Here is a 57,671-nt window from a genome sequence, read left to right as displayed (position 1 = left end):
CATTGGCACTGGCCAATCTGGTGATGCTGGGATGGCTGCTTGGCAGGCAGGCTCCCAAGGTCGCCATGTGGCAGCTGATTATCGCAAATCTGGTGAATATTGCGCTGGATGTGCTGTTTGTTATCGGGCTGGATATGGGTGTTAAAGGTGCCGCCTGGGCGTCGGTTCTGGCCGATCTGACCGCCTTTAGCATTGCCGGTTATTTTTGCCTGCACGCCTGGCGCGGCCTGCCGGAATCCATCATTCGCCTTAGCGACATCTTCCAGGGCACGGGCCGGTTGCTGAAACTCAATCGGGATATTTTCATCCGCAGCCTGTGTCTGCAGGCCACCTTTGCCTTTATGACTTTTAAAGGCGCCGGGCTTGGCGATACCACGGTGGCAGCCAATGCGGTGCTGCTGAATTTCTTAATGCTGATTTCCTATGCACTCGATGGCATAGCCTACTACGCCGAGGCCGAAACCGGTGCGGCAGTTGGCAGGCAGGATGCACGGGGCCTGACTCAATCGGTTGCACTCGCCTTTGGCTGGTCGGCACTGTTTGCCACAGGCTTTTCACTGACCTTCTGGCTGTTGGGGCCTGAGCTGATATCGCTGATGACGGATATCGACGCGGTACGTCTTGGCGCACAGCAATTCCTGCCTTGGCTGGTTGCCTTGCCGCTGCTGGCGTTTGGCTCCTATCTGTTTGATGGGGTATATATTGGCGCAACTCAGGGACGGATCATGCGTAACAGCATGATGCTGGCCACCCTCGGGGTGTTTTTCCCGCTGTGGTATTTATTTTCCCACAGCGGCAATCACGGCCTTTGGCTTGCGATGAGCGCCTTCATGGCCTGTCGCAGCTTAAGCCTCAGCTGGCATTTTTACCGCTATCATCCCGGTTTCATCCGGGCATAAAAAAAGCGGCCTCAGCCGCTTTTTTATCAGCCACTCTTACTGGTAAGAGTGTGAACCGTGTTGGTGCTCAGTGGCATCGCGCACGGCGGTCAGTTCGCCAGGGAACATATCCAGCAGCTGCTTTTCGATACCATCTTTCAGGGTCACATCGACCATAGAACAACCGTTACAACCACCGCCGAATTGGATAACGGCAATACCGTCTTCGGTCACTTCCACCAGCAGGATGTTACCGCCGTGGCTGGCCAGCTGTGGGTTGATTTCGGCCTGGATCACGTACTCGATACGCTCAACCAGCGGCGCGTCGGCAGACACTTTACGCATCTTGGCGTTGGGTGCCTTCAGGGTCAGCTGTGAGCCCAGCTGATCGTTCACCAAATCGATGCTGGCATCTTCAAGGAATGGGGCGCTCTTTTCGTCCACCATGGCGTTGAAGCCATTGAACTCAAGCTCGATATCATCATCTTCCACGGCATCAGGCGGGCAGTAAGACACACCGCATTCAGCTTGGGCAGTGCCCGGACTGATAACAAACACGCGGATGTTGGTGCCTTCAGGCTGATCGGCAAGCAGTTTCACAAAGTGAGCCTGGGCCGCTTCAGTAATGGTAATCATGTAGAGCGCTCCGTCAGGTAAACCTGAGTAAATTACTAAGAATTGCGGCTATGATACTCCGTCTCACCGCCGGATAGTAGTCCCGGCCACAACCACCATCGGGAAAAATGTCGACTGGATCTCACTCCCCCGGAAGCTTAAACAGCGCTCTCTGTAGTCAATTTAAAACCAACCTGCTAATTTGTTCAGTAATACAAAAAGATAATAACGAGCAACCCATGTCCCGCGCCTCTGTGTTAAACGGCCTGTGCCTGAGCATTTGTTTGAGCCTGCCCTTCGCCGCCCCGGCAACCCCTCTGGATGACTACCTTGGCTACCCCCTGGGCGAGTGGCATATTCGCCATGATCAGGTGAATGGTTTTCTCAGCCAACTCACCAAACAAAGCGACAGAGTCTCGCTGGAAAGCACCGGCTACAGTCACGAACGCCGCCATCAACTCACTGCAGTGGTAACCTCACCCGCCAATCAAAGTCGGCTGGATGACATCCTCAAGGACCGGCAACTGGTTAAACAGGGTAAAGCCAAAAGCCCCTTGTTGGTGGTATGGCTCGCGTACTCGATTCACGGTGATGAAGCCAGCGGCGCCCATGCCGCCATGGCACTGGTACAGGAACTTGCCACCAGTCAGGAAGTCTGGATAAAGGAGCTGCTCGATAACACTGTGGTGTTGATCACCCCCAGCCAGAATCCGGATGGATTGGACAGATTTTCAAACTGGTCAAACAGTTATCGCGGTATCGGCATGCCGATAAGCGATGAAAACCACAAGGAACACAATCAGAACTGGCCAGCGGGACGCTTCAACCACTATCTGGCTGACCTCAACCGCGACTGGTTGTTTTTAAGGCATCCCGAAAGCCGCGGCCGGGTGGCCTTGCTGCATAAATGGCAGCCCCATTACGTGGGTGACTTTCACGAAATGGGCCATAACCAGAGTTACTTTTTCCAACCCGGGGTACCCGACCGCACTCATCCACTCACCGATGGCCGCAATCAACAGCTGACCGAGCGACTGGCGCAATATTATCGCGATGCACTCGATGCCAAGGGCCAGCCTTATTACAGTCGCCAGGGGTTCGATGACTTCTTTTACGGTAAAGGCTCAACTTACCCCGACATCAACGGTGCCGTTGGCGTGTTGTTCGAACAGGCCAGTGCCCGCGGTCAGGTGCAGGACTCCGACTACGGCGGTGTCAGCCTGGCTGAGGCCATAGACAACCAGTTGGCCACCTCATTGGCGGCGCTTAAGGGCACCCATGCCCTGAGACAGGGGCTTATTGAGTTTCAACGCAGTTTTTACAGCGGAAAAAGCGGCAAGCAGGGGCGGGGTCAAGGGCGACTGGTGTCTACCCGCGGCGACCATCAACGCCTCAATGAACTGGCAAAGCTGCTGAGCCAGCACGGCATTGAGTTCAGCTATCTGAGTCAGGATCTGAAGACTGGCAAACAAATCTATCGCGCAGAAGATAGTTTGTTTATTCCTGGCGAACAATCTCAGTCGGTTTTGGTTGAGGCCCTGTTTGAGCGCCGCACCCGCTTTGCCGACCCAACTTTCTATGATGTCAGTGCCTGGGATTTACCTTCTGCCTTTAATCTCATCGTGGCCGAAAGCTTCCGCCCCGGCTCAGGCCAATTGAGCGACAGCCAACCCAAGTTGGCAACCGCAGCTATCCCGGACGATTCCGTGGCAGTGCTGCTGGACTGGCGCGATGGCGCAGCTGCGCCTGCACTTGTCCAACTGCAACGTAAAGGGCTGCGGGTACGCGCGGCGACCAAGGCCTTTACCCCCGCTGGAAGCGACAACCCGTTTCCGGCCGGAACCCTGATGTTGCAACTGCAGCAGGACGCCATGGAGCCTGCAACGCTTAAGACATTCCTGAGCCAACTGGCAACCGAGATGGATATTCGCTGGCATCCACTCAGCTCCTTTGCCGCCAGCTCGGGGATCGATCTTGGCAGCGGCGACATGGTGGCGCTCAAGCCCGTGCGGGCCCTGTTGGTGTCCGGCCAGGGCTCAGACCCCGCCGAGGTCGGCGAAATCTGGCAATTCCTCGACAGCAAACTGAAGCAGGGCGTGACTCTGGTCGACAGTGATAGACTGGGGCGGATTTCGCTGGATAAGTACAGCCACGTGTTGCTGGCGGATGGCAACTATAAGCATCTCGACGACGCGCTGGCTCGCAAGCTGGGCAGTTTTGTCAGTGAAGGAGGCGTGTTGGTGGCGCAAAAAGGCGCGCTTGGCTGGCTTGGCGACAATAACCTGCTTCGCACCGGAGTGCATGAGGCGCGCTTCTTCCAACAGCAGTTTGCCACCACAGGGCTGAGCTATGAGGATAAAGCCGCCTTCAAGGCCCGCCAGGCCATTGGCGGAGCAGTGCTCGCCTGGCAACTGGATCCGGCCCACCCACTGGCCTTTGGCCTGCCAGACCCCATGGTGCCCGTGATGAAGAACAAGGTACTGGGGCTTGGCGATACCAGCGAGCCTTTTGTGGTTAGCGCCAGATATCCAGATAAGCCGCTCATTTCCGGGTATTTATCGGATGAATATCAACGCGCATTTGGCCTTGGTAACAGCATGGTGGCCGAACCCAGGGGCAAGGGCGTGGTCGTGGCGTTCAGCGATAACCTGCTGTTTCGCAATATCTGGCTTGGCAGCGAAAAAATTTACGCCAACGCCCTGTATATGCTGCCCGCCGCCATGGCGCGATAAGCCTCAGCTGTCGAGAAGCCCGGGCGCCTCTGCCCGGGCCAGACACCAGACCTGCACCGCAACGCCCTGCGCCTCCAATAGCCGCGCAATTTCATTTACCGTGCTGCCGGTGGTCACTACATCATCCACCAACGCCACCGAGCCCGCCTCACATACACCATTTATCACAAAGGCATTTTTCAAATTCTGCCGCCTCACCTTACCGCTCAAACCCGCCTGCTGAGGCGTATTACGGCTGCGGGCAAGCAAGTTGCTGTTAACCGGGATTCCTGATAAACGAGACAGACTGAGGGCTATCTCGTGGGCCTGATTAAAACCCCGCTGTCGCAGCCGTTTGGGATGCAAGGGCACAGGCAACAGCAAGGAGACCGGACGCACCAATCCGGCCCGCTCAAGCCTGCACACCCTGAAATGCAGCGCCTCACACAGGCTTTGCAGCGGCGCAAACTGCCCCTGATACTTGATGCCGGCAATCGCCTGCCCCAGCCCCTGGTGATAACTGGCGGGTGCCACCACCGGCAAAGCATCCAGCACCCGACAACTGCCGCACAGGCCAAATTCCGCGGTCAAGCCGCGGCCACATCCCAAACAGGCCGGGCCCTGATACAGACAAGAGGCCAGGCAATGACAGCAAATACCGCTGCCATCGGTCAGGTGCTGATGACAGAGCAGACATCGGTTGGGTAAACTTTGCGCCAGACATTTAATGGCCCGTAGCCAAAGGTGGCGCCAGCGTAACTGATTGGCCATAGCATCATCCCTGATAAGAGGCAAAAGTGACAAAGCACCCGCAGCAAGCAATCCATATCGACAGCCACGGCCAGGGGCCGGATTTGGTCATACTCCACGGCTGGGGCATGAATGGCGCCGTGTTTGCGCCGCTGCAAGGTGCGTTTCCCGAGTATAGGTTGCATTTTGCCGACCTGCCGGGCTTTGGCCTGAGCGCCCCCGTTGCCGGAGAGCTGGATGCCTGGGTCGATGCACTGATGGCTGCACTGCCACCGCAGATGATTCTGGCTGGCTGGTCTCTGGGCGGCCTGGTGGCAACCCGCGCAGCACTGCACTACCCAGACAGAGTCAGGGCGCTGGTGAGCATTGCTTCATCGCCCTGTTTTATGGCGCGGGAAGCGGAGAAATGGCCGGGTATTCCGCCGCAGGTGCTGGCTCAGTTTGGCACTGAGCTTGGGAAAAATCTGCCCAAAACCATCGAGCGATTCCTGGCGATTCAGGCCATGGGCAGCGATACCGCTAGGGAAGACATTCGCCGCCTGCGCGATCTGGTGCTGTCGCGCCCGTTACCGGACGCCAGCGCACTAAAGCAGGGACTTGAGATGCTGGAGCAGGTGGATTTACGGCCTGAACTTGCCGGGCTCTGCCAGCCGTGGCTGCGAATTTGGGGGCGTCTTGACGGGCTGGTCCCCAAGCGGGTGATGCCCGCTATGCCCAGCAGTAACACTGCGGAAGATTTGATGCTCGCCAAGGCGTCCCATGCGCCGTTCTTTTCCCATCCCGATGAATTTATCAGCGGCATGGCAAGTTGGCTGGCAAAGCTTTAATCCAGGCGAATGAGCGGTTATTATTTAAACAACCCTGCCATCAATTAAGGATGCACCATGCTGGTTGTCACCAACTATCCTCAGGTACCGATCGCGACGACCAACGCCGCGACCGATGCGTTGCGGGTAGAAAGCCAGCAGCGCCCACCCATAGTGCCCGCGCCCGAGTTGACCAAGGGTCATGAAGAACGGGCCTTCAATTCACAAAATGAACGTACCGCCGACGAGCCACAGGTGCAGGCCAAACTGCAGCAGCGGGTTGACGAGCGCCAGCAACAACAGCACCAGCAGCAACAGCAACAAAGGGAAGGTGAAAAACAGGCCAGTCAGCCTCTGCCGCCCAAGGCGCTTAAGCTGCCAGCCCGCACGCCGGGGGCGTTGAGCCGTAAAGACATCAGAGTCAGGGTAGAAGATAAGGCACCCAAACAGCCTATAGGCGCCAAAACCGCCACGCCGGCAACAGGCCAGGAAGCCTCCCTGTACCGCACCATAGCCTCACATGTAGGCAGTTTCTATCGCCACACCAGCGAACCTGCTGCCGAAGCTGGCATCGAAGCCTGGATTTAATTGAGTCGCGGCAACCCAAGCCGCCGCGACCATATTCAGTGACGTTTTATTCCAGCGCAAACAAGCCCTGCTGATACGCCAGACTGCCCCAGAGCGCCCACGCCAGCGCGGTTTTTTGCATGGTTTCCGGCTGCGGGAAGGGGCTAAGACTGCCATCTTCACGCTGATAACGGAAACCCTCTGGCGCCCGCTCAGGCTGCAAAATAACCAAATCATTGCCACGCATATAGGCAAAGTTTTTGTCGTACTGCATCAGGGCCCGTCCGGGCCAATCATCGGCAACCTGGGTCAGATCCTGCCCCAGCATAGGGTAACGGCCCGAAATGCCCATCAGCGACAACAAGGTTGGCGCCAGGTCGATTTGACTCACCACCCGCTGATCGCGCTTAGGGGCAACCCCATCGGCAATGATGAGTCCAGGGATGCGGAACCGGTTCACCGGCACCAGGCTGGCACCACCCACACGGCTGTCGTGGTCGGCCACCACCAGAAACACCGTATCCTTCCAATAGTCTGAATCTTTGGCCAGCTTGAAGAACTCGCCAATGGCGAAATCGGCGTACTTGGCGGCGTTATTACGGGTCTGCTTGGGCTGCTCGAACAGCTCAATGCGGCCATCGGGGAACTCGAACGGGTCGTGGTTGCTGGAGCTGAACACCAGGCTGAAGAAGGGCTTACCTTGCTGATGCAGACGCTTGAACTCACTGTCGGCACGGCGCATCAGGTCTTCATCAGACACCCCCCAACTGCCCACAAAGGCCGGGTTTTGATAGTCATCCTCGTCCACAATGCGGCCAAAGCCATTGCCCAGGAAGAAGCTGCGCATATTGTCGAAGTGGCTTTCACCGCCATAAATAAAGGAGGTGTCGTAGCCCTGGCGTCGCAGCATTTCAGCAATGGTGAAGAAACCGTTCTGACTCTTGCCAAGTTTTACCACCGAGCGCGCTGGCGTCGGCGTGAAGCCAGTGGTGACCGCTTCGATGCCACGCACCGAGCGGGTGCCGGTGGCGTAGAGGTTATCGAAATACCAGCCTTCGGCCGATAAGGCATCCAGATTCGGCGTCAGCGGCAAGCCGCCAAGGCTGCCGACAAAACGTGCCCCCAGACTTTCCTGCAGAATGATCACCAGGTTGCGGGGCTTGCCGTGAAAACTGGCCTGGTTGTCCGACAGGCTCGGCAGCTTGTCCGACACAAAGCGCTCTGGGCTGCGGCCGCTGTCGGCCCGCACAGCGGCAATAATTTCATCTTTTGGCAGCTCACCATACATCTTGGCGGCATTGGCCTCTTTGCCCATCTGGCTGATGGCAAACACCAGCGAATAAGAGGAGTTCACCGTCAGTGAATTCACCAGCGGATCGTCACAAAAAGCCACCATGGCCGGGTTGAGCGGTCTGTGACCCAGGGTCGAACGGCCACCGGCCAGGATCACCACAGCCACCAGTACCAGCAATACCGGCCGCAGGTACCAACGGGGATAGGTCAGATTCTGGGTCAGACGGCCCGATAACTTCCAGCCGCCCCACAGAATAAGCGTTGACGCCACCAGGCCAAACAGCAGCTCAAGCGGTCTGCCGCTCCACAGCATAGACAACACTTCTTTGGGGTAAATCAGGTATTCGATATAGAGTCGATTGGGGCGAATGCCATACTCTTCGATAAAGGATGGGGTAGAGAGCTCCAGAAACAGCATCAACCACAGGCCCAGAGTCAGCCACAGTCGCAATATGGGGCGCCACACATAGCCAAGCACATGCTTGCCACCAAATATCACTGTGCCGAGGGCCGCGCCGCCCCACAGCCAACACAGGGTGGCAATATCCACCCGCAGCCCCTGCACCAGCAGGTGTTGCCAGCCTCCGGCGGCATCAACCCGCTCAGCCTGCCACAGCCCCAGGCCAATCCGGCTTATCATTAGGGCTGCCAATGCCAACAAGGCAAAAATCCCCAACGCCCGCCATGGGCTTTGCGGTGGTTCTCTGAATCTCATTGCGTTACTCCGGCGTCCGCTCTTGTCGGCGGTCTCTCATACGTGAGTGGTATGATACTCACAGCCACCAAAAGTTCACCTGAATATCACAGAAAATTCATACCCGGGCACAAGTCGACCGCAGAATTCAACAAAAGCATCGGCAAGATTGCCGGGAGGCGGGATTGTGACTGCCTGATTTGCATAAAAAAACGCGGCAAGGGCCGCGTTTTTCAGTCTGCTTGGGCAGAATTATTTTTTCATCTTGGCAAAGGCATCGGCAAAAGCGTTGCCCATGGCGGCATTGATGGGTTGCGGCTTGGACGCCTTGCCCTGACCACCGGCCTGCGGCTTACCCTGAGGTTTAGCGCCCGGCTTGCCACCCTGCCCCTGACGGGCGCGTGGCTGGCCGCTTGGCTGCGGCTTTTCATCCAAACGCATGGTCAGGCCAATACGCTTGCGCTCCACATCCACTTCCATCACCTTCACCTTCACCACATCACCGGCCTTCACCACTGTGTGCGGGTCGCTGACAAACTTGTCCGACAGCGACGAGATATGCACCAGACCATCCTGATGCACCCCTATGTCGACAAAGGCGCCGAAGTTGGTGACATTGGTGACCACGCCTTCGAGGATCATCTCCAGCTTGAGGTCACGGATTTCAGTCACGCCTTCTTTGAAGTGCGCGGTCTTGAATTCACCACGTGGATCGCGGCCCGGCTTATCCAGCTCTTTGAGGATGTCGGTCACCGTTGGCAAACCAAAGGACTCGGTCACAAACTCCTCAGCCTTGAGGGTACGGATAAGCTCGGTATTGCCAATCAGGTTGCCAAGCGGCAAATCGCGGGTCTGGGCAATGTTTTGCACCAACGAGTAGGCTTCGGGGTGCACTGCCGAGGCATCCAGCGGATTATCGCCTTCACGAATACGCAAAAAGCCGGCAGCCTGCTCGAATGCCTTGGGGCCGAGGCGCGGCACTTTTAACAGCTCTTTGCGGTTCTTGAACTGGCCGTTTTCGTCGCGGTATTCCACCACATTTTTCGCCAGGGTCTTGTTCAGACCAGACACCTGACTTAGCAGCGCCACCGAGGCCATATTCAGATCCACGCCTACGCTGTTTACGCAGTCTTCCACCACGGCTTCGAGGCTGGAGGACAACTGGCTCTGGCTCACATCATGCTGATACTGACCAACGCCGATGGACTTGGGCTCGATTTTCACCAGCTCTGCCAGTGGATCCTGCAAACGACGGGCAATAGACACGGCGCCGCGGATGGATACATCCAGATCCGGAAACTCCTGCGCCGCCAGTTCAGAGGCCGAATACACAGAAGCGCCCGCCTCGCTCACCATCACCTTGGTCAGGCCTGGATGGCTTTCTTTCACGGCGGCAATCACTTCACCGGCCAACTTGTCGGTCTCGCGGGATGCAGTGCCGTTACCCACGGCAATCAGCTCCACCTTGTGCATGTTCACCAATGTGGTGAGGGTACGCAGCGACTTATCCCACTGATTTTGTGGCTCATGCGGGAAAATAGTCGTATGAGCCACCAGCTTGCCGGTGTCGTTTACCACCGCCACTTTCACCCCGGTACGCAATCCGGGGTCCAGACCCATGGTGGCCTTGGAGCCCGCAGGGGCAGCCATCAGCAAGTCGTTGAGGTTACGAGCAAATACCTTGATGGCATCGTCTTCAGCCTGTTCACGCAGACGGGAGATAAACTCGGTTTCCATCTGCAGCGCCACCTTGATGCGCCAGGTACCTGTAACCACGGTTTTCAGCCACTGATCCACAGCACTGTCACCCAGTTTCAGACCCAGATGTTCGGCAATAATCACCTCGCAGTAACTGCCGCTGCCGGGCTCGGCTTCAGGATCGGCAACCATCGCCAGGCTTAAAATGCCTTCATTGCGGCCACGCAGCATGGCCAGCGCCCGGTGCGATGGCACCTTGCCCAAAAGCTCACTGTGCTCAAAATAGTCGCGAAACTTGGCGCCTTCTTTCTCTTTACCGGCAATCACTTTGCTTTGCAGCACAGCCACACCCGAGAGATGTTCACGCACCTTGCGGATAAGCTCGGCGTCTTCGGCAAAACGCTCCATCAGGATGTAGCGGGCGCCATCGAGCACGGCGCGCACATCGGCAAATCCGGCTTCGGCATTGATAAAGGCGCTCGCTTCGGCGTCGATATCGGCGCTGCGGTTGGCCAGCAGCAGTTCGGCCAATGGCTCGATACCGGCCTCAATGGCAATTTGGCCCTTGGTGCGGCGCTTGGGCTTGTAAGGCAGGTACAAGTCTTCAAGGCGGGTCTTGCTGTCAGCACCCAGAATGGCGGCCTTGAGTTCGGTGGTCAGCTTACCCTGCGCCTCAATGGACGACAGGATAACGTCACGGCGATCGCCAAGTTCACGCAGGTAGCCCAAACGGCTGTGCAGGGTTCTCAGCTGGGTGTCATCCAGACCACCGGTCACTTCTTTTCGATAACGGGCCACAAAGGGCACGGTTGCGCCATCGTCCAGCAAGGCGATGGTGGCAGTCACCTGTGCCTCACGGACATTCAATTCTTCGGCGATGATCCGCGCAATATTTGATGTCATCAAGGATTCTCGTACGTCTGTGGTGTAGAAAAACACGGGAAAAAATCACAATGCCCCCAAGAGTACCACAGCCCTTGGCTGAGTTTCATGCCCGGCGATAATCAAGCGCTTTTACAGGAAAAAAACAGCCTCTCGACCTATGCTTTTATCACTTCCCCCACGCTTTCTATCCAGCATTCGGAGCAAGAATGACCCGAGTCGGCAAACTCCTGTATCCCATCGCCCTGTTGCTTGCTGCCTTGCTGACGCAGGCGGCGGACCTCACCCCTGAACAGGTCAAGACCGCCTACGTGTTTAACTTCCTTAAGTACATCACCTGGCCGGACGAGGCCAAACGCAATGAACTTAAGCTGCTGTACACGGGGGATGATGGCAAATATCTGAGCGTGCTCAAATCGTTGGAGCAGCAGCAAGTCCGCGGGCTGAGATTAAAAGTGACCCAGGGCAGCAGCAACAGCGCCATCACCGCGGCCGATGTGGTGCTGGTGGATAAAGCTGGCGAGCCGAGGCTTGGGGCCATTAATGCCCTTATCAAAGACAAACCCATTTTGGTGATTGCCGACAACGCCCGGGAAAAACAGCTGTTCGGGCTGAATTTTATTGCCAAAAGCGGCGGTAAAATAGGTTTTGAAATAAACAGATACAGCCTAATTTATCAAAAGCTTATCGTTTCAAAAGACATAGTTATCCTCGGCGGCACCGAGCTGGATGTCGCTACCATGGTCAAGGATATGGAATCCACCCTGCAGGCCAACCGCGAGCAATACGCCAGGTTGCAGGCTCAGGTTGCCGAAAAGCAGCGTCAGCTGGAGGCTCAGCAGCAACAGCAGCGTCAGCAACAAGCCAAGATTGCCGAGCTGGATGCCACCATCACAGAGCAGCGCCAACTGCAGGCCAGCCTGCAAGCCCAGCAGCAGGACATGGAAAAACGTATGGCAGACACCCAGGCCACCTTCAGCCGCCATCAGGCACAGCTGGATGCCAAGCAGCAGGAGCTGAAAAACAAGACCGAAGACATTGCCGCGCTCTCGGCCTCCATCAATGTCAACGAAGCGCGCATTCGCGAACAAAAACAGATACTGGCAAGCTATGAAACCGAGCTGGCACAGAAGGAGCAAAACCTCGCCAGCCAGAGCGAAACCCTCGAAGCCCAAAGCTCGACTATTCAAACTCAAAAGTACCTGCTGTATATCTCCATCGCGCTCATTATCTCCATCAGCGTGTCCATCATGCTGATTTACCGCGGCGTGCGGATTAAAAACGGCCTGTTCCTCAAGCTGGCCCACAAAAACACTGAGCTTGAAAAAGCCAATACCGAGATTTTGAATACCCGTGACCAGCTGATTAAAAGCGAGAAAATGGCGGCTCTTGGTGGTCTGGTTGCCGGGGTTGCCCACGAAATCAACACCCCGGTTGGGGTCGGCATCACCTCTTCGACCCACATGCAGGAACAGCTGGCGCGCTTTATCAGTCGATACCGGGCCGACGATGTGAACGAAGAAGATTTGGATCTACTGCTCGACGACCTGACCCAATCCCTCGACCTGCTGGTGCGCAATCTGGATCGCGCTGCCAGGCTGGTGCGCAGCTTCAAACAGGTGTCGGTGGACCAAAGCCACGAAGAAGTGCGTACTCTGCAACTGAAGGAATATATCCGCGAGGTGTGCGACAGCCTGCAACACGAGCTCAAGCGCGGCAAACATCAGGTGCACATTGAAGCCGACCCGAGCCTCAGCTTCAGCTGCGAAGCCGGTGCCATGGCGCAGGTGCTTACCAATCTGGTGATGAACTCGCTGGTGCATGGATTCAGGGACATGAGTGACGGCCAAATCCGTTTCGAATGCTATCGCAGCGGCGATGGCATCATCATCGACTATCAGGACAGCGGCAACGGGATCGACGACGATGCCATTTCCAAGGTGTTCGACCCCTTCTTTACCACCCGTCGCGGCGAAGGCAGCTCGGGTCTTGGGATGCACGTGTCTTTCAACATAGTCACCCAAAAATTCGGCGGCGACATTCAGTGCCTGCCCTGCGCCCATGGCGCACACTTCCGGCTGAGTTTGCCGCTGCAACCGCCCGCGTAATCAAGCCGATTCTTAGTCAATTCAGCACTTAATTAAATTGTTTTTAGTCAAACCGATAGCTGAGACCAAGTTCCACAGTGCGCCCCGGCAGCGGGTTGCCGGGTTCGCCATCGAAGGCGTAAAAATTGTCTCTGCCGAGCAGATTTTTAAACCGCAGATGCCAGCCAAGTGTGCGCCACTGCCCATGTAAACTGGCGTCCAGGCTGGCAATGGCACTGGCGTCGCCTTCGATATCACCATGCCAGCGGTAGCCCAGCTGCGCCCTGGCAAAGCTGAGGTCGTGGGCCACAAAGGCCAGCAGCTTGGCCTTGGGCATGTCTTTGGTGGCCGCTTCAGAACCACTGGCAGGCCACACCTGATTCAGGGCACCACCGAGTTGCCAATCGGCAGCAAACCGCCATTCAAACTCGGCCTCCACGCCATAGACTTCAAACCGCTGCGCCGAGTTGGCAAAGCTGTTTTTACTCAGCTCATCCCCCTTGTCATCGATGAATTTCAATGGCCGACCATCAAGGGCACTGTCGGTTTGATTGTAAAAGCCGCTCAGTTTCAGCATCCAGGGGGATTGCAGATACAACACATCCAGCTCGGTCGAACTGAAGGTCTCGGGTGCCAAACTATCGCTCAGGCCCGCCAGGGCCGCAGCCGGATCGGCGGCATGGGTGCCGACATAATTGCGGGTTTCATCGTTCAGCAGGTATTCCTTCAACCCCGGCGAGCGAAAGGCCGAACTGTACAACGCCTTCAGCGTCCAGCGCTCATTGAGCGCCTTCACCAGTGCCACCCTTGGTGACCAATGACTGAAACTGTCCTGCAGATAGGCACCTCTGTCGTAACGCAGCCCAGCGGTAAGATGAATATCCAAAAGCGAAGGGAAAACATCGTGATACTGAAAAAATGCCCCGCGATACTCCACACTGTCTGAGGCCTGCCTTTGCCACTCAGGCGCTGAGATATCGGTTTGTGCCAGCTCCTCAAAGGGCGAGTCAGGCACAAAAAAGCCGCCCTTATCCCGGCGCCGCTCCAATGATGCGCCCAACAGTAATGAGCGCTGCTCCCCCAGCTGCCATTGCAGTTCGGCCTCCAGCAATCTGGCGTTGGCCTCCACCGAATACTGGCTGAACAGCGGCTCATCTCCAGCCTCAATTTGCGCCCGGGTGTTGTTAATGGCCGTGCCCGCCTCGTCCGAGTCGTTATTCACCAGCCGCACACTGGCCTGCCAGTCATCAAAAAAGGTGTTCTGCCAGCTGAGATAGGCGATGCGGGTATCCCACTGGATTTGGTTTTGTGGCACCGACAAATCGCCCACCCAGTGCTCGCCAAGGCCCGACTGGCGCTGCATATCGATATAGCCCACCACAAACTGGCCCCAATTGCCGGGGGCAAAGGCGTGGCGCACATAACCAAAGTGCGCCTGCTGATCATCGTAATAGCGCTGCAAAGGTGAAAAGTCCGGCCCCACCAAGGCCTGCTCACTGCCCTTATCGAAGGCCTGATACACTCCAAAACTGTTACCCAAGCGGCTCGATAACCTGCCGCTGACCATGGCACGGCGCCCGACTTCATCACCGCCATAGCTGCCATCCAGCTGCAAACCATCGGTGCCTTCGCTATCGGAGGTGAGGCTAATCACCCCAAAAAATGCACTCTGACCATAAATCGCCGAGGCAGGCCCCCGCAGCACTTCCACCTGTTTCATCGGCAGTAATGGCAACTCGTTTTCAATCGGCGCCTTGTTGGCGCGGGCATGGTTCAGCCGTATCCCATCCAGCAGCACCAGGTGTTTGTTGTTCTCAAAACTGCCAGCCCGCTGACCACGGGTTTCCAGCACCCGTTCGCCGTAAATGCTGTAGCTGCTGTAACCCGAAGTCACATCCGCCAATCCGGCCAGCTGACTCACCCCAAGGGTTTGTAATTGTTCCTGATTAAATACGCTGATATTGGCGGGAGACAAGCTCAGCGGTAAAGACACTTTTGAGGATACCGACACCTGAATGTCGGCCAGCTGCTCTATCGACAGCTCAAAAATCGACTGCTCGGCCCATGTGGCAACGGGAACCATGGCCGCAACGCAACACAGAGCCAACTTGGATGGCTTCATAGCTTCACCCCGGCAAACAAAGGCAAAATCACCCCTGATTTTGAGTATAGAAGCCACTGGAACGGCCAGCATGTCACCGCGCAAAGATTCAAAATGCACAGCTAAAAAAAAGCGGCCGAAGCCGCTTGGTGTTTTGCCGATCTGGCTAGTCTTCTGCCTCGAAGGGCTGGTAGCGGATGGCGTTGATGTACCACTCTTTGCGGCCGGAGGGGGTTTGTACCGAGACTTCGTCGTCCACCTGCTTGCCAATCAGGGCACGGGCCATGGGGGAATCTATGGTGATGTAGCCTTTTTTGGTGTCGATTTCATCTTTGCCGACAATACGATAGCGCACAATTTTGCCTTCATCGTTTTCCAGCTCAACCCAGGCGCCAAAAAACACCTTACCCTCCTGTTGGGGGGAATAGTCGACAATTTTCAGCACTTCGAGACGCTTGATAAGGTAGCGCACCCGGCTGTCGATTTGCCGCAGCAGCCGCTTATTGTAGGTGTAATCGGCGTTTTCTGAGCGATCGCCCTGGGCGGCAGCCTCCTGCACCTTGAGGGTAATTTCCGGGCGGTATTCCTTCCAGAGGTATTTCAGCTCCTTATCGAGCGCTTCCCAGCCTTTGCGGGTAATGAGATGGGCTTTTTCAGCCATGAAAAACAACCTGTATAAATGCAGTATCTGCCCACAGGGTTCCAGAAGCCCGACCCGCTTGCAAGCACCAAGACGAGCCCAAGCCCGCGAGCGCACCAAATTTGTTCGCCCAATCGCCTCAGGGAAGGTGCGAACAATTCCTCGCACAGTAAGCACAGGGCTTATTCGCACCTTCCTTGGCTATATTGAACAATGCGCTATGTCGTGAGTTTGGGCACAGGACTGGCGTTTAACGAATGTTACAAAGTCACAGGTGCTTTTTGGCCCTAAACTGGCTAAATTTAGGATATTCCGCCATTTTTTCGGTTAGTATGTTGTGGCTGCTGCGGCCACTTTGAGGGGAAGGATACATGGGACAGGAAACTTCCAAGATTCTGGTAGTCGACGATGATATGCGCCTTCGTGCGCTGCTTGAGCGTTATCTGGTTGAACAGGGCTATCAGGTTCGTGCTGCGGCCAATGCCGAACAGATGGACAGGTTGCTGGAGCGGGAAAACTTCCACATGATGGTGCTGGATCTGATGCTGCCCGGTGAAGACGGTTTGTCTATCTGCCGCCGTTTGCGCCAGAGTGGTAACCCGCTGCCCATCATCATGCTGACCGCCAAGGGCGACGAAGTAGACCGCATTATCGGCCTCGAACTCGGCGCCGATGATTACCTGCCCAAACCCTTTAATCCCCGCGAACTGTTGGCCCGTATTAAAGCGGTAATGCGCCGTCAAACTCAGGATGTGCCCGGTGCCCCGGCGCAGCAGGAAGAAGAAGTCAGCTTTGGCGAGTTCACCCTCAATCTGGCTACCCGCGAGATGTATCAGGGCAGCGAATCTATTTCCCTCACCAGCGGCGAATTTGCCGTGCTTAAGGTACTGGTCACTCACCCGCGCGAGCCGCTGTCGCGGGATAAGCTGATGAACCTCGCCCGAGGCCGTGACTACTCGGCGCTTGAGCGTTCCATCGATGTGCAGGTGTCCCGCCTGCGGCGCCTGATTGAGAAAGACCCCGCCAACCCCAGATACATTCAAACCGTGTGGGGCCTGGGTTATGTGTTTGTGCCCGACGGCAGTGCCCGTCGCTGATCCCCGGGTGATTGAATGAAACTTCGCTGGTGGCAGCGGTTGCTGCCCCGCAGCGCCTTTAGCCAGACCGTGATGCTGATTGGTTGTCTTTTGCTGATCAATCAGCTGTTTTCTTATGTGTCTGTTGCGCTCTACGTGATAAAACCCAGCTACCAGCAGATTAACCAACTCATTGCCCGGCAGATAAACTTTATGTTTGCCGACGATGTGGTGATCGGCCGCGAGTACCTGAGTTTGGTAGACGCCCTCAATGCCAAAGTCCATGACGACAGCATGCAGGTGTATAACCAAAAGCAGGCCCGTGAAGCCGGCATAGACAACGCCACCTACTACAACCTATTGTCGGAGCAGATGTCCGAATACCTGGGAGGCAAGGCAGAAGTACGTATTGCCCAGGGCGAAACCGTTCAAATCTGGATCCGTCCGCCTCAGGCCCCCAGCGTGTGGATCAGGGTGCCACTGTCCAGCTTCAACGAATTGGAAATGTCGCTGCTGACCCTGTATCTGATGGTGATTGGTGCCCTTAGTGTGGCGGGCGGTTGGCTGTTTGCCAGACGCCAAAGCAAACCATTGAAAGAACTTCAAAAAGCGGCAATGAGCGTATCGCGCGGCGAATACCCGGAGGCGATCCCGCCCGCGGGCTCCAGTGAAATTGTCGAAGTAACCCATGCTTTCAACCAGATGGCCCACAGCATGCGGATGCTGGAGCAAGACCGTGCCCTGATGATGGCGGGCATTTCCCACGATTTGCGCACCCCGCTCACCCGGATCCGGCTGGCATCCGAAATGATGGTCGAAGAGGACGCGTACCTGCGCGATGGCATAGTGGCCGACATCGACGACATGAACGCCATCATTAACCAGTTTATTGCCTATATCCGCCAGGATCAGGAAGCCGTGTGGGAAAAGGCCGATATCAATCAGCTGGTTACTGAACTGGCACAGGCCGAATCCAAACGTGATGCCACTATCGAGCTGGCGCTGGGCGAGTGCCGCGAGATCCCCATGCAGGTAATCGCCATCAAGCGGGTGCTGGGCAACCTGCTGGAAAACGCCTTCCGCTACGGCCGCGGCTGGCTTAAGGTCTCGACCCGCATGGAGAAAAACCAGCTGGTGCTGACGGTGGAAGACAATGGTCCCGGCATTCCTGTTGATCAGATCCCTAAGCTGTTTCAACCCTTTACTCAGGGCGATACCGCCCGTGGCAGCGTGGGCTCTGGCCTGGGGCTTGCCATTATCAAGCGCATCATCGACCGCCATCAGGGCAAGGTAAAACTCAGTAATCGCAGCGAAGGCGGCCTGAAAGCCGACGTCTTTTTACCGCTGGAATAAGCGGCCTCATAAAAGTGTAACCAGGCTGTCATAAGCTGCTGATATCCAGTGCTTGTCGTCTGCCGTTATGAAAATTTCCACCCTGTCATTGGGCGCTTCGGCGCTGCTTTTGGTGTTGGCCAGCTTGATGACGGCCACCTTGCTTTGGACCAGCAAGCAACGTGCTCAGCTTGAAGATCACAGCAATCGGATTGCCACACTGCAACAGGACTTTGTGATTGATGTGCGCCGCCTGCTGGAGCTGTACCTCAAAAGCGGTGATGCCAGCCAATTGGAAGCCGCCCGCAGCAAACTGCGCGATATGAATGCATCTCTTGCCGCCCTGCCCGCCGCCGAGGCCACTCAGCTGGCCGCAACCCTCAGCCAATTTGAAGCCGATCTCGACAGTAAGTACCGCGCCGCCGGTAAACTGGCGGGCAACCCGCGCCAACTGCTGGCCCACGCCGAATCTGAACTGCTCGACTACAACCGCATGCTGGCAAGCTACGCCACCGAGGGGCTGAGCAGCGCCCCGGACAAAGCCACCGCCCTGTTACAGCTCACCCAGGAACTGCCACCGCTGGTATATGGGTTGTCGCAGCAGACCGACGCTTATCTGATTGGCCGCGACAGCCGCCTTAAGAAGGTGTTGGAATCGAGTCTCGACAGCCTTGAGCACTGGCAGCAACAGCTGGCCGCCATGCCGCTGCTGGGTATCTATGAAGCAGCGGATGATGAAGACCTGTTACCCGGGCAGGATGCGCCACAGGCGAGCGAGAAAGGGGCCGCACTGGTGGCGGAACTCAGCAGCCTCAGCAGCCGATACCGCCGCGAGATAGACAACACTCACCAGTTACTGGTCGATAACCAGGCTACCCAGGAGTCGCTGCTCGGTGCCATTGCTGCCACCGAGCAAAACCTGCTGGCGCTTGGCGAAAAACAGCAGGCACAGAGCAATCGCCTCAAGCAGGATATGCAGCTGATGCTGTATGCGATGGCGGGTTTGCTGGCCCTGTACGCCTGTTGTTATCTGGTGGTGCAGCAGCGCAAGGTGGTGGCTCCGCTGAAGCGGCTCAACCATGCCTTTTTGAAGCTGACAGAGGCGGGCGAGCGCCAACAACTTGAGGTGCGAAGCCGCTGCGAAACCGGACAAATCGCCGGTCACTTCAACCGCCTGCTGAAACGATTCGAAGATGAAGACGAGGCCCAGCGGCAGCAATTCAGCGGCGTATCAGCCACCCTTGAGCAGCTCAGAGGCCGCATCGCCGACATGGCCGGCAGCGCCGAGGCCACTGGCGAGATTGTGCGTCAGGCTCAATCCCGCACCGGGGAGCTGAAAACGCTGGCGACCGAAGTCAGCAACAGCTCCAATCGGGTTGCGGGCGATGCCAATGCCACTGTAGAACAAATGGCCCAGAGTCAGGCCGGCGCCGAAGCAATGATCCGCGCCACCGACGAAACCCGCGAGGCCGTTGACCATTGTCATAAGGCACTTGGCAGCCTCAGCAGTTCGGTTATCAAGGTGTCGGGCATCATAGATGTGATTGGCAATATCGCCGAACAGACCAATCTGCTGGCACTCAATGCTGCCATCGAAGCGGCGCGGGCTGGTGAGCAAGGCCGCGGCTTTGCGGTGGTGGCCGATGAGGTTCGCAGCCTGTCACAGCGCACCCAGAGTTCGCTGCAGCAAGTGCAGAATATCCTTGGTGAACTGAAAGACGCCAGTGAGCAGTTATCCGGGCGGGTAGAAGGGATTGATGCCGCGACCCATACCCAAAAGGCACGCGCAGGCGAGCTATTGGCCGCCGCCGAAGCGGTGCAAACACAGGCGGCTACCATGGCGGCGACTGCCGGTGAAGGCGCCAGCAACGCCAATGATCAGCAGTTGTGTCTCGATGCCTTCAGCCATGCCATGGCGCGGCTGATGGAGCAATCGGCCCATGGTGTCAGTCAAAGCCAGGCCATTGCGGCCGAAGTCGCGGCCCAGATAAACACCATAGAAACCTCGCTGGGCGGGCGCCAGCCTTAAATCGGCGCCCGGGCACAGCGGCCTGCTTACAGGGCTGCGAGGATCACTTCCGCTTTGCTGACTTCAAAGCTCTTTGGCTGCTCGACATTCAGCAGGGTAACCACGCCATTTTCCACCACCATGGCATAGCGCAGTGAACGCAGACCACCAAAGGCGCCGGTTTCCATTTCCAGACCCAGAGCCCTGGCGAAGCTGCCATCACCGTCGGCCAGCATACGGATTTCGGCGGCGTTCTGGGCATCACCCCAGGCCTTCATCACAAAGGCATCGTTTACCGATACACAGGCAATGAAGTCTACGCCCTTGGCCTTGAGTTCATCGGCCAGCACCACGTAACCCGGCAGGTGCGCCGCCGAGCAGGTTGGGGTAAAAGCGCCGGGCACCGCGAAGACCACCGCCTTTTTACCGGCAAACAGGGTTTCAACATCGTGGGTGACCATACCATCGGCGGTCAGCTCAGCCAGTTGGCCAACAGGAAGGGTTTGTCCTTGGGTAATCATGATTATCTCCACAGTAGTTTGAACCACCATGCTACGCCTTTTTGGCGGGGGCAAACACAGAGAAAAAGCAGGGACAAGTGGCATCAGGGGAATGGAATTGCGCGGGCCACGCTTTAGAGTCACATCACAGTAACGCATTCTTATACACAAAAGACTGACGGCACCCTTGGGTGCCGTCGTCAAATTTGGCAATCTGAGCCTGTAACCGCAAGACCTTACTCGCCGCGGCTGTGCTCCGTTCGACCATCATTACAGGCATAAGGGTCGATACAGGCATCGTCAGCCTTTGGCTCGGCGCGGTAGGCGGAAATGCTCTTGGCATCACCTACCTGCTCGGCAACCGCCTCGCGCAGCATGGGCTGCACGCCGTTAAGGTTAGTGTCTTGCAGTGTGCCATTGATGTCCTGGTAGGTAAGCCAGGCTGCATACGCGAGAATGGCATAAAATATCTGCCGTTTCATGACAATATCCTTCAAATTTATCTGTAATGTTACTCAGGGCGAATGGGATTTTTCTCCATTCACCGCGAATTTTGTTCAAAAAAATCAGTAGTTTCAATAGTAGTTTTTTTGACCAGTCAAAAAAGTGACGAAATAAATTGCACACAATTTATTAAACGCTTATGTAACAACGAGTTACAAAACAGGGTACGGCAAGGCCAGGAATAAATTTTTTTATACTTTTTTTCTGGCATGCTATTCCATCTGGTTGTTATTCCCTCAATTGCCGTTATCCGTGCTACAGCTGGCTTTGGCTGCCGGGTAAGGCGACTTTGTGAGACTTACAAGGACCCCCCATGACCCCGGAACAATTGGCGCAGGGACAGCTCGACGCCTATAACGCCCACGATCTCGATGCCTTTCTGCCTTATTTCAGCGACACCATTGCGGTAATTCGCCCGCCAGAAACCCGCCCTGTGCTGCTTGGCAAAGCCGACTTTGCCGAATTCTACCGCAGCGAGCGCTTTTGCCTGCCGGCGCTGCACGCCGAGGTGAAAAGCCGCATGGTGCTGGGCAACAAGGTGGTGGATCATGAAAGGATCAGCGGCATTGGCGATGCGCCGTTTGAAGTGGCGGTGGTTTACGAAATCCGCGATGGGCTGATCCAAACCATGTGGAGCTTTGGCGCCGACAAAATTCAGGGGGGAGACTGGTGATGAACCACTTCCGGGTGACAACGAATATCGACGACATGGATATGGCGGTGATCCACGGCTTTTTGAGCCAAAGCTACTGGGCTAAAGGGATCCCGCAGGCGACCTTACAAAAGGCGCTGCAAAACAGCCTCTGTTTTGGTTTGTTTGATGGTGAGCAGCAGGTGGGATTTGCGCGTATGGTCACCGACAAAGCCACCTTTGCTTATCTGGCGGATGTGTTTGTGCTTGAGAGTCATCGCGGCCATGGCGGCGCCAAAACCCTGATGACAACCATTATGGATCATACCGATTTGCAGGGGCTGAGACGCATGCTGCTGGCCACCCGCGATGCCCACAGCCTCTACCGCCAGTTTGGTTTTACCGACCTGGCGCGTCCCGAAATTGTGATGGAACTGCACCGCCCCGACATATATCAGGCGTGAGCTGCACTCACCCGTAATCAGCTGGGTTTCTGCTGCTTGTGTTTGAGCTTTTCAGCCTCGCGGCGGATCTCCGCCACATAGGGGTCGTCGTATTGCAGGCGCTCAAACTCGTCCAAACAAGCCTGGTACATTTCCAGCTTGCGTTCGGGGGTCAGTGTAGGGGAAAAAAGAAAATCCATTTTCGCTTTCACATCCATGTGTTTACTCGGAATGGGTTGGAGCCTTTAGTCTAGAGCAAAGAGAGCTGGCTGCGGGGCAAGGTATATACCAAACAACATCCGCCAGTAATCAATCAACTTCTTTTAAATCATAGTTTTATTATTTAGATAGCTATTATTTTTCCAGGACTATAGCTGATTTCCTACAAGAATAAGGGTGCCGACTTACATTTACTCTCTCTGCAGCTGTAAGATAACCCTTTGAATTAAAACTTATTACCGAACGATGGCCGTTAAACTCAGCCAAAAGGATCGGATATGGACTGTTCGCCACCCCAACTCACCAGCCAGCGCCTGCACATCAGAGCCCTGGCGCAGCAGGACCTGCCCGCCTTCGTCCGCTACCGACGCCATCCGGATGTGGCCCGCTACCAAAGCTGGAGCGACTACGATGACGCCCGCGGCCAGGCCTTGCTGGATAGCCAGCAAGGACAAGGCTTTGGCGAGGAGGACAGTTGGTTCCAAATGGCGGTGTGCGATAACCAGGGCAATCTGCTTGGCGATCTGGCATTGCATTTTTTGTATGACAATCAACTGGAAATCGGCTTCACCCTGGCGCCTGAGCATCAGGGAAAGGGGCTGGCTGGCGAAGCAGTTTCCACCCTGTTGACCTGGTTCTTCAGCCATTGCCAGGGGCACAGGGTTACCGCCATCTGCGATGTGGAAAACCATGCCAGCTATCGACTGTTGGAGCGGCTGGGATTTCGCCGCGAAGCCCACTGGATAGACAATGTGTTTTTTAAGGGGGCCTGGGGCTCTGAATATCAATATGCTCTGCTGGCAAGGGAGTGGCAGGCGTTACAGGGCAACTGACTTGACTGACTGACATAACTGACTTGGCTTGGCTTGGAAACTGGCGCCCGGTTCAGGACGCCTTCACCAGGGCAATCATTTCATCGAGGGAGTTGCGGGCCGTTTCGAAATCAAACGACTGCAGCGCCGCCTCCAGCGTGGCGAAACTGATACTCACGCCGCGAAGATTTGCGGCGTTTTCTTTAAGCGGCGCCAGAAAATCCAATGCCTGGGTATCGAAGTTATCCAGCAGCATCCCCAACTGCTCCAACTCCATCACAAACTCACGGGAATCGTAACTGCGCACCGTTTTGGGCTGTTCGTCGGCAACGGGTTCGGCGCTGCCATATTGGGTAAACACTGCGGCAAGTTCTGCCACCGCGGTTTTGATTTGTTCGAGCAGCTCAGCCGCAGGCATGGTGCCGGCCTTGGCATCCTGCTCCAGCGAGCGCCCAAGTTCGCTTAAGGTGTTGGCGGCGATGTTGGAGGCTGCCCCCTTGATGGTATGGCCGATATCGCCCAGCTGCGGCAAATTGGCATCGGCAAAGGCCGCCTCCAGCAGTGCCATTTCCTTTTCACGGCTAAGGACAAAGGTGCCCACAATCTGCCAGTAGAGCTGCTCATTGCCGCCAAGGCGCTCAATCCCCTTTTTCATATCCAGCACCTGAGGATCGGCGCTTTGCGCAGCATTGAGTTCGACAGCGTCTTCCGGCTCAAACTCAGGTGCATCAGCCGCAGCAGGCAAGGCTTGCTGAGCGGGGCGCACGCTGGCATCCATGGCAAGGCAGGTTTTCATTTTTTGCACCAGCTCGGCCAGCATAATCGGCTTGCCCACATGATCGTTCATACCCGCAGCCTTGCAGTTTTCAACGTCTTCCTGCATGGCATTGGCGGTCATGGCAACTATGGGCAAGGCATCAAATTTGGGGTTATCGCGGATCTTACGGGTGGCGGTAAGGCCATCCATCACCGGCATTTGCATGTCCATCAGCACCAGATCAAATTGCTCGTTGTCCAGCGCCTCCAACGCAACAAGGCCGTTAATCGCCTCAGTGATCTGCACGCCAAAGGGCGCCAGCATGCCCTTGGCCACCTCGCGGTTGGTTTCGTTGTCTTCAACCAGCAACACCCGCACCCCCTTGAGACCTTCTTCCTGGTACAGGTCGGTTTTCTGGGGTTGGGTTTTGGCGGGCAGGAAGTCGGCCGACTTGCCAAAGGCATTGGCAATGGCATCGAACAGCAGTGAGGGGTTCACTGGCTTAATCACCAGACCATGCACCAGATGTTCCACCTGCGGTGACACCTGCACCTCGCGGCCATATGCGGTGACCATGATGGTCTTGGCCTGAATGCCCATCAGGTCCTGCTCCATCTTTTTGATGGTTTCCATGCCGTCCATGCCCGGCATCATCCAGTCCATAAACACTATCTCGAAGGGATCTTCTTCGATAGCGCTCTGGCGCACCGCCGCCACCGCCTCAAAGCCATTGCTGACCGCCATCACCCTGAAGCTCATGGCCTTGAGCAGACCCAGCATAATTTCCCGGGCAGCATCGTTGTCGTCCACCACCAACACCCGCTTGCCATGCAGACTGATGTCGGGCTGATAGTACTCCAGCGCCTTGCTGTCCTGGGTGCCCACCAGCACATTGAAACTGAACACCGAGCCCTCGCCGGGCACGCTGGACACTTCCATCCGGCCGCCCATCAGTTCCACCAGCTTTTTGGAAATTGTCAGTCCCAGACCTGTGCCGCCATATTTGCGGGTGATGGAGCTGTCGGCCTGGGAAAACGACTGGAACAGGCGGTTCATCTGATCTTTGGTCATGCCGATGCCGGTATCCTGCACCTGAATGCGCAGCATCACGCTGCCAGCGGGGTCCTCCACCCGCTCAAAGCGCACCCGCACTATGATTTCGCCTTTCTCGGTAAACTTCACGGCATTGCCGCAGAGGTTAATCAGGATTTGCGACAGCCGCAGCGGATCCCCCACCAGCGCCATCGGCAATGCATGATCCATATCGAACAGCAGCTCCAGCCCCTTCTCTTCGGCCTTGAAGCTGATGACATTGCTCAGGTTGTCCAACACTTCATCGAGCTGAAAGTCGATATGCTCAATGGTCATCTTGCCGGACTCGACTTTGGAGAAATCGAGAATGTCATTAATGATGCCAAGCAGTGCCCGGGCGGCCGAATCAATCTTGCTGACATAGTGCTGCTGAGTGTCGTCCAGACCGGAATGCAGCGCCAGATGCGCCATACCGATAATGGCGTTCATGGGGGTGCGGATTTCGTGACTCATATTGGCGAGGAATTCGCCCTTGGCGCGGCTGGCATCGTCGGCGGCATCCTTGGCCGTTCTCAATTGATTCTCCAACACTTTTTGTTCAGTCACATCCATAAACAGACCCACAATGCCCTTGGGCTCGCCCTTGGCGGAAAAGTAGGTCGCCTCCACAATGTTGATGTGCCTGAGTTCGCCATCGGCATTGCTGAGCTGTAAATCGTATTGGGTCTTGCCCGGACGCGACATCAGGTTCTGGCGGGCATCATTGAAAATGCCCTCGGCAACTTCATCAAACAACCCTTTGTTATTATTGCCAATAATGTCCATTTCAAAGGCGCCGACAAAATCCATAAAGGCATTGTTAACCCCCAGATAGCGGCCGGTGCTGTCCTGGTAATACATGGGGCTTGGAATGGCATCCAGCACCTGACGGATAAACTCGAGTTGCTCGGTGATTTGCCGCTCTGCCTGACTCTGCTGCTCAAGGTTTCGCACCAACTGGAAGCTCACCGCGAGGTCGCGCTTAATCTCCAGCATCCATTCCAGCTGCTGTTCATCGAGTGGGGTATGGCAGCCAAATTCGAGAAAGCCCACCAGAATGTCGTTTACCCGCAGGGGGAAAAAGTGCAGCTCTTCGAGGGTGAGCTGCCCCTCCACCACTGAAAGATGGTAGCGGCCGCCAAGGTTTTTCAACACATGGTGCTTTTGCCCCTTAACGATGCACAGCTGGATGGCATTTTGTTCCTGAATACGAAAGTCGTTATTTTTCAGATAGCCAAAGCCCGCAATCCGCTCCAATCCACCGCTGCTGGACTTATAGAGCGCCACCATCGGCAGATTGAGCTCCCGGGCAAAGAAGTTCACCAGCCGGTCACCAAAATCACTGACCTCCCGCGCTTCCCTGAGCACATCGATCAGTGCTTTGGTGGTTTCATTCGCATGCAGCAGTTCACGTACTTCGTTCAGCAGCGCACTCTGCGCCTCGGCCAGCGAGTGCAGCGCCCCGGCACGACTCTGCTCCATCTGCACCTGGTAATCGCCTTTAAGAACCTGAACAGTAAGATTTTTCTGCATCCAGTCGACGGGTTTGAGGTACCAGCGCCACAGCAGCATCAAAATACAGACTGTGGTGATAAACAGCAGCGCCAGCAGGGCACTCAGACTGCGACTGAGACCATCTTCGTGGCGTAAAGCATCGGCCATGGCAAGTCGGCCCTGCTGGTCGACTTCATCGAAAAAGTTATGAAAACCATCGAAAAACTGTGCCCGCTCCTGCAAGTAGTTGGCGCCGTAGAGCTGGTCTATTGCGCCCTGGGGATCTGGTCGCCCCTGTAACTGACCGCTGGAGTCTTCGAGGTGGCCATCGAAACGGGCCATGGCCTGCTGCTCGGTGTGATGAATGCGCCCGGCCTGCTGCATGATGGTATCCAGATGCATCTGCTGGTTGTTATCGAGCCCGGCAATCAGCGAACTGGAACTGGCTTCAACCGCCTTGAGCTGCCGCGCCGATAACTCTTCCCATACCCTGGCACCGAACATGCCCTGCTCGGGGGAGTTGATAAGGTGTTCGTAGGAGGCTTTCCAGCGGCTATTGCCTGTTGTCACGTAGGCTCGCGCCAGATCAGACAGGGCATCCGTGTGGCTGCGCAGCCGGTCGGCCAGTATCAGTTGCAGCTGGCGTTGCTCGCTCAGTAATTTGGTTTGGTCAATGGCGCCGTTGAGCTGAAAAACCACGGCAGCCAACAGCAGCAACAGCAGCGACATCAGGCTGCTGAGGATCCAGAAGACGCTGCGAATCGATGTCATTACACCTTGCCCTTCCCCGGCTGGATGAACTGAAAAATGGCGTCTACATTTACTAAAGCCCGCCTCAAGCTTCAGTTTAGGCTATGAATTTCAAAGGGGTGGTGAAATTCCAATCCATAAGGTGACAAAGTGCTATCCGAACAACCGGCTTGTGTACTTATTGTGGACGATGCTGCAGAGAACCTGACGTTGCTCAACGGCCTGCTGAAAGACAAATACCGTGTCAGAGCCGCCAATAATGGTGCCCTGGCTCTGGAGATAGCCCGCAAGGTCCCGATAGATATAGTCCTTTTGGATGTAGTTATGCCGGGCATGACTGGCTACGACGTCTGCCGCGAACTCAAGTCTGACCCCGAACTCAAGCACATCCCGGTGGTCTTCCTCACCGCCCGCGACTCAGTGGAAGACGAGCACCACGGCTTTGACCTTGGCGCCAGCGACTACATCAGCAAGCCCATCAGTCCGCCAATAGTGATGGCCCGCATTAAAAATCTGCTGCAAGTGAAGGCCTCCCAGGATTTCCTGCGGGATCAGAATCAATTCCTTGAGCAGGAAGTGCAGCGCCGTACCCGCCAAATCAGCGAAATTCAGGACGTGACCATCTCTGCCTTGGCCAGCCTTGCCGAAACCCGCGATCAGGAAACCGGCTTTCATATCCGCCGCACCCAGTGGTACGTCAAACTGCTTGCACAGAAAATCCGCGAGCAGGACACATTTGCCAAGCTGATGACCGACGAATACATAGAAACCCTGTTCAAGTCGGCGCCGCTGCACGATATCGGCAAGGTCGGTATTCCCGACCATATCCTGCTCAAACCCGGCAAGCTGGATAACGACGAATTTAGGGTAATGAAGACCCACGCCGATCTGGGTTGGCATGCCATTGAAGAGGCTGAAAAAACCATTGGCAGTAAAGAGTCGTTTCTTGAAGTTGCCAAGGAAATCGCTCACTTTCACCATGAAAAATGGGATGGCAGCGGCTACCCGGAAGGACTGGCAGGGGAAGACATTCCCTTGAGTGCCCGGCTGATGGCCATCGCCGATGTGTATGATGCCCTCATCAGCAAACGGGTGTACAAGAGCGCCATGACCCACGAAGCCGCACTGCAAATCATCCGTGATGGCAGCGGCAGCCACTTCGACCCTGTATTGGTGGACGCCTTTTTTGCCATCGAGGCCGATTTCTTCGCAATCGCCAACAAATACCGCGACGATTGAGCGACCCGCTTTTCTGCAACGCCAAGGCCGGGTAACATCCGGTATATCGTTGTTTCGGGATCCTGCCCATGGCCAACATTCTTCTGGTAGCCAACCTCAACTGTGATCGTATTTTATTGCTGGACAAACCCCTCGCCAGCGGCGGCCGTTTTCATTATCGCGACGGCGGCCAGCGCCTCGGCGGCGGCGGTGCCAATACCGGCCTGGGACTGGTGTGGGCCGGGCACAGAGTCGCCCTGGTCAGTCAGGTGGGCCGCGATGATGTCGGCGACTGGCTGCTTGCCGAAACCAGCACCGCAGGCATAGATTGTCACCTTATTCAACGCCGCCCTGGCAACACCTGCGAGATGCTGCTGATGATGACCCCCAACGGCGACCGCACCATAATCCGGCCACAACGCCCCATCTTTGAGTTGCCGGCACCACCACGCTGGCGCCGCTGGGACGCCCTTTATATCAACTCTTCGGCCGAAGGCGCTGTCAGCTGGGCCAAAACCGCACTGGAGCATTGTCTGGTGGTGGGGCAACTTGCCAAGGACGAGCGAAAGCGCCCCTGCCACGTGCTGATAACCTCAAGCTCAGATCTTGCTGGCCGCGCCGAAGGTGAGTTGTGGGAATATGCCCAGGGCATTGCCGGCGACTGCCTGCGCCACTTTATCGTGACCGACGGCGCCAAAGGCGCCCGCGCCTACAGCAGTGATGGCGTCATCAGGGTTGCCGCCGAACCGGCCGAAGTAATCGATACCACCGGAGCCGGAGATGTGTATGCGGCTGGCTTAATCCACGGACTCCTGAGCGGTATGCCGCTGGAGTTGGCCATGAAAGAAGCGGCAATTTGGGGCGCCTTTGCGGTGCAAAGCGAAAGCTCGACCCCGGGCACGGCACTGAAAAACTATTTGGACGAAAAAGAAACAGAATGTCATACAACTGCAATCGTCGGGGGCTAATCTGGCCACAGTGAGATGCATGAATAGGGTTTGCCCTTCCTGACTTTCCCCATTTGTCAGTTGTTTGCTCGTTATGTCGCCCCGCCCCCCGAGCGGGGCTTTTTTTTATGGTCAATCGCTGGCCGAACAGTCTCCATTGAATTAGGATTTTAAACAAAACAATAACAAGTTGGAGTACAGGCCATGGGCAGTCACGCCTGGAGCGACAAGAAACGATTTATTTGGGTACTGACACTTCTGCTGATCAGTGCCTTTCTCGCAACCAGTGGCATTAGCTACAAGGTGGCGCACGACTCCCTGATCCAACAGGTAGAAGAAAACACCCTGCCTCTGACCAGTGACAATATTTACTCTGAAATTCAACAGGATCTGCTGACTCCCATCTTTATTTCCTCGCTGATGGCGCAGGACACCTTTGTCCGTGAATGGACCCTCAATAACGAGAAAGATCCCGAGCGTCTGATACGTTACCTGCGGGAAATTCAGGAAAGATACGGCACTGTCACCAGCTTTTTTGTGTCTGAGCAAAGCCGTAACTATTACCATTCCAGCGGCGTACTGAAGCAAATCAAGGACACAGAACCGTCCGACAGCTGGTATTTCCGGGTGCGCTCCTTGCCCGAAAAAGAGCAGTATGAAATCAATATCGATGCCGACACCGCCGATCGCAGTAAAACCACTGTATTCGTTAACTACAAGGTGTTTGATTTTGAGGGTAATTTTATTGGTATTACCGGCGTTGGGCTGGCGGTTGAAAAAGTCAAAGCGCTGATTGAGCTGTACCAGAAGCGCTACAACCGGGTGGTCTATTTCGCCGATCGCGAAGGACGCATTACCCTGAGTGGCAGCGGCTACTATGGTGGCGACAGCCTGCAGCACACTCCGGGGCTCGACAAACTCACCACCCGCATCCTTACCGCGCCCAGTGGCGCCTTTACCTACGAGCGCGCCGGTAAAACCGTGTACCTCAACAGCCGCCTGGTGCCCGAGTTCAAATGGTACCTGCTGGTCGAACAGGAAGAGGCCCCGGCCGAGCGCACCCTGCTTGGCACCTTCTGGATCAATATGGCGCTGAGCCTGCTGGTCGTGTGCAGCGTACTGTTCATCGCCAATATGACCCTCGGCCGCTACCAGCGCCGCCTGGAACATATGGCCTCGGTCGATAAACTCACTGGCGCGGCCAATCGTCAGGTATTTGAAGATGTCTTTGAAGCTGCGCTGCAAAAGGCCAAGGCCGGTTCAACGCCCATCAGCGTGGTGTTGATGGACATAGATCATTTCAAACAAATCAACGACAGCCATGGTCACAGCATGGGAGACCTGGTGCTCAAGACAGTATCCAACATGCTTGGCCGGGATCTGATGGAAGGTGAGCTGCTCTGCCGCTGGGGCGGTGAGGAGTTTTTGCTGATGTCGCCGCTGGACATGGTGCACGCCAGCGAGCGCGCCGAACAGCTCAGAACCCGGGTGGCTGAACGTCAGCTGAGGGTGAATGGCCATGATATCCAGGTCAGCATCAGCTTAGGGGTGGCGCAGTTCCAATACCATGAATCGGCCGATCAGCTGATCAAACGCGCCGATATGGCGCTGTATCAGGCCAAGGAAGGGGGCCGCAACCAGGTGGTTCTGAGCCACCCATGAAGATTGTAGCCACCACCCCGAGGCTGAGTCTGCGCGAGTTTTGCGAATCAGACGCTGCTGGCTTTTTCGAGCTGAATCAAGATCCTGAAGTTATCAAATACACGGGTGACGATCCCTTTGCCGATGTGGACGCCGCCAGCGACTTTATCCGTCAATACGATCAGTACCAACTCTATGGCTTCGGCCGCTGGGCCTTGCATTCTGAGCGCGAATTTATCGGCTTTTGCGGCCTTAAGCAGCATCTCAGCGGCGAAGTCGACTTGGGGTTCAGGTTGATGCGGCGTCACTGGGGCAAAGGGCTCGCCTCGGAAGCGGCGCAGGCATCCCTGGTGCTTGGCCACGACAAGTTTGGCCTGTCTCAGCTGATTAGCCGCGCCATGACCGACAACCTCGCCTCCTGCCATCTGCTGGGCAAACTCGGATTCAGCCACCGTCCTTCCCTCGATGCACCTCCCTGGCAAGGCTTTGAACTTGAACTTAATTCAGCCCCGGCAGCGGCAAACTTGGCAGCATGGCGCGCCACTGTTAACCTGTTGCCCTGACGAGCCACAGAGATAGGATCTCTGCCAACCTTCCCCAGGTTAGAACCCAAGGACAGTAAGTGACTGACATTCTGATTTCCAAAGCATCGCTGTATCGCGGCAACGCTCACTCATCCCTTGGTCCGGTAGACAGCGGCATGGCACACAAACACCGGGTAACCGAACTACTGGTGTCACCAAAGGGAATTGATGGCGATGCCCAGGTTGACAAGCGCCACCACGGCGGGCCAGACCGGGCGATTCATCACTTCCCCCGCGAGCACTACGGCGAGTACCGCCGGCGGGACATGTTCAAGGGCTTTGTCGATGCACCATCGATGGGAGAAAACATCAGCTCGGTGGGCTTGCTCGAACAGGATCTGCACATCGGCGATATCCTCAGCTACGGCAGCGCAGTATTGCAACTGACTCAGCCACGCTCGCCCTGTTTCAAACTGGATTTACGGTTTGACTACCCGGGCTTTGCCCTGGCAATGCAGACTCTGGGGTTCAGTGGCTGGTTTTACCGGGTACTGGAAGGCGGCAGCATTCACGAACACGACCAGCTGATACTGACCGAGCGAGTGTCGGATATCAGCGTTGCCGGAGCTATGGGGATTTACTTCAGCCCAAGCTTCGATGAAGCAGCTTACACACGGCTATTGAATTGCACCGGGCTGGCCCAAAGCTGGCGCGGCAGTTTGGAGCGCCGCCTGGCCAGCGGCAAAATTGAGGATTGGCGCCCACGTTTGATTGGGCCAACAACACTAAGGACGGACCATGGCTGAAGAGCAAATGACAGAACTCAACCAACCTGAAAAACAAGAAAAAGAGATGGCGCTGCTGGTGCATGCCGCCAGTTTTGCCGGGTATCTAATCCCCTTTGGCAGTGTCCTTGGCCCATTAATAGTGTGGCTGATGAAACGGGACGAGTCGGCCTTCGTCAATCAGGCGGGCATCAACTGCCTCAACTTTAAAATCAGCATGCTGATCTACTTTATGGTGAGCTTCCTGTTGATGTTTGTTCTGGTTGGTTTCGTGTTGGTGTTCGCACTGGCGATCCTCGACATTGTTGTCACCATACTCGCTATGGTCAGAGCCAGTGAGGGCAGTCACTATCAGTACCCCTTCTCGATAAAATTCATCAAGTAATACTGACCCGTTAATAACGATAGCTTACGATAAAAGCCCGGCAATGCCGGGCTTTTCAGCTTAAGGCAGGGTCTCCTGACAGGCTGCGTACTCGGGAGTCGTATCATCGATTGAACCTGCATCCCCAGCCGCCATATAAAAGTCCATATGGGAGCCACCACCGGCATCGGAGCTGCTCCAGTAATAGTCTACATCCACCCCCCAGCCCAGTGCCCTGGCGGCATGGGCGACCGGAATCGCCGGATAGCGGCTGGCCAGTTCATCATAGTATTGCCGTAAGCCGAAAGGGTCGGAGGTATCATTTTCCCCCTCAACTGCCAGCGTCATGCCCCTGGCAGTGCACAGGGCATCGGCATTGGGCCAAGTGTAAAGGGTATTTTGTACCAGACTGCCACTCTCACTGTTAAAACCGTCATGATTTGGAGCACCCGGCAGGCTCAGTTGCAACAGTATCGATTCCGGCACAGTCAAAGGCCGGTGCAGCCTTTTGGTCACGCCGCCTATGGTCAAATCCACATAGTCGATTGGCGCCACGGCCCGCTCAATCACATTGTTTGAGCCATCCAGTGCCATCGGCAGGCCGCCGGTTACTTCGTCAGAGGGGTATTCTGAGGCCAGACGGCACAGCTCCCCCTCTTCCACTGTGGTCACGCACACTTCAATGTCATAGCCAACCAGATTAAACGCCGATTCCGTATCCGTGGACCTCTGGATGCTGAAGCCATTTACATCTGTGGAGCGGATAAAACCGTCTCCTGGCTTGGTCGACTTCCAGCTCACACCTGTTACCGAGTAACCGCGAACATCCAGAGTCAGGGTCTCGTACAGCCTGAGTTCACCCGAGAGCAGGATAGCCGCCAGCTGGGTTGTAATGCAGGTTTCAGAGCCCACTTTAGGCGTACCAGTGGCCGCAACCGGCGTAACACAAAAGCTCAGTGTCTGGCCTTCACTGCCCATGGGCGGGGTATAGCTGATGTTCTGGCTCACCTCGGTGCCATCCAGCTTCCAGCTAAACAGGCTGACGGCCTCCAGATCGCCATCGGCATCGGCATAGTCGTAATTCACGCCCAGCAGCACATTGGCCTTGGGCAAGGTATCCCAGCTGAGGTTGGCTGCCGTGGGCGCGCTGCCGGGTTTGGGCGCTATGGTCTCGGGCGCAGAGCACGCCTGAACTCCGGTATCATTTTCACCCCAGGCCGCAACCGGGGTAACACAAAAGCGCAGATCGTTGCCTTCCTGCGCTACCGGCAGCAATACACTGCTGCCGGTGGCAAAGTCGGTGCCATCGATTTGCCACACCAGCACACTGCTGCCCTCGGGTCGCGACTGACTGTCGCTGTAGTCGTAGCTGCCATTGAGGCTGCCCCCTACGACTGCCGAGGGAGAAAAGGCCAGATTACTGGCCTGGGGCGGCAGGTAGCTGCCGATTATGTTTTCGGTTACGCACACCTCGGCTCCCTGTTTGGGCTCTCCGGTCAAGGCCACCGCCGTGACACAAAACTGCAGGCTCTTGCCCTCACTGTCTGCCGGCAGGGTAAGGCTGAGACCCACACCAACCTCCACCCCGTCGACTCGCCACACGGTTTGGCTGGCGCCTTCAGCATCACCATCGGCATCGCCATAAACATAAGAGGCAAAGGTCGCCTGCCCCGGCTGCAGCGGAGTAGCGATGGCCACCGATGTCGCCGTGGGCGCACTGCCGGGTTTGGGCGCTATGGCCAGCGGTGCAGAGCACACCTCTGCGCCAACACTGTTAACGCCCCAGGCCGCCACGGGGGTAACACAGAAACGCAAAAGCTTCCCTTCGGCATTCGTCGTGGGGGTATAGGCCAGACCGAAAGCAACCTCTGCTCCATCCAGCACCCAGCGCTGCAGGCTTGCGCCTTCAGGGCGCAGCGCCATATCTGCATAGCTGTAGCTGCCAGTAAGGGCACTGCCCACCATAGGAGTAGGGCTGATACGGACATTGTTTGCCACCGGCGGTAAGTAACTGCCGAGAATACGCTGGGTGTCACACACCGTCAGACCTTGCTTGGGCTCACCCGTTTTGGCTACTGGTGTCACGCAAAATTGCAGGTTCTTACCTTCTGCATCCGCGGGCAGGAGCAAGGTTAAGCCAGTACCCACAGCTTCACCGTCAATGCGCCACTGGGTTTGGCTGGCGCCTTCGAGATCGCCATCGGCATCCGCATATTGATAGCTGGCCTTGGCGTTGGAACCTGGCTGCAACGGCAACGCTATGGCCACTTCAGAAGCAACCGGTGCCTGCCCAGGCTTAGGTTGTAACGTCTGCTCGACGCTGCATACCCTCACCCCGGTGTCATTACTGCCATAGGCCGCCTTTGGGGTTACGCAGAAAAACAGCGGCAAGCCTTCATGGCTCAATTTCGAGGTGTATTCATGACCTTGGCCGACCAGGACACCATCGACAAACCATTCAATCAGGGAGTCCCCTTCTGGCCGCGACTGCTGGTCGCTGAACCGATAAGCCGCCATCAGCAGGGTGGCAACCACAGGTCCGGGACTGACACCCAGATCCGATGCCTCAGGAGGAACAAAGGTTTCTGCAGTAGGAAAGCCATCATCGTCGCCACCGCAGGCGGACAGAAGCAATGCCACGCTCAGCAGCAGTAAGCCCGACCGGGGAAAAACACTGCCCCGCATAACTGACGACACCATATTCATAAGACTCCAATTGCAGAAGGCACAGCCTCATTCCCGATGCCGTTCACTCCCGCCCAAAAAGTACTGACACGCCACTCCATGGGATATTGGATATTGTATTTGAAAATTGATATCAGAATATTGCGTTAGCTCACCGAACAGTGGCTCCGCTCTGAGTGTAGTCGATCGAATTTGTACCAGCGGGCGGGCGCCCAGGGAGAAAGGGGGTAACAAATAACAAAACGCCCGGCAGAACCGGGCGTTAAGTAACTAACGGCGAGATCAGTCGACGTAGGTGGTATCCCAATCGCCGTAGTTGGCATCGCCGGCGTAGATAGTCAGCGGCAGATCGCCAAATACACCACGAATGCTCTCGGCCACGGCATTGGCCACTTCTTCTACACTGCCCTGGCCGGAGAAGAAGCTCACGGACACATGGTAGCGGTCGTTGTAGTAGGCAATCAGCAGATCCCAGCCGTTTTCCAGCTCCTGGTTGCCCAGCACTTCATCGAGCTGCTCAAATTTGGCTTCGTCAGCAGCAAAGCGGAATTCAATGCAAGTTTCAGCCCAGGGGCCGAGCGCCAGCTTTTTCAGGTGACGTGCTTTGTGGTGGGACTTGATTTGTGGCCTTTCCAGCTCAGGGACGGCGATCACTGTCATGGTGTTTCCTCTTATTTAGCGCAAGCGCCAGACGCCATGTTGGCGCCGGGCTTTTCGACAGACCCGGGCAGGTTACGCCACTCAGGCGCGCCCCGCAAGGGGCGCATTCCACAGTTTACGCAGCGCAGCTGCACGGCAGCCGTTACACCTTAAAGCGCGCTACCAGCTGATCCAAACGGGTCGCCAACGCATTCAGATCCTGACTCGCCCTTGCCGCCGCCTGCGCCGTGTCGGCAGTGCGCTGGGTGATGTCATTAATCTCAGTGACGTTGCGATTGATATCTTCCACCACGGTGGACTGCTCTTCGGTCGCTGCGGCTACCTGAATGTTCATGTCGCTGATAAGGCCAATCTGATCGGAAATACCGCTTAAGGTATTGCTGGCCTCATCCACTGCCGTCACCCCTTCCTGAGAGCGGCTGCGGCTTTGGGACATGGCGCTCACGGCGCGGGCCGATTCCGATTGCAGCTTATCAATCATCACCTGCACCTCGTCGGTGGAAGCCGCTGTGCGGGACGCCAGACTGCGCACTTCGTCAGCCACCACGGCAAAGCCACGACCGGCTTCACCGGCGCGGGCAGCTTCAATGGCGGCGTTCAGCGCCAACAAATTGGTCTGCTCAGAAATCGCGCGAATAACATCCAGAATGCTGCCAATAGACTTGGTGTGGGTCGCCAGCGATTCAATCACCTCGCCTACCTGACCCACATCCCGCGACAGCTGGTTAATGGTTTCGCGAGCCTGGGTGACTACCTTCTGGCCGACACCGGAGGCGCGGTCGGCATCCTTGGCCGCATCAGCAGCTTGGGCGGCATTACCGGCAATCTCGTTAACCGTGGCCCCCATTTCGTTGATGGCGGTTACCACCTGCATGGTGCGGTCTTTCTGATCCTGACTGTCTTCCAGAGTCTGCTGGGCCTGACGGGACACATCCAGCGCCGACTTACCCAGCGCCTCGGAGGTGCGGGCCACTTCCAGTACCGAGTCCTGAATTTTGCTGATAAAGCTGTTGAAGCCACCGGCAAGCTCGGCCAGCTCATCGTCGCCTTCCACCGGCAGACGCTGACGCAAATCGCCTTCACCTTCGCCAATATCACGGAACATACGTGCCACGGCGGCAATCGGCTTGCTGACACTGGATGCCACATACCCGGCCAACACCACAAACGCCAGCGCGATAATCAGTGTGGAAATCAGGATCTTCAGCGCCGCCTCATCCAGCAGCGCGAACATTTCGGCTTCAGGAACTTCTGCCACCAGATACCAGTTCATCGATGGAATATAGCTGCTGGCCACCAGCTTGGACTCACCGTCCACTTCGGTGCGCAGCAAGCTGAAATCGGACTGATTCAGCAAACGGCCACTGTCACCACCATAAAGGGATGACAGGGTCGCGCGGCCGATTTTGCCCTTGTCCTGATGCAGCTGCACTTTGCCGCTGGCGTCCACCAGATACACAAAACCGGTTTCTTCAATGGTGAAGGAACCCAGCAGGCGCACCATGTCGTCCAGCGACTTGGCCAGCCCCACCAGACCACGGCCATTGGGTTGCTGGTAGTTGATAAAAAGTTTTACTTCGCCGTTGGCCTCGGTGAATACGTTCAGCATCCGCTCCTGACCGCTGTCGCGATAGCCGAAGAACCAGCCGTCCTGCTCCGGCGTGAGCACCCGCAAAAAGCCGTCCTGGGTGTAATAAGCGGCACTTTGACGATCAGCATAGGAAGCCTGTACCAGCGAATACTGCCTGGTCACGTCTTTCAATTGCGCCACCACCCTTGGCTCATCGGCATCAGGTCTGCCGTCTTCCAGCCACTTGAGCAGCATACGGCTGCTGGCGAGCTGCTCGGCGGCATTCATCAGGGTGACAATGTCTTTTTCCAGGCGATTGCGGATACTCAGCATCTGGCTTGGCATTTCTGAGCCCAGCATCCGCTGTTCCACCACTTCCCGGGCACTTTGCTGACTGAGCACCCCCACAGCGACGGTGGATAAAATCACCGCCAGCGCTACGGTCAGCAAAATCTTTTGTTTAATGGTAAGCATGTTCAATTTCATGGTCTTACTCTTCCTGGTTGTCGGAAAATCCGTTATCAGACACTCGTTAGCAGTATTGACCCAAATGGCGTGTTTTGCCGGAAAATCAGGGCAAAAATGTGCTGTCGGTGCGATAACGCAAAGGGCCGCGCAGGCGACGCGGTACAGGCAGGGGCAGAGATGTGTACTTGTTTTTGTAGGCGGCGGATTATGGCGAAATTACATTCAGGGCGCAATCACAAAATCTCAACAGCCATGAAAAAAGCCGGCACTGAAGTACCGGCTTTTGAATCAACTATTACAGTAACTTACATATTCGGATAGTTGGGACCGCCCGCACCTTCCGGGGTTACCCAGGTGATATTCTGACTCGGGTCCTTGATGTCACAGGTTTTGCAGTGAATACAGTTCTGGCTATTGATCACAAATTTCTGCTCACCCGCATCTTCTACCACTTCATACACCCCGGCCGGGCAATAGCGCTGGGCCGGTTCATCGAACTTCACCAGATTCACCGCCAGCGGAATGCGCTCGTCTTTGAGGCGCAGGTGGCAGGGCTGATCTTCTTCATGGTAGGTGTTCGACAGATACACGGACGACAGCTTGTCAAAGCTCAGCTTGCCATCGGGCTTGGGATAGTCGATTTTGTTGTGCTCGCTCGCCAGCCCCATCTGGGCATGGTCCGGCTTGTCATCACGCAGGGTGAAAGGCAGCTTGCCGCCAAACAGGTTCTGGTCGATGAAGTTGAAGGCGCCGCCGAGGAAGGTGCCAAACTTGTGCATCGCCGGACCGAAGTTGCGCGAGCGATGCAGCTCGTCACCCAGCCAGCTTTGCTCGAAACGGGTCTGATAGCAGTCGAGATCCTTGCCACCTTCCACACCGGCAAACAGGGCTTCTGCCAGGGTCTCGGCCGCCAGCATGCCGCTCTTCATCGCAGTATGAGTGCCCTTAATCTTGGCAAAGTTGAGGGTACCGGCATCACAGCCCAGCACCAGACCACCGGGGAAGCTCATTTTCGGCAGTGAATTCAAACCGCCCTTGGTGATGGCGCGGGCGCCGTAAGAAATGCGCTCACCGCCCTGCAGATACTGAGCCACCAGCGGGTGCGTCTTGTAGCGCTGAAACTCATCGAAGGGGCTTAAGTGCGGGTTTTGGTAGTTAAGGTCGATAATCAGCCCGACAACCACCTGGTTATCTTCCATGTGATACAGGAAACCACCGCCGGAGGAGCCGGACTCAGTCAGCGGCCAGCCACCGGTGTGTACCACCAGACCGGGAGTATGTTTGTCGCCCGGCACCTTCCACAGCTCTTTAAAGCCGATGCCGTAGTGCTGGGCGGTCTTGCCATTATCGAGATGGAATTTTTCAATCAGTTGCTTGCCAAGGTGGCCACGGCAACCTTCGGCAAATACCGTGTACTTGGCGTGCAGCTCCATGCCGGGCATAAAGCTGTCTTTGGGCTCGCCATCGGCGCCAACGCCCATGTCGCCAATCAGAATGCCTTTCACGCTGCCATCGTCGTTGAACAGCAGTTCGCTGGCAGCGAAGCCGGGGAAAATCTCGACGCCCAGCTCTTCGGCGCGACCACCGAGCCAGCGCACCAGATTGCCCACGCTGATGATGTAATTGCCTTCGTTGTGCATGGTCTTGGGGATGAGGCCATTGGGCATCAACTTGGCGTCGGTAGCAGACTTGAGCAGATGGATTTCATCGTGGGTAACGGCAGTATTGAGCGGCGCACCGGTTTCACGCCAGTCCTGAAACAGCTCATCGAGCACCTTGGGCTCAAACACCGCGCCCGACAGAATGTGAGCCCCCACTTCGGAGCCCTTCTCGACCACACAAACGGTCAGTTCCTTGTTGGCATCGCGGCTGATCTGCATTAAACGGCACGCCGTGGCCAAACCTGCAGGGCCGGCACCTACGATAACAACATCGAACTCCATGAATTCGCGTTCCATCTTTCACCTCATTCCTAAGCTTGTTCCCCCGATGTAAACGGGTGTTTTATTTTATGTAAGTTCTCCACCTTACCCGAAAACCTGCTTCAGGCACAGAGGATCGCCGCCAACGGCAGTGTAATACATTGCCATATTCTGAGTGAGCGGCGTCACAAATTGTTCACGGCAAATTGATCCAAACCAATAAATACACGTTTAGAGGTATGGTTGGATAAGGCTTTGTGCCTATAATCCCTCCAACGACGGTTCTCCGAGCTCCTGCACCTAAGTCATACAGATATGGTGTTTGAGCCGTGGCGCGGTGCCACCGGGGTGGACTCAGAAATGACTTCACCTCCCGATACTTGGAAAGGTGATCATGTCTCAACTTCAAGACAATTTTGGTCGAAAATTTCACTATCTGCGGATGTCGGTAACCGACGTTTGCAACTTCAAATGCAGCTATTGCCTGCCCGATGGCTATCATCCCAACGGCAAGCCCAGCTTTTTGACCCTGAGCGAGATGGAAAATCTCATCGGCGCCTTTGCTGAGGCCGGCACCCGCAAGGTACGCATTACCGGCGGCGAGCCCACGCTGCGAAAAGACTTTACCGATATCATCAGGGTCATTGCCGATAATCCGGCCATCAGCACTATCGCCACCACCACCAACGGCTACCGGCTCGAAAAGCACGCCAAAGAATGGTTCGATGCGGGCCTTCGCCGCATCAATGTGTCGGTGGATAGCCTGGATCCACGGATGTTTTATCAAATCACCGGCGAGAACAAGTTCGATAGCGTGATGCGCGGCATTGATGCGGCGCTGGCAGCCGGGTTTGAGCGGGTGAAAATCAATGCCGTGCTGCTCAAGGGCCTGAACGATAAAGACCTGCCGCGCTTTTTGCACTGGATTAAGCACACCCCCATCGACCTGCGCTTTATCGAGTTGATGGAAACCGGCCTTGGCCGCGACTATTTCCAGGCCCACCACCTGCCCGGCAGCGACATTCGCGACAAACTGCTTGCCGAAGGCTGGCAGCTGGACGCGCGCGGCGCCGAAGATGGCCCGGCGCAAAATTTCAGCCACAGCGACTATCAGGGCCGCATCGGGCTTATCATGCCCTATGAAAAGAATTTCTGTGCCAGCTGCAACCGCCTTAGGGTCTCCGCCAAGGGCAAGCTGCATCTGTGCCTCTTTACCGAGCAGGGATTGGATCTGCGTGACTTGCTGCAAAGCCCCGACCAGCGCCCAGAGCTGCTGGCGCGCCTCGAAGGTCAGCTGAATCTCAAAAAAGAAACCCACTACCTGCATCAGGGCATCACAGGCGTCACTCAGCACCTGGCCTCCATCGGCGGCTGATCACTGCGCGCGGCACAAGTCCGCGCCGCACACGCTCTGACATGCCAATGCTGTGACCAGCCATTTTCTGTGCGCCGCTCTCTTTGCCGGGCAAGGCCAAACGAAGGCGCTTTTGAAGGAGACAACATGGGACACTGCCGCGAAAGCGAGTTTAAACCCCTCAAAATTGCCGTACTGACACTTTCAGACACCCGCGATGAAACCACCGACACCTCAGGTGCCTTTTTGGTGGATGCGGTCACAACCACCGGCCATATTCTGGCAGACAGACGCATCATCAAAGACGATAAATATCAAATCCGTGCGGTGATTTCTGCCTGGATTGCCGACCCCGAAGTACAGGTGATCATCAGCACCGGCGGCACAGGTTTCTCTGGCCGCGACAACACCCCGGATGCGGTCGCGCCCCTGTTCGACAAGCCCATCGAAGGCTTCGGCGAGCTGTTCCGCCACTTAAGCTTTGTGGAGCTTGGCACCTCCACGGTGCAGTCCCGCGCCATCGGCGGCGTGGCCAACGGCACTGCCATCTTCTGCCTGCCTGGCTCCACCGGCGCCTGTCGCACCGGCTGGAACGGCATCATCAAAGAGCAGCTCGATGCCCGCCACCGCCCCTGTAACTTTGTCGCCCACTTAAAAGCCCCCACCCAGGAGTAAGCCAGTCCATGAGTTCTTTTACCCATATCAATGACGCGGGCAACGCCCATATGGTGGATGTGACCGACAAGTCGGTGACCGAGCGCGAGGCCCGTGCCGAGGCTTATATCGAGATGGCGCCCGAAACCCTGGAGATGATCCTCTCAGGCAAGCATCACAAGGGCGATGTGTTCGCCACCGCCCGCATCGCAGGCATTATGGCTGCCAAGAAAACCTCTGATTTAATTCCGCTTTGCCACCCGCTGGCGCTAACCAAGGTGGAAGTGGAGCTGGAACCCGAGGTGGAACACAATCGGGTGCGGATCACCAGTCTGTGTAAACTCTCGGGCAAAACCGGGGTCGAAATGGAAGCCCTCACCGCCGCCTCTGTGGCCGCGCTGACCATTTACGATATGTGCAAAGCGGTGCAGAAAGACATGGTGATAGGCCAGGTGCGCCTTTTGGAAAAGCGTGGCGGCAAGTCCGGCCACTTCAAGGTTTAGTATTGGCTGCAAGCAGTTAAAGGCATAAGTTTATGATTAACGTACTTTTCTTTGCGCAGGTGCGCGAACTTCTGGGTGAATCCTCCTTAAGCATCGAAGCTGGCAGCAATACAGCCACCGCCGATGCCCTGCGCCAGACCCTGGCCGCGCGCAGCGACAAGTGGGGCAAGGTGCTCGCCTCGGACAAGCTGCTGGTTGCAGTAAATCAGACCCTTTGCCACTGGGATACCGAAATCAACGACGGCGACGAAGTGGCTTTCTTCCCGCCCGTGACCGGAGGCTGATATGCAAACCAGTCGTATTCTGGTGCAAACCGCCGATTTCAACGTACCCGAAGAGTATCAGCGTATTGCCGCCGATCATCAGGATGGCGCCGTGGTCACCTTCGTTGGCAAGGTGCGCGACTTCAACGAAGGCAATCAAATCAGTGACCTGACTCTGGAGCATTACCCCGGCATGACCGAAAAGGTGCTGGAGCAAATCGCCACCGAGGCCCGCAGCCGCTGGCCGCTCAATCACCTGACCATTATCCACAGGGTCGGCACCATGCATCTGGGCGAGCAAATCGTGTTTATCGGTGTCAGCAGTGCCCACCGCAAGGCTGCCTTCGCTGCCTGCGAGTTTCTGATTGATTTCTTGAAGACCAAGGCGCCCTTCTGGAAGCTTGAGAGCAGCGACAAGGGCCAGGGCTGGGTCGAAGCGCGCGACGCCGACGAACAGGCCGCCAAAGCCTGGGAGAAGTAATCCATGTTGCCGCGCCTGCTGTTATTGCTGACAAGTCTGCTGGCTCCACTTGCCACCATGGCCGATACCATCACAGTGGCGGCAGCGGCCAATATCAAATTCGCCATGGAAGACATTGCCCGCCAGTTTGAAGCAGACAGCGGCCACAAGCTCAGGGTCAGCTACGGCTCGTCGGGCAACTTTGCCTCGCAAATCCGCCATGGCGCCCCATTCGAGCTGTTTTTGTCGGCGGACGAGCGCTATGTAACTCACCTGCATCAAAGCGGGGTGACAGCAAGCGACGGTGATATTTATGCCTACGGCAGACTGGCGCTGGTGGCGGCCAAGGGCTCACCGCTGACGCTCGATGAAAACCTCACAGGCCTCAAGGCGTTGGTGGCATCCGGAGAGCTGCGCCGCTTTGCGCTGGCAAACCCCGAACTTGCCCCCTACGGCGAGCGCGGCCGCGAGCTGCTAAAGGACGCCGAGCTGTGGGATGCAATACAGAACAAGCTGGTGCTGGGCGAAAACGTGTCCCAGGCGGCGCAGTTTGCCATATCAGGCTCGGCTCAGGGCGGGTTGGTAGCGCTGTCGCTGGCCAAGGCGCCACAGTTTGTCGCCCGAGCCAACTATGTGGCCATTCCCGAACACAAACACGCACCACTGGCCCAGCGCATGGTGCTGCTGCCCAAGGCGTCCGTTGCAGCCCAGGAGCTGTATACCTTCCTTCAGGGCGACAAGGCCCGCGCTATCTTTGCTGACTACGGCTTCTCACTGCCTGCACAGCATGCCAAGCCGGAGGCCAGCCACTGATGGATTGGCAGGCGATGTGGCTCTCAGGCAAGCTGGCGCTGGTGACAGTGCTGATTTTGCTGCCGTTATCGATTCTGGCGGCAAGGGTGCTCGCCTATCGCCAGTTTCGCGGCAAAAGCCTGATTGAGGCGCTTATCATGGTGCCGCTGGTGCTACCGCCCACAGTCGTGGGTTATTACCTGTTGGTGAGCTTTGGCAGCCAGAGTGTGCTCGGCGTTTGGCTGCGGGAAACCTTAGGTATCGAGCTGGTGTTTCATTTCTCCGGCCTGGTGCTGGCCTCGGTGCTGGTGAATATTCCCTTTGCGATTCAGCCTATTCAGCGCGCCTTTGAAGCCATCCCCATGGATGTGCGCGACGCCGCCGCCTGCTGCGGCATGAGCCGCTTTAAAATTCTCACCCGCATCGAACTGCCGATGATCTGGCCCGGGTTGGTAACCGCGTTGGTGCTGACCTTCTCCCATGTACTGGGTGAATTTGGCGTGGTGCTGATGATGGGCGGCAATATCAGCGGCGAAACCAAAACCATCTCCATTGCCATCTACGACAGTGTGCAGGCGTTTGATTTTGACTCGGCCGGCGCCATGTCGCTCATTTTGCTGCTGTTTGCAATAAGCGCGCTGGCACTGACCACCAGCTTGTCGCGCCGCATGGGAGGCAGCCATGCCCGCGGCCACTGATTTACACGTACGTATTCATCAAGAGCGCGGCATCCGTATCGAGGCGGCGTTTTCCTGCCGTGCAGGGGAATTTCTGGCAGTGGTCGGCCCCTCCGGCGGCGGCAAAACGACCCTGCTTCGAATGATAGCCGGCCTTGCCAAACCCGAGTCCGGTGAAATCCGCTGCGGCGAGGATGTGTGGTTTGATGACCAGCAACATATCCATGCCTCGCCCCAGGCGCGCCATATCGGCTTTGTGCCGCAGCACTTTGGCCTGTTTCCCAAGCTCTCGGCCCTTGGCAATATTATCGCCGGGCTCGATCATCTGCCCAAGGCCGAGCGGATGCCAAGGGCGTTAGCGGCACTTGAAAAAGTGAACCTGCACGGCCTTACCGACCGGTTGCCAGGCGAGCTGTCCGGTGGCCAGAAACAGCGGGTGGCGCTGGCACGGGCGCTTGCCCGCGAGCCCAGGGTGCTGCTGCTGGACGAGCCCTTTTCGGCGGTCGACAGAGAAACCCGCGAGCGGCTGTATCTGGAACTGGCCCGGCTCAAGGCCGAGCTCAATATTCCGGTGATCATGGTAACCCACGATCTCAACGAAGCGCTGCTGCTGGCAGACAGTATGCTTTTGATTAGTCAGGGACAAATGCTGCAGCACGGGGCACCTCAAGAGGTATTTGCCCGGCCTCGCACCGAGGCAGTGGCCCGCCAGATGGGGCTTCGCAATATTTTCGATGCCCATGTGGTGGCGCAGGATGAGCAAAAAGGCGTGACCTGGCTTAAGTTCGGCGAGCGGCTGATTGCCTCCGACAGCCTGCCGGATGTGAGCATAGGCCAGAAGGTGCGCTGGGTTATCCCCAATCAGGGGATTCGCTTCAATTCCATCGCCAGCGGCCGTTTATGCCGCAGTTTCAATATCCTCCATATCCGCATCGAAACCCTGTTGACCCTGGGTGAGTCGGTGCGGCTCGAAGCCACAGTGCTGGGCTCGGGGGAGCGGCTCAACACCGAAATTCCGCTGCATCTGGCCAGGAAACTCGCCATTACCGCCGGGGTTGAAACCGAGGTGGCACTTAAGTCGGATCAGCTGCATCTGCTGGAGATGATCAAAGCTTAATCTTGGCGCCACAGAGAATTCAGGGCACCGCCGCTAGACTGGATCCATAGTCTTAGAACAAGGATCCCCTATGCGTATCATTACCCCTCTGGTACTGGCCCTGGGCCTGATAACCGCCACCAGCACCGCACTGACTTACGCCGCCTATCAGGGCCCTGCGGCCAATCAGGTCAGCAGCGCCAAGGCCGCCGCCAATGCCCCCGACGATACTCAGGTTTTACTCACAGGTCGCCTGACCAAGAGTCTGGGTGACGAGCACTACCTGTTTGAAGACAGCAGCGGCGAAATCAAGGTCGAGATCGATAACGCCCTGTTCCGTAATCTGGATGTGACCGACGCTACAGTGGTGGAACTCAAAGGTGAAGTAGACAAAGAATGGCACGGCCGTGAAGTCGAAATCGACAGCATCCGTGTGGTGACTTCTCAGGGTTAGTCTTTTAGGATACTCGCACTGGCTTTTTTCGGAGGCATCAATGAGATATTGGCTGCTTGGAGCAATGATGGTGGTGGGCGCTGCATCTGCCAACACCAGTTTATTTAATTTGCTCAGCACCGGCGAGCGGGTCGATCCCCTGGCCATGATGGAGAAGGTTGAAGCGGAACATCCGGGTTACATTTCCGAGTTCGAGCTGGACGTGGAAGAAGGCGAACTGCTGTACGAGTTCGATGTTATCAATCCGGAGGAAAACACCCTCACCGAATTGACTTATCGCGCCACCGACGGCGCTTTGGTAATGCAGCGCAACAGCAAACTTGAGGCCGACGATCACGACGAACTCGAAGCGGTAAAATTGCTCGAGCGCAAGCAAATGGCATTTTCTGAGCTGGTACGTCTTGCCAGTCAAAAGCATCAGGGTAAGCTGCTGGAAGCACAGCTGGAGCACGACCTGGGCATCAGCTATCTGGAATTCAAAATGGTGGATGAGAACGGCAAGCGCAAGCACGCCTTCGATATCCAAAAACTCAAGCCACTGCCAATGCTGCAGTGGCAGTAACACCCGCGGTTAAGGAGCAACCATGAAGGTCCTCTTGGTCGAAGACGACGCCACCACATCCGACTACATAGTCAAAGGCTTTTCTGAGCAGGGCCACAACATTGAGGCTGCCGCCGATGGCCATCAGGGGCTGTTGCTCGCCACCAGCAACCAGTACGACCTCATCATTCTTGACCGCATGTTGCCGGGCCTCGACGGTCTGGCGCTGCTGGCCGCGCTGCGTGCCAATGCCAATCAAACCCCGGTGCTGATCCTCTCCGCCCTGTCCCACGTGGACGAGCGCGTCAAAGGGCTTCGCAGCGGCGGCGACGACTACATGACCAAGCCGTTTGCCTTCTCTGAGCTGCTGGTGCGCGCCGAAATTCTGGTGTCACGCGGCCAATCGGCGCCGGTGCAAACCCACCTGCAGGCAGGACCGCTGGAAATGGAGCTGCTCACCCGCAATGTCACCCTCGACGGCCATGAGCTGATGCTGCAACCCAAGGAGTTTCAACTGCTCAAGTACCTGATGGAACACCCCAATCAGGTCATCAGTCGTACCTTGCTGTTTGAAGCTGTGTGGGATTATCACTTCGACCCACGCACCAATGTGATTGACGTGCATATCGCCAAACTCAGACGCAAATTTGAAGAGCTGGGCCACGGCGAGCTGATTGAAACCGTGCGGGGGGCTGGTTATCGCCTTCGTCAAAGGCATTAAGCCTCACCAGAGTTCCATCTGGGGGATTACCCTTATCTTTACCGCGCTGGTGACGCTGATCACCGGCGCCCTGCTGTTCACCCTGTACCGCCAGTTGGTGACAGAGCAGGAACACCAGATAGAACAACACCTTGAAACCGAAAAGCAGCGTTATATCCAGTTGGCTCAAACTGTGGACAGACGCAGCTTTGCCGCGCAGATCCGCGCCGCCGACCCCAAAAGCGTGCTGGTTGCCTGGCGCAACAGCTTTGATATCGTCGGCTCACTCAGTTTGATGCCGGAAGACATTCCGCTGCTGCCTGAAACCGTAGAGTTCCCCATCCTGACCGGCGGGCCGGACAAGCTGCACATACTCACCGGTGGCCTGGTGATCACCCGCTATGGCCCTGTGCTGATTGCCACCCGTACCGACCAGCTGGCGACCCTGATCAAGAAGTTCCTGCGCGCCGCCGTCACCGCCATGACCCTGACCATAGTGCTGACCATGGCGCTGGGGTACCTGTTTTCCAAGGCGATTTTGCGCCGTTTGGTGCAATACAACCGACTGGCACAGCGCATCGAGCGCGGCCACTACGACACCCGCCTGCCCATTAGTTGGCGCCAGGACGAGTTCGATATGCTGGCCAGGCAGTTCAACCGGGTGCTGGATACGCTGGAAGCCAACCTGCAGGCGGTGCGGGGCGTGACCGACAACATAGCCCACGACCTGCGTACACCGCTGTCGCACCTGCGCATAGGCCTTGAACAACTGCGGGATAAACCCACCGAAGAGCAAGCCGAGAAAGCCGAGCAACTGATTGAAGAACTGGACTTTTGCCTTGCCACCTTCGACGCCATGTTATCGCTGACCCGTATAGAAGAAGGTCAGCAACAGCTGGATTTGCAGGACGTGGAGCTGTCGCAGCTGTGCAGCGATTTGGTGGAAATGGCCGAACTGATGGCCGAAGAACGCGGTCAGAGCCTTACTCTGGATTTGGGCCAGCCCTGCCAGCTGCAGGGGGATAAGTATTTACTGTTCCAGGCGCTGTTCAATCTGGTGGATAACGCCATCAAGTATGCCGGTGAAGGCGCAGCTATCCACATCAGCCAGAATGGCCGCGAAGTGGTGATTAGCGATAACGGCCCCGGGATCCCCGAAGACAGCCGTGAACGGGTGTTTGAGCGCCTGGTGAGGCTAGACCCCAGCCGCCATCATCAGGGCACCGGACTTGGCCTGTCGATGGTGAAAGCGATATTATCGCGCCATCAGGCGCAAATCCGCCTCGAAGACAACCAGCCGGGCCTGCGGGTCATTATCGAGTTTCAGTAATCCATATGTTTCAACTCATCCAGGATGAGGCCGACTTTATCGTGATTGATAAAGCGCCCGGAGTGCATTTCCACAGTCAGGATGGCAGCGCGGGCGTTGTCGCCACTGCCGAAGCCAGACTTGGGCTCAAGCTGTACCCGGTGCACAGGCTCGACACCCTGACATCCGGGCTCATAATACTTGCCAAATCCAGCGAGGCCGCCGCCGATTTTACCGAGCTGTTTTCCCGCCACGGGGTGCAAAAGTACTATCTGGCGCTTGCCAAAGGAAAGCCAAAGAAGAAACAGGGCAAGGTTGCCGGTGATATGGCCAAGGCCCGTCGCAGCCAACATAAACTGCTGCGCACCATGGAAAACCCGGCGATAACCCAGTTTTTTTCCGCCTCGGTGGATGAAGGGTTGCGCGCTTATCTGCTTAAACCCCTCACCGGCAAGACTCACCAACTGCGGGTGGCACTGGCCAGCCTTGGCACGCCCATATTGGGGGATGAACTCTATGGCGGAGAAGCTGCCGACCGCGGCTATCTGCACGCATGGCAGCTGTATTTTTGCTTTCGCGGTCAGCACTTTCACATTCAAAGTGGCCATCCACCCGGGGCGCAGTTTGCCCTGCCTGGCTTAGGCGAGTTGCTGGGCGAACAATGGGGAAATCCGGATAGCCTAGAGTGGCCCAAGCCCTGATGTTTGTTATGAGTTTTGCTAAGAGTGTTGCTGAGATTTCTGTTCTGAGGTTTACATTCAGGATGTTAAATCGTGGCCGCGCCTACCGAGGAGTCCATCACCCGGTTGCGACCTGCAGCCTTGGCCTGATACATGGCATGGTCGGCGGCAGAAATCAGCTGTGACACACTGAGCCCCGGCACCACTGCGGCGCAGCCAAAACTGGCACTGAGGGGCACATCCTGATCTTCCCAGCGCAGCGCCCTGGCCTCGAGGCAAGTTCTCAGCTTCTCAGCTACCTGATGGGCCTGCTTCATTCCCGCCCCCGGTAAAATCACCAAAAACTCTTCGCCTCCGAATCGGCACAGCACGTCGGATTCCCGCAGGGCATTGGTCATCAGCAGCGCCGCTTGCCGCAGGGCCGCATCCCCCGCCTGATGGCCATGTTTATCATTGATTTGCTTAAAGTAGTCCAAATCCAGCAGCACCAGTGCGTACCCCTCACCGCCCCGTTGCCACTTGTGATGCAGCTGGCTGAGGGTATCTTCGGCGCTGCGGCGATTCCAAAGCCCGGTGAGCACATCCTTGTCGGCCAGCAGGCGGATTTTTTGCACCAGTCGGGTCAGGGCATTACCAATGGCGAGGGCATTGATGGCAATAGTCAGCACCAGATAAAACCACAGCATGGGCACCGCCTTGGCGGTTTGAATCGAGATAAACTGCTCTTCCGGACGGTCCACCACCAGGATCACCACCAACCGCGCGAAAAACGACAAGGCCGCTACCATCATGGGCGATACCAGCAGCACCGACAATCGCGGTCCGGCGCTGGGCAGCAAGCCCTGATAGGTAGCAAGAGCCAGTCTGGCAAACAGTATCGCCGCCGCCAGTGAAAACACTACCCCCAGATACTGCTGCGAGTCGATTTCGGGGGGCACCGCAAACATGGCACCGGCCGCAGCAAGCCACACCAGTAAATCAAACCGATAATCAATAGGTTGCCTGAAAAGGAATACAGTACCCAGCCGCAGCATCACGATACCGGACAACAGGCACAGATCCGCGGCAAACCAGGCAAGATAACTGGGCTCATCGGTTCGCAGGGTATTGAGCATCAGCCCCAGCATCATCAGGGCATTGGCACCGGCATAACGCCAACAGGCCTTGGGGGCAATCCGCAGCGGACCGGCCAACAGCGCCCACGCCGCCGCGCAGGCGCCGGTAAGCAAGATAATGACCTGAATAAGAAGCTTTGCCTGAATATCCATAGCAGAAAGGGCTTACAAGAGTGACTTCACTATAGCTCGGGCACCTGCGAGCGCACAGTTTTTTCGTGACCGGGCTTGCCATTTGGGTCGGGGCTTGCGAAGTTAACCCTGATAACAAATCTAAGGAGACGCTATGGATACCAATAAGCTGCTGCTCGTGATCATCGCCATTCTGCTGCCACCTGTGGCAGTGTTTTTGAAAGAAGGCGCTGGCAAGCACCTGCTGATCAACATCATTCTGTGCCTGTTTTTCTTTATCCCCGGCCTGCTGCACGCCCTCTGGGTTGTGACCAAAAGCTGATCCGGTTAAAGCACAGATGGCCCCGTTTCGACGGGGCTTTTTTATGAGTGAAAAAAATCATGGTGTAATAATAGACATTCATCAACTTAGGTCGCAAAATCACCACCATAACATCTTTTAATTCATCTATAGCCATGTTCTCTCATCTGCCTTCTTTAAATGGTCTCAGGGTATTTGAAGCCGCCGCACGGCATCTGAGCTTCAAGCTCGCCGCCAAGGAGCTGGAACTGACGCCGACTGCCGTCTCCCATCAGATCCGTAACCTCGAAGCACATCTTGATATTCCGCTGTTTATCCGCCATACCCGCGCCGTGGAACTTACGGCCGCAGGCCAAGCCCTGTATGAAACCAGCCGGCAGGTGCTGCGCCAGATAGATCAGACACTGACGGGGCTTGGCGTTGGTAATCAGGATTTAACCATCAGCGCCGTACATGGCTTTGCCGCCCTGTGGCTCGCCCAGCGACTGCCTTATTTCCAGCGTCGCTATCCGGATATTCGGGTGGCGGTGAGTCAGTCGGAAACACCAGCGTCACAGGATGCCGATATTCTGATTGCCAGAGAAGATGGCAGCGAGCCTGGCAACCTGACCCTGCCAGAGCAGTTTGGCATCTACGCCAGCCCCGCATACCTTGGCCGCAAACACCCGCACCAAACCCTGATGCACGTGCGCCGTCCGGGCAGCCTGGGCGAAGTGAATTGGGATAGCTGGCAAAAAGAACACGGCAAGTTTCGGGACGCTGAACTGCTCGAATTTGACCGTGAAGACCAGCTGCTACAAGCCTGCCTTGCCGGACAGGGCTTGGCGCTTACCAGCTCGCTGCTGGTTTCGGCCCAGGTGGAAAAGGGTTGGCTGAAGCCCTGTCTGCCGGAAAAGGTGCTGAGCGGCCCGGGTTATTTGGTTTCCACTACCCAGGCGGCCGACAGCAAGCGCCAGGTGAAGCTGTTTCTCGATTGGCTGGCCGAGCAGGCTGGCATGACGCCAACATCAAGCTAATTTGCGCCCCGGAGGCCAATCAAGGATGAACAAACTCGTTTCTGCTGCCAAGTGGCTGGGCTTGCTGCTGATACTGCTGGCGCTGGCTGTCTACATCGGCCTGCGGGCCAGCCTGCCCACGCTCGATGGCAATATCGACAGCCCCGGCCTGACCAAACCAGTCACCCTCGCCCGGGATCATCTGGGCAGCGCGGTGATCACCGCAGACTCCCGCGTCGATGCAGCCTTCGGTCTGGGCCTTGCCCACGGTCAGGACCGATTTTTCCAGATGGACTTGCTGCGGCGAAACGCCGCCGGTGAACTGGCCGAGCTTTTTGGCGACGCGGCACTGAAGCTCGATGAACGTCACAGGTTCCATCAGTTCAGAAAGCGCGCCCAGGCGCTGCTGAAACAATTGCCCGCCGATGACATGGCCGTGCTTGAAGCCTACAGCCGCGGCGTTAATCAGGCGCTGGCAGAGCAAACACTGCCAAGCTTTGAATACCTGCTAAGTGGCGCTGCCATTCAGCCCTGGCGTCCCGAAGACAGCCTGCTGACCATTTTCAGTATGTATCTGGATTTACAGGGGAACACCCTTGAGCGTGAGCTGGTGCTGGAGCGCATCAAGCAGCTCTATGGCGATGAGATGCTCGCCTTTGTCAGCCAGAACGACCCCATTCAGGCGGCTCTTGATGGCAGCACCTTGCCAACTCAGGCAATGGTGGTGCCGCCGCTTTCTGCCAGGGCGCTAGATAAGGCGGAGCTGAGTACCATCGGCAGCGAACTGGACGCCTTCGTTAAAGGCAGCAACAACTGGGCGGTCACGGGTCAGCTCACCCGCAGCGGCCGCGCCATGTTGTCCGACGATATGCATCTGGGTCTGGCCGTGCCCATCATCTGGTATCGGGCTCAGCTCAATTACCATCACCACGACAGCGACATTCAGGTCACAGGCGTCAGCCTGCCCGGCGCCCCCGTGATTGTGGTCGGCAGCAATGGTCATGTGGCCTGGGGCTTTACCAACGGCTATATCGACACCGCCGACTGGATTGAACTGCCAAAAGATGAAATCACCGAAACCGTTACCGAGCACCTCGCCAGCACAGGTGCCGGCAAAGAGATGCCGCTGACATTGTCCCGTTTCGGGCCGGTTAAGCGCCTCGGTGATAACGACTATGCCCTGTCCTGGGTGGCCCATGGCGACTTCGCCATTAACCTGAACCTGATGCGTCTGGAAACCGCCACAGGCGTGGAGCAAGGGCTTGCAGTTACCGAGCACACCGGGATCCCGGTGCAGAATATGCTGATTGTGGATAACGCCGGCAACGCCGCCTGGCGACTGACAGGCGCCATTTCGGCGCGGGACAATCCGGTTGTGGTGGCGCAATCGGCCAGCGACTGGCAAGCCGAGGGCTGGGCAGCTCCGGCAGCCAATGTGCCCCTGGTCGCCAACCCGGACAATCAGCGGCTGTGGAGCGCCAACAGCCGGGTGCTGTCGGCTGCCGATAGCTCAAGATTCGGCGACGGCGGTTATGCCATCGCCAGCCGGGCAGCGCAGATCCGCGACAACTTAAACGCCAAATCCACGTTTGATGAATCTGACTTTCTTGCCATGCAACTGGACAACAGGGCGCTGTTCCTCACCCCCTGGCAGCAACTGCTGAGCGAGACGTTAAAGCAACAACCGGATGAATTTGCAGACGATATCAAAGCACTCGCCAACTGGGGTGCCTGCGCCTGCAGCGAGTCCGTGGGCTACACCCTGGTAAGCAGCTTCCGTATTCGGGTAATGGACACCCTGTTTGCGCCGCTGCAAACCCGGCTGGCCGAAGAAGGGCTGAGTTTGAGCAAGATTAAGGGCAACCTGGAAGTGTCGGTCTGGCAGCTGCTGCAGCAAAAACCTGACTCCTGGCTGCCGGAGAAAATGACTGATTGGAACGACTTCCTGCTGGATATTTACCGCACCAATCGTGCCGAACTGCTCGGGCGCCATGCGCCCGGCGGCACACTGGCCGAGCTGAATTGGGGCAAGGTGAATGCGCTCAAAATCCAGCACCCTTTCAGCAAGCAAATTCCGCTGCTGGCGCCGCTGCTTGATATGCCGGAAGTACCGGGGTTTGGCGGCCATTTCGAACCTGCGGTGCAAAGCCCCGGCTTTGGCGCTTCCCAGCGGATGGTGGTGCAACCGGGCGATGAGGCCAGCGCAATCCTGATGCTGCCTGGCGGCCAGTCGGGTCACCCGTTATCTGCCTTCTACCGCAGTGGCTTTGGCGACTATGCCAGCCATACCCCCACACCTTTGTTGCCGGGGGATATCCGCCATAGCCTCAAGCTGTTGCCAAAATAAGCCAGAGCCGAGATAAACACAGGGGATCACCAACAAAAAGCGCCGAACAATCGGCGCTTTTTTCGCTTACCAGCCCAGCTGGTAACTCACGGTAAAGGTGCGGCCACGACCATGGTAGTCAAACATCGCCTCAGGGCCGTAGGTCGGACTGTAGAAATACACCGCCCGCTGGCCCCACAGGGTGCTGTAGTCTTTATCCAGCAGGTTTTCGATGCCGTAGCTCAGGGTGCCAACGGGTAACTCGACCGAACCAAGCAAATCCAGGGTTGTGTAGCTTTCAAGCTCGCTTTGCAGCCCATCCCCGGCTTTGAATCTATAGTCAGAATCGGCGCTGAAGCTGTGCTCGGCCTGCAGGCGAATTTGCTGCCCTTCACCTTGCCAGGCAATAAATGCGGTGGCCTTGGAGGGGGAAGCATAAGTCACAGTCTCATCAACCCAGCCGCCTTCCTGCTTCACTTCACTGCGTACCAAATGCAGATTGCTGCCCGCCTGCCAGTTGCGGCTGAGATCCACATTCAGCTGTGCCTCCAGCCCCAGGGTACGTTTATCCTGATCGTTCACATTGATGGTGAGGTCGGCACGATTCACCTCAATCACCTTATCCGACACCGCGTAGTAAATACTCGCCTGAGCCTGCCAACTGTCCGCCAGATAACGCCAACCCAGCTCCATCGAGTCGGTTTTAATGCCATCGAGACGGGTGTCATTGATGTTGATGCTGTTTTGCAGACGCAGGTAGCCATCGGCGTCGGCCTTATAGCTGCCACGGCCATAGTATTTGGACAAATCCGGCAGTTCAAAACCCTGAGAATACGACAGCCACAGCTGCTGATCCGCGCTCAGTTTGGCCACCAGCCCCAGATTCACCAGCCCCACGCTGTAGTCGGTACTGCCACCTTGGATGGCATCGGCACCCGGGGCCTTGCCGGAGGCAATCGCCACCTGCTGGTTGAAGCCGATAAAGTCATCGACGCTGTTTTCCATTTGCTGGTAGCGATAGCCGCCATTGAGCACCAGAAAGCTGTTGATATCCCAGCTGCCCTGCACAAAAGCGGCCACCGACTCCACTGTGAAATCCACATAGCGGCCGGTGGTAAACAGCTCCTGCATCACCAAGCCACCGCTTTGATTGGCGGCGGTAAGGTCGAAGCTCATTTGGCTCGAATCGAAGCTTTCTTTGTCCCAGTCGATGCCCCAGGTGAGTTTAACTGAATCAGCTGGCCTAGATTCGAGCACCGCCTTCAGGCCATAAATGCCGGTGTTTTGTGCCGAAGCGGAAAAGTTGTAAACGCCCCTGGCCTCACTGACGTAGGGAAACGGATGAAAATCGAGGTCTTCCTTACGATAAAAGCCCTGTAAATAGAGGGTCTGACCGAACCATTCTGCCTGAGTGTAGCTAAGGTTCAGCAGGGTGCGTTCGGTGCGGGGGCTGCGGTCGGCATTCAGCCCGTTGCGGCTTTCAAGCAATGAGGCATCACCGGTGACACCGGCAAAGTTCTCGCCCATATACAAACCATGATCGCCGTCGGAGCCATTGCGGTAGTGCTGCGCCAAGGCGCCGAGGCTGGCGTTATTGGGCAAGCGCCAGTCAATATTTGCCATCAGATCATAGCCTTGGGTGTACTGCATACCGGTTTGGGTAATATCCGGCATCACCTCGTTGCCACTGCCATCGAACCATTGGCCGTTTTCCTGCCAGGCAGCACTGAATCGCCCCTGAAGGGTATCGCTGCCACCGGCTGCGGCGAAGGCGGCGCGGTAATCCAAGTCGTCGCCACCGCCAAAACCTGACTTAAACCCGGCTTCGGCTTCGAAGGTATCCGTGCTCTGGCTGGCTTTTTTGGTGACAATATTGATGGCACCGCCCAGCGCGCCACCGCCGTAGAGGGCCGAGGCGCCCGCCAGCACTTCGATGCGGTCAATATTAAAGGGGTCGATGCTGTCGAGCTGACGACTGATGCCGCGGGAGGTATTCATCGACACCCCATCAATCAGCACCACCATGGCGCGGCCACGCATGTTCTGGCCAAAGTTGGTTCGCCCCTGGCTGGAAACGTCCATCGACGGCACCAGCGCCGCCAGCATTTCCTTTACGCCTTTACCGCTGTTGATTTGCTCGCGAATACTGTCTTCATCAATCAGCCAAACGGTGCTGGAAAGCTCGCTAATCTGGGTGGGAGTGCGATTGGCGGTCACCACCATCCGCTCCATATCCTTGTCGACTGCGTTGGCCAGTGCCAACGGGCTGAATTGGGCAATAACAACAGCAGCAATCAGGCTAACGCGAGCCAGAGGCTTGGGCATAACATTCTCCATCACGGACACCAGAAACCAAAAAGACACAGGCCAACGTGTACGGACGCGAGTAAAAACTTCACATATCACACTGATATAACGTGAATTTTCTACAATAAGTTTTCAGTGAATATCGAAACAGGCCCGCCATTGGCAGCCAGCATTCTAGTTGTAAATAGGAATCAGTCTCAACGAAATTTACAATGCAGCCTACGAAACACAGTTGCTGCTTCCTGTTGCGGTTGCATACCCGCCGGTGTTGCTCATCAGCGTTGAAGCGGCCTTTTGCGCGCGCAAAAAAAGCCGCTCACAGAGCGGCTTAGAATTGGAATGGGGCAATCAGTCGAGCTGACAGGCGGCTTCCAGAGTGAGCCTAATCATGTCGCACAGAGTCTGCTGCCGCTCCTCTGCGCTCAGGTGCAGTCCCTGACGTAGATGATCGGTCACCGTCATCATCGCCATCGCCCGGGCACCGGTTTCGGCGGCCACGCCATAGAGCCCGGCAGCCTCCATCTCGACCCCAAGAATGCCGTATTTTTCCATCAGGTCGTAACGGCTTTCATCGGCGCAGTAAAACAAGTCAGATGAATAAATGTTACCCACCCTGAAAGACACCCCCTGATTTTCGGCCGCGGTTACTGCGTGACGCAGCAGATTAAAATCCGCCAGCATAGCGAAGTCAGTGCCTGGGAACCTTGAGCGATTAACGCCTGAGTCGGTGCTGGCACCCATGGCCATGACCACATCCATCAGCTTGATATCGTTGCTCACGGCGCCGCAGGAACCGATACGGATGATATTTTTTACGCCATAGTCGACAATCAGCTCGCGGGCATAAATCGAAATAGACGGAATACCCATGCCTGAGCCCATCACCGAAATCCGCTTGCCGCGATACTC

Annotated in this window: 50 protein-coding genes and 1 riboswitch (2 of these 51 running past the window's edge); of the genes, 33 read left to right on the top strand and 17 right to left on the bottom strand. The window is 56.6% G+C overall.

The genetic code is table 11. The features are described 5' to 3' along the window. On the top strand, positions 1-899 hold the 3' portion of the coding sequence (locus MJ923_RS12710) for an MATE family efflux transporter (RefSeq protein WP_420854485.1). The gene continues 436 nt to the left of window position 1, outside the view; 899 of the gene's 1,335 nt are visible here — the last part of the coding sequence; its start codon lies beyond the left edge, outside the window; it ends in the stop codon at positions 897-899. Positions 900-935: 36 nt separating this feature from the next. Here the strand turns inward: MJ923_RS12710 and nfuA are convergent, their stop codons facing one another. Then, on the bottom strand, positions 936-1,514 hold the full coding sequence (nfuA, locus tag MJ923_RS12705; RefSeq protein ID WP_240591419.1) for a Fe-S biogenesis protein NfuA: 579 nt from the start codon (positions 1,512-1,514) through the stop codon (positions 936-938). 218 nt (positions 1,515-1,732) lie between these two features. Here nfuA and MJ923_RS12700 point away from each other — a divergent pair, with 218 nt between their 5' ends. Then, on the top strand, positions 1,733-4,225 hold the full coding sequence (locus MJ923_RS12700) for a M14 family zinc carboxypeptidase (protein WP_240591418.1): 2,493 nt from the start codon (positions 1,733-1,735) through the stop codon (positions 4,223-4,225). Positions 4,226-4,228: 3 nt separating this feature from the next. On the opposite strand, the gene MJ923_RS12695 is transcribed toward MJ923_RS12700, so the two are convergent. Continuing rightward, complete coding sequence (locus tag MJ923_RS12695) at positions 4,229-4,975, bottom strand: ComF family protein (RefSeq protein ID WP_240591417.1); 747 nt, start codon at positions 4,973-4,975, stop codon at positions 4,229-4,231. A 26-nt stretch (positions 4,976-5,001) separates the two neighbouring features. Between MJ923_RS12695 and bioH the strand changes: the two genes are divergently transcribed. Both bioH and MJ923_RS12685 read left to right on the top strand, forming a co-directional pair. Then, a complete protein-coding gene (gene bioH, locus MJ923_RS12690) occupies positions 5,002-5,781 on the top strand; it encodes a pimeloyl-ACP methyl ester esterase BioH (protein ID WP_338092234.1) in 780 nt (259 codons plus the stop codon). Between the two features lie 57 nt (positions 5,782-5,838). Further along, on the top strand, positions 5,839-6,348 hold the full coding sequence (locus tag MJ923_RS12685) for a hypothetical protein (protein ID WP_240591416.1): 510 nt from the start codon (positions 5,839-5,841) through the stop codon (positions 6,346-6,348). Between the two features lie 46 nt (positions 6,349-6,394). Here MJ923_RS12685 and MJ923_RS12680 read toward each other — a convergent pair whose 3' ends face one another. Then, positions 6,395-8,335: an LTA synthase family protein gene (locus MJ923_RS12680; RefSeq protein WP_240591415.1), complete on the bottom strand. Its 1,941-nt coding sequence runs from the start codon at positions 8,333-8,335 to the stop codon at positions 6,395-6,397. A gap of 231 nt (positions 8,336-8,566) precedes the next feature. Continuing rightward, positions 8,567-10,915, bottom strand: a complete 2,349-nt coding sequence (locus tag MJ923_RS12675) for a Tex family protein (RefSeq protein ID WP_240591414.1) — start codon at positions 10,913-10,915, stop codon at positions 8,567-8,569. A 188-nt stretch (positions 10,916-11,103) separates the two neighbouring features. On the opposite strand from MJ923_RS12675, the gene MJ923_RS12670 reads away from it, so the two are divergent. Further along, the gene (locus MJ923_RS12670; RefSeq protein WP_240591413.1) at positions 11,104-13,002 is read left to right on the top strand and encodes a YfiR/HmsC family protein; all 1,899 of its coding nucleotides are present in this window, start codon (positions 11,104-11,106) and stop codon (positions 13,000-13,002) included. Positions 13,003-13,045: 43 nt separating this feature from the next. Here MJ923_RS12670 and MJ923_RS12665 read toward each other — a convergent pair whose 3' ends face one another. Both MJ923_RS12665 and greB read right to left on the bottom strand, forming a co-directional pair. Continuing rightward, positions 13,046-15,103 (bottom strand): TonB-dependent receptor plug domain-containing protein, encoded by a 2,058-nt coding sequence (locus MJ923_RS12665; protein WP_240591412.1) that lies wholly within the window; start codon positions 15,101-15,103, stop codon positions 13,046-13,048. 145 nt (positions 15,104-15,248) lie between these two features. Beyond that, a complete protein-coding gene (greB, locus tag MJ923_RS12660; RefSeq protein ID WP_240591411.1) occupies positions 15,249-15,743 on the bottom strand; it encodes a transcription elongation factor GreB in 495 nt (164 codons plus the stop codon). Positions 15,744-16,093: 350 nt separating this feature from the next. Here greB and ompR point away from each other — a divergent pair, with 350 nt between their 5' ends. From ompR to MJ923_RS12645, 3 genes are all read left to right on the top strand, one after another. Next, a complete protein-coding gene (gene ompR, locus MJ923_RS12655) occupies positions 16,094-16,819 on the top strand; it encodes an osmolarity response regulator transcription factor OmpR (RefSeq protein ID WP_240591410.1) in 726 nt (241 codons plus the stop codon). 15 nt (positions 16,820-16,834) lie between these two features. Then, positions 16,835-18,151: a two-component system sensor histidine kinase EnvZ gene (gene envZ, locus MJ923_RS12650; RefSeq protein WP_240591409.1), complete on the top strand. Its 1,317-nt coding sequence runs from the start codon at positions 16,835-16,837 to the stop codon at positions 18,149-18,151. Positions 18,152-18,218: 67 nt separating this feature from the next. Beyond that, entirely contained in the window at positions 18,219-20,159 is a 1,941-nt protein-coding gene (locus MJ923_RS12645; RefSeq protein ID WP_240591408.1) for a methyl-accepting chemotaxis protein, read from the top strand. A 26-nt stretch (positions 20,160-20,185) separates the two neighbouring features. Here the strand turns inward: MJ923_RS12645 and MJ923_RS12640 are convergent, their stop codons facing one another. Next, positions 20,186-20,659, bottom strand: a complete 474-nt coding sequence (locus MJ923_RS12640; protein WP_240591407.1) for a peroxiredoxin — start codon at positions 20,657-20,659, stop codon at positions 20,186-20,188. Positions 20,660-20,874: 215 nt separating this feature from the next. Then, complete coding sequence (locus MJ923_RS12635; protein ID WP_126168692.1) at positions 20,875-21,120, bottom strand: hypothetical protein; 246 nt, start codon at positions 21,118-21,120, stop codon at positions 20,875-20,877. 335 nt (positions 21,121-21,455) lie between these two features. Here MJ923_RS12635 and MJ923_RS12630 point away from each other — a divergent pair, with 335 nt between their 5' ends. Further along, positions 21,456-21,815: a nuclear transport factor 2 family protein gene (locus MJ923_RS12630; RefSeq protein ID WP_240591406.1), complete on the top strand. Its 360-nt coding sequence runs from the start codon at positions 21,456-21,458 to the stop codon at positions 21,813-21,815. Further along, complete coding sequence (locus tag MJ923_RS12625) at positions 21,815-22,237, top strand: GNAT family N-acetyltransferase (protein WP_240591405.1); 423 nt, start codon at positions 21,815-21,817, stop codon at positions 22,235-22,237. Before MJ923_RS12630 ends, MJ923_RS12625 begins: the two co-directional genes overlap by 1 nt. A 17-nt stretch (positions 22,238-22,254) precedes the next feature. Here the strand turns inward: MJ923_RS12625 and MJ923_RS12620 are convergent, their stop codons facing one another. Continuing rightward, complete coding sequence (locus tag MJ923_RS12620; RefSeq protein WP_237158654.1) at positions 22,255-22,416, bottom strand: hypothetical protein; 162 nt, start codon at positions 22,414-22,416, stop codon at positions 22,255-22,257. Positions 22,417-22,713: 297 nt separating this feature from the next. Here MJ923_RS12620 and MJ923_RS12615 point away from each other — a divergent pair, with 297 nt between their 5' ends. Continuing rightward, complete coding sequence (locus MJ923_RS12615) at positions 22,714-23,268, top strand: GNAT family N-acetyltransferase (RefSeq protein WP_240591404.1); 555 nt, start codon at positions 22,714-22,716, stop codon at positions 23,266-23,268. Positions 23,269-23,320: 52 nt separating this feature from the next. On the opposite strand, the gene MJ923_RS12610 is transcribed toward MJ923_RS12615, so the two are convergent. Continuing rightward, entirely contained in the window at positions 23,321-27,340 is a 4,020-nt protein-coding gene (locus MJ923_RS12610; protein ID WP_240591403.1) for a response regulator, read from the bottom strand. Positions 27,341-27,469: 129 nt separating this feature from the next. Between MJ923_RS12610 and MJ923_RS12605 the strand changes: the two genes are divergently transcribed. The 6 genes from MJ923_RS12605 (at position 27,470) to MJ923_RS12580 (ending at position 32,819) form a co-directional block, all read left to right on the top strand. Continuing rightward, positions 27,470-28,558 (top strand): response regulator, encoded by a 1,089-nt coding sequence (locus MJ923_RS12605; RefSeq protein WP_240591402.1) that lies wholly within the window; start codon positions 27,470-27,472, stop codon positions 28,556-28,558. A gap of 68 nt (positions 28,559-28,626) precedes the next feature. Next, entirely contained in the window at positions 28,627-29,505 is an 879-nt protein-coding gene (locus MJ923_RS12600; RefSeq protein ID WP_240591401.1) for a PfkB family carbohydrate kinase, read from the top strand. Positions 29,506-29,688: 183 nt separating this feature from the next. Further along, positions 29,689-31,146: a sensor domain-containing diguanylate cyclase gene (locus tag MJ923_RS12595; protein ID WP_240591400.1), complete on the top strand. Its 1,458-nt coding sequence runs from the start codon at positions 29,689-29,691 to the stop codon at positions 31,144-31,146. Continuing rightward, positions 31,143-31,688 (top strand): GNAT family N-acetyltransferase, encoded by a 546-nt coding sequence (locus MJ923_RS12590; protein ID WP_240591399.1) that lies wholly within the window; start codon positions 31,143-31,145, stop codon positions 31,686-31,688. Before MJ923_RS12595 ends, MJ923_RS12590 begins: the two co-directional genes overlap by 4 nt. Before the next feature lie 59 nt (positions 31,689-31,747). Further along, the gene (locus MJ923_RS12585; protein ID WP_240591398.1) at positions 31,748-32,455 is read left to right on the top strand and encodes an MOSC domain-containing protein; all 708 of its coding nucleotides are present in this window, start codon (positions 31,748-31,750) and stop codon (positions 32,453-32,455) included. Continuing rightward, positions 32,448-32,819 carry a DUF4870 domain-containing protein gene (locus tag MJ923_RS12580; RefSeq protein WP_240591397.1) on the top strand — a complete coding sequence of 124 codons (372 nt, stop codon included), beginning with the start codon at positions 32,448-32,450 and terminating at the stop codon, positions 32,817-32,819. The genes MJ923_RS12585 and MJ923_RS12580 overlap by 8 nt, the downstream gene beginning before the upstream one ends. A gap of 60 nt (positions 32,820-32,879) precedes the next feature. On the opposite strand, the gene MJ923_RS12575 is transcribed toward MJ923_RS12580, so the two are convergent. From MJ923_RS12575 to MJ923_RS12560, 4 genes are all read right to left on the bottom strand, one after another. Further along, entirely contained in the window at positions 32,880-35,438 is a 2,559-nt protein-coding gene (locus MJ923_RS12575) for a hypothetical protein (protein WP_240591396.1), read from the bottom strand. 327 nt (positions 35,439-35,765) lie between these two features. Further along, a complete protein-coding gene (locus tag MJ923_RS12570; protein WP_126168704.1) occupies positions 35,766-36,143 on the bottom strand; it encodes a hypothetical protein in 378 nt (125 codons plus the stop codon). A 142-nt stretch (positions 36,144-36,285) separates the two neighbouring features. Further along, a complete protein-coding gene (locus MJ923_RS12565; RefSeq protein ID WP_240591395.1) occupies positions 36,286-38,199 on the bottom strand; it encodes a methyl-accepting chemotaxis protein in 1,914 nt (637 codons plus the stop codon). Between the two features lie 287 nt (positions 38,200-38,486). Continuing rightward, the gene (locus MJ923_RS12560) at positions 38,487-40,139 is read right to left on the bottom strand and encodes an electron transfer flavoprotein-ubiquinone oxidoreductase (RefSeq protein ID WP_240591394.1); all 1,653 of its coding nucleotides are present in this window, start codon (positions 40,137-40,139) and stop codon (positions 38,487-38,489) included. A gap of 236 nt (positions 40,140-40,375) precedes the next feature. Continuing rightward, positions 40,376-40,510: riboswitch (molybdenum cofactor riboswitch) on the top strand. Between MJ923_RS12560 and moaA the strand changes: the two genes are divergently transcribed. From moaA to MJ923_RS12495, 13 genes are all read left to right on the top strand, one after another. Beyond that, complete coding sequence (gene moaA, locus MJ923_RS12555; RefSeq protein ID WP_240591393.1) at positions 40,498-41,478, top strand: GTP 3',8-cyclase MoaA; 981 nt, start codon at positions 40,498-40,500, stop codon at positions 41,476-41,478. (Overlaps the previous riboswitch by 13 nt.) A gap of 126 nt (positions 41,479-41,604) precedes the next feature. After that, positions 41,605-42,132, top strand: a complete 528-nt coding sequence (gene moaB, locus MJ923_RS12550) for a molybdenum cofactor biosynthesis protein B (RefSeq protein WP_240591392.1) — start codon at positions 41,605-41,607, stop codon at positions 42,130-42,132. 8 nt (positions 42,133-42,140) lie between these two features. Next, entirely contained in the window at positions 42,141-42,614 is a 474-nt protein-coding gene (gene moaC, locus MJ923_RS12545) for a cyclic pyranopterin monophosphate synthase MoaC (RefSeq protein WP_126168709.1), read from the top strand. A gap of 32 nt (positions 42,615-42,646) precedes the next feature. After that, the gene (moaD, locus tag MJ923_RS12540) at positions 42,647-42,898 is read left to right on the top strand and encodes a molybdopterin synthase sulfur carrier subunit (protein WP_214507366.1); all 252 of its coding nucleotides are present in this window, start codon (positions 42,647-42,649) and stop codon (positions 42,896-42,898) included. A 1-nt stretch (position 42,899) separates the two neighbouring features. Beyond that, positions 42,900-43,358: a molybdopterin synthase catalytic subunit MoaE gene (moaE, locus tag MJ923_RS12535; protein WP_240591391.1), complete on the top strand. Its 459-nt coding sequence runs from the start codon at positions 42,900-42,902 to the stop codon at positions 43,356-43,358. A gap of 57 nt (positions 43,359-43,415) precedes the next feature. Next, the gene (modA, locus tag MJ923_RS12530; RefSeq protein WP_240591629.1) at positions 43,416-44,150 is read left to right on the top strand and encodes a molybdate ABC transporter substrate-binding protein; all 735 of its coding nucleotides are present in this window, start codon (positions 43,416-43,418) and stop codon (positions 44,148-44,150) included. After that, the gene (modB, locus tag MJ923_RS12525) at positions 44,150-44,827 is read left to right on the top strand and encodes a molybdate ABC transporter permease subunit (RefSeq protein WP_240591390.1); all 678 of its coding nucleotides are present in this window, start codon (positions 44,150-44,152) and stop codon (positions 44,825-44,827) included. Before modA ends, modB begins: the two co-directional genes overlap by 1 nt. Beyond that, the gene (locus MJ923_RS12520; RefSeq protein WP_240591389.1) at positions 44,811-45,923 is read left to right on the top strand and encodes an ABC transporter ATP-binding protein; all 1,113 of its coding nucleotides are present in this window, start codon (positions 44,811-44,813) and stop codon (positions 45,921-45,923) included. Before modB ends, MJ923_RS12520 begins: the two co-directional genes overlap by 17 nt. A gap of 70 nt (positions 45,924-45,993) precedes the next feature. Next, entirely contained in the window at positions 45,994-46,356 is a 363-nt protein-coding gene (locus MJ923_RS12515; RefSeq protein ID WP_240591388.1) for a YgiW/YdeI family stress tolerance OB fold protein, read from the top strand. A 40-nt stretch (positions 46,357-46,396) separates the two neighbouring features. After that, positions 46,397-46,918, top strand: a complete 522-nt coding sequence (locus tag MJ923_RS12510; RefSeq protein WP_240591387.1) for a PepSY domain-containing protein — start codon at positions 46,397-46,399, stop codon at positions 46,916-46,918. A 22-nt stretch (positions 46,919-46,940) separates the two neighbouring features. Beyond that, positions 46,941-47,618, top strand: a complete 678-nt coding sequence (locus tag MJ923_RS12505) for a response regulator transcription factor (RefSeq protein ID WP_126168717.1) — start codon at positions 46,941-46,943, stop codon at positions 47,616-47,618. Between the two features lie 49 nt (positions 47,619-47,667). Continuing rightward, entirely contained in the window at positions 47,668-48,927 is a 1,260-nt protein-coding gene (locus tag MJ923_RS12500; protein ID WP_240591628.1) for a sensor histidine kinase, read from the top strand. Between the two features lie 5 nt (positions 48,928-48,932). Further along, complete coding sequence (locus tag MJ923_RS12495; protein ID WP_240591386.1) at positions 48,933-49,607, top strand: TIGR01621 family pseudouridine synthase; 675 nt, start codon at positions 48,933-48,935, stop codon at positions 49,605-49,607. A gap of 65 nt (positions 49,608-49,672) precedes the next feature. On the opposite strand, the gene MJ923_RS12490 is transcribed toward MJ923_RS12495, so the two are convergent. Next, positions 49,673-50,854, bottom strand: coding sequence for a GGDEF domain-containing protein (locus MJ923_RS12490; protein ID WP_240591385.1), 1,182 nt, complete (start codon positions 50,852-50,854; stop codon positions 49,673-49,675). Positions 50,855-50,987: 133 nt separating this feature from the next. Between MJ923_RS12490 and MJ923_RS12485 the strand changes: the two genes are divergently transcribed. The 3 genes from MJ923_RS12485 (at position 50,988) to MJ923_RS12475 (ending at position 54,476) form a co-directional block, all read left to right on the top strand. Continuing rightward, entirely contained in the window at positions 50,988-51,155 is a 168-nt protein-coding gene (locus MJ923_RS12485; protein WP_126168720.1) for a YqaE/Pmp3 family membrane protein, read from the top strand. Between the two features lie 134 nt (positions 51,156-51,289). Further along, positions 51,290-52,150, top strand: a complete 861-nt coding sequence (locus tag MJ923_RS12480; RefSeq protein WP_240591384.1) for a LysR family transcriptional regulator — start codon at positions 51,290-51,292, stop codon at positions 52,148-52,150. A gap of 25 nt (positions 52,151-52,175) precedes the next feature. After that, on the top strand, positions 52,176-54,476 hold the full coding sequence (locus MJ923_RS12475) for a penicillin acylase family protein (RefSeq protein ID WP_240591383.1): 2,301 nt from the start codon (positions 52,176-52,178) through the stop codon (positions 54,474-54,476). A gap of 66 nt (positions 54,477-54,542) precedes the next feature. Here the strand turns inward: MJ923_RS12475 and MJ923_RS12470 are convergent, their stop codons facing one another. After that, positions 54,543-56,780 carry a TonB-dependent receptor gene (locus tag MJ923_RS12470; protein ID WP_240591382.1) on the bottom strand — a complete coding sequence of 746 codons (2,238 nt, stop codon included), beginning with the start codon at positions 56,778-56,780 and terminating at the stop codon, positions 54,543-54,545. A gap of 330 nt (positions 56,781-57,110) precedes the next feature. Beyond that, positions 57,111-57,671, bottom strand: the 3' portion of a protein-coding gene (gene deoD / locus MJ923_RS12465) for a purine-nucleoside phosphorylase (protein ID WP_240591381.1). Its footprint extends 150 nt past the window's final position; 561 of the gene's 711 nt are visible here — the last part of the coding sequence; the start codon falls outside the window, past its right edge; it ends in the stop codon at positions 57,111-57,113.

Source organism: Shewanella zhuhaiensis, from assembly GCF_022484835.1.
GTDB lineage: Bacteria > Pseudomonadota > Gammaproteobacteria > Enterobacterales > Shewanellaceae > Shewanella > Shewanella khirikhana.
Note: the sequence above shows the minus strand (reverse complement) of the source record. Positions and strands in the feature narration are given on the sequence as shown.

Excerpts from the sequence above, each read along its gene's own strand:
- nfuA (WP_240591419.1), bottom strand. The coding sequence starts at position 1,514 with ATGATTACCATTACTGAAGCGGCCCAGGCTCACTTTGTGAAACTGCTT.
- MJ923_RS12700 (WP_240591418.1), top strand. The coding sequence starts at position 1,733 with ATGTCCCGCGCCTCTGTGTTAAACGGCCTGTGCCTGAGCATTTGTTTG.
- MJ923_RS12695 (WP_240591417.1), bottom strand. The coding sequence starts at position 4,975 with ATGGCCAATCAGTTACGCTGGCGCCACCTTTGGCTACGGGCCATTAAA.
- MJ923_RS12685 (WP_240591416.1), top strand. The coding sequence starts at position 5,839 with ATGCTGGTTGTCACCAACTATCCTCAGGTACCGATCGCGACGACCAAC.
- MJ923_RS12680 (WP_240591415.1), bottom strand. The coding sequence starts at position 8,335 with ATGAGATTCAGAGAACCACCGCAAAGCCCATGGCGGGCGTTGGGGATT.
- MJ923_RS12675 (WP_240591414.1), bottom strand. The coding sequence starts at position 10,915 with ATGACATCAAATATTGCGCGGATCATCGCCGAAGAATTGAATGTCCGT.
- MJ923_RS12670 (WP_240591413.1), top strand. The coding sequence starts at position 11,104 with ATGACCCGAGTCGGCAAACTCCTGTATCCCATCGCCCTGTTGCTTGCT.
- MJ923_RS12665 (WP_240591412.1), bottom strand. The coding sequence starts at position 15,103 with ATGAAGCCATCCAAGTTGGCTCTGTGTTGCGTTGCGGCCATGGTTCCC.
- greB (WP_240591411.1), bottom strand. The coding sequence starts at position 15,743 with ATGGCTGAAAAAGCCCATCTCATTACCCGCAAAGGCTGGGAAGCGCTC.
- ompR (WP_240591410.1), top strand. The coding sequence starts at position 16,094 with ATGGGACAGGAAACTTCCAAGATTCTGGTAGTCGACGATGATATGCGC.
- envZ (WP_240591409.1), top strand. The coding sequence starts at position 16,835 with ATGAAACTTCGCTGGTGGCAGCGGTTGCTGCCCCGCAGCGCCTTTAGC.
- MJ923_RS12645 (WP_240591408.1), top strand. The coding sequence starts at position 18,219 with ATGAAAATTTCCACCCTGTCATTGGGCGCTTCGGCGCTGCTTTTGGTG.
- MJ923_RS12640 (WP_240591407.1), bottom strand. The coding sequence starts at position 20,659 with ATGATTACCCAAGGACAAACCCTTCCTGTTGGCCAACTGGCTGAGCTG.
- MJ923_RS12635 (WP_126168692.1), bottom strand. The coding sequence starts at position 21,120 with ATGAAACGGCAGATATTTTATGCCATTCTCGCGTATGCAGCCTGGCTT.
- MJ923_RS12630 (WP_240591406.1), top strand. The coding sequence starts at position 21,456 with ATGACCCCGGAACAATTGGCGCAGGGACAGCTCGACGCCTATAACGCC.
- MJ923_RS12625 (WP_240591405.1), top strand. The coding sequence starts at position 21,815 with ATGAACCACTTCCGGGTGACAACGAATATCGACGACATGGATATGGCG.
- MJ923_RS12620 (WP_237158654.1), bottom strand. The coding sequence starts at position 22,416 with ATGGATTTTCTTTTTTCCCCTACACTGACCCCCGAACGCAAGCTGGAA.
- MJ923_RS12615 (WP_240591404.1), top strand. The coding sequence starts at position 22,714 with ATGGACTGTTCGCCACCCCAACTCACCAGCCAGCGCCTGCACATCAGA.
- MJ923_RS12610 (WP_240591403.1), bottom strand. The coding sequence starts at position 27,340 with ATGACATCGATTCGCAGCGTCTTCTGGATCCTCAGCAGCCTGATGTCG.
- MJ923_RS12600 (WP_240591401.1), top strand. The coding sequence starts at position 28,627 with ATGGCCAACATTCTTCTGGTAGCCAACCTCAACTGTGATCGTATTTTA.
- MJ923_RS12595 (WP_240591400.1), top strand. The coding sequence starts at position 29,689 with ATGGGCAGTCACGCCTGGAGCGACAAGAAACGATTTATTTGGGTACTG.
- MJ923_RS12590 (WP_240591399.1), top strand. The coding sequence starts at position 31,143 with ATGAAGATTGTAGCCACCACCCCGAGGCTGAGTCTGCGCGAGTTTTGC.
- MJ923_RS12580 (WP_240591397.1), top strand. The coding sequence starts at position 32,448 with ATGGCTGAAGAGCAAATGACAGAACTCAACCAACCTGAAAAACAAGAA.
- MJ923_RS12570 (WP_126168704.1), bottom strand. The coding sequence starts at position 36,143 with ATGACAGTGATCGCCGTCCCTGAGCTGGAAAGGCCACAAATCAAGTCC.
- MJ923_RS12565 (WP_240591395.1), bottom strand. The coding sequence starts at position 38,199 with ATGAAATTGAACATGCTTACCATTAAACAAAAGATTTTGCTGACCGTA.
- MJ923_RS12560 (WP_240591394.1), bottom strand. The coding sequence starts at position 40,139 with ATGGAACGCGAATTCATGGAGTTCGATGTTGTTATCGTAGGTGCCGGC.
- moaA (WP_240591393.1), top strand. The coding sequence starts at position 40,498 with ATGTCTCAACTTCAAGACAATTTTGGTCGAAAATTTCACTATCTGCGG.
- moaB (WP_240591392.1), top strand. The coding sequence starts at position 41,605 with ATGGGACACTGCCGCGAAAGCGAGTTTAAACCCCTCAAAATTGCCGTA.
- moaC (WP_126168709.1), top strand. The coding sequence starts at position 42,141 with ATGAGTTCTTTTACCCATATCAATGACGCGGGCAACGCCCATATGGTG.
- moaD (WP_214507366.1), top strand. The coding sequence starts at position 42,647 with ATGATTAACGTACTTTTCTTTGCGCAGGTGCGCGAACTTCTGGGTGAA.
- moaE (WP_240591391.1), top strand. The coding sequence starts at position 42,900 with ATGCAAACCAGTCGTATTCTGGTGCAAACCGCCGATTTCAACGTACCC.
- modA (WP_240591629.1), top strand. The coding sequence starts at position 43,416 with ATGGCCGATACCATCACAGTGGCGGCAGCGGCCAATATCAAATTCGCC.
- modB (WP_240591390.1), top strand. The coding sequence starts at position 44,150 with ATGGATTGGCAGGCGATGTGGCTCTCAGGCAAGCTGGCGCTGGTGACA.
- MJ923_RS12520 (WP_240591389.1), top strand. The coding sequence starts at position 44,811 with ATGCCCGCGGCCACTGATTTACACGTACGTATTCATCAAGAGCGCGGC.
- MJ923_RS12515 (WP_240591388.1), top strand. The coding sequence starts at position 45,994 with ATGCGTATCATTACCCCTCTGGTACTGGCCCTGGGCCTGATAACCGCC.
- MJ923_RS12510 (WP_240591387.1), top strand. The coding sequence starts at position 46,397 with ATGAGATATTGGCTGCTTGGAGCAATGATGGTGGTGGGCGCTGCATCT.
- MJ923_RS12505 (WP_126168717.1), top strand. The coding sequence starts at position 46,941 with ATGAAGGTCCTCTTGGTCGAAGACGACGCCACCACATCCGACTACATA.
- MJ923_RS12495 (WP_240591386.1), top strand. The coding sequence starts at position 48,933 with ATGTTTCAACTCATCCAGGATGAGGCCGACTTTATCGTGATTGATAAA.
- MJ923_RS12490 (WP_240591385.1), bottom strand. The coding sequence starts at position 50,854 with ATGGATATTCAGGCAAAGCTTCTTATTCAGGTCATTATCTTGCTTACC.
- MJ923_RS12485 (WP_126168720.1), top strand. The coding sequence starts at position 50,988 with ATGGATACCAATAAGCTGCTGCTCGTGATCATCGCCATTCTGCTGCCA.
- MJ923_RS12480 (WP_240591384.1), top strand. The coding sequence starts at position 51,290 with ATGTTCTCTCATCTGCCTTCTTTAAATGGTCTCAGGGTATTTGAAGCC.
- MJ923_RS12475 (WP_240591383.1), top strand. The coding sequence starts at position 52,176 with ATGAACAAACTCGTTTCTGCTGCCAAGTGGCTGGGCTTGCTGCTGATA.
- MJ923_RS12470 (WP_240591382.1), bottom strand. The coding sequence starts at position 56,780 with ATGCCCAAGCCTCTGGCTCGCGTTAGCCTGATTGCTGCTGTTGTTATT.